This is a genomic window from Paenibacillus athensensis, assembly GCF_004514475.2.
Lineage (GTDB): Bacteria > Bacillota > Bacilli > Paenibacillales > NBRC-103111 > Paenibacillus_AL > Paenibacillus_AL athensensis.
The window spans coordinates 1-57,671 of sequence record NZ_MYFO02000011.1 but is presented as its reverse complement, the minus strand read 5'-3'; the positions used below and the strand labels follow the sequence as shown (position 1 = coordinate 57,671).

At 56.4% G+C, this 57,671-nt stretch carries 48 protein-coding genes and 1 rRNA gene (1 of these 49 running past the window's edge); 29 read left to right on the top strand and 20 right to left on the bottom strand.

Going from position 1 to position 57,671, the window contains the following annotated elements; genetic code table 11:
* The 3 genes from argF to argH form a co-directional block, all read left to right on the top strand.
* Positions 1-335, top strand: partial view of an ornithine carbamoyltransferase gene (gene argF / locus B5M42_RS18575; RefSeq protein WP_134751777.1) — the 3' end only. The gene continues 622 nt to the left of window position 1, outside the view; only the last 335 of its 957 coding nucleotides appear in the window; the start codon falls outside the window, past its left edge; it ends in the stop codon at positions 333-335.
* A gap of 25 nt (positions 336-360) precedes the next feature.
* On the top strand, positions 361-1,599 hold the full coding sequence (locus tag B5M42_RS18570; RefSeq protein WP_134751779.1) for an argininosuccinate synthase: 1,239 nt from the start codon (positions 361-363) through the stop codon (positions 1,597-1,599).
* A gap of 131 nt (positions 1,600-1,730) precedes the next feature.
* Complete coding sequence (gene argH / locus B5M42_RS18565) at positions 1,731-3,146, top strand: argininosuccinate lyase (protein ID WP_134751781.1); 1,416 nt, start codon at positions 1,731-1,733, stop codon at positions 3,144-3,146.
* Positions 3,147-3,326: 180 nt separating this feature from the next.
* Here the strand turns inward: argH and B5M42_RS18560 are convergent, their stop codons facing one another.
* The 3 genes from B5M42_RS18560 to B5M42_RS18550 form a co-directional block, all read right to left on the bottom strand.
* Positions 3,327-4,202: a DUF4097 family beta strand repeat-containing protein gene (locus B5M42_RS18560; protein WP_134751783.1), complete on the bottom strand. Its 876-nt coding sequence runs from the start codon at positions 4,200-4,202 to the stop codon at positions 3,327-3,329.
* Positions 4,203-4,205: 3 nt separating this feature from the next.
* A complete protein-coding gene (locus tag B5M42_RS18555; protein WP_134751785.1) occupies positions 4,206-5,003 on the bottom strand; it encodes a DUF1700 domain-containing protein in 798 nt (265 codons plus the stop codon).
* Between the two features lie 160 nt (positions 5,004-5,163).
* The gene (locus B5M42_RS18550) at positions 5,164-6,627 is read right to left on the bottom strand and encodes a VanW family protein (RefSeq protein ID WP_134751787.1); all 1,464 of its coding nucleotides are present in this window, start codon (positions 6,625-6,627) and stop codon (positions 5,164-5,166) included.
* A 320-nt stretch (positions 6,628-6,947) separates the two neighbouring features.
* Here B5M42_RS18550 and ftsE point away from each other — a divergent pair, with 320 nt between their 5' ends.
* The 5 genes from ftsE (at position 6,948) to B5M42_RS18525 (ending at position 12,806) form a co-directional block, all read left to right on the top strand.
* A complete protein-coding gene (ftsE, locus tag B5M42_RS18545; protein WP_134751789.1) occupies positions 6,948-7,634 on the top strand; it encodes a cell division ATP-binding protein FtsE in 687 nt (228 codons plus the stop codon).
* Positions 7,624-8,544, top strand: a complete 921-nt coding sequence (gene ftsX, locus B5M42_RS18540) for a permease-like cell division protein FtsX (RefSeq protein ID WP_134751791.1) — start codon at positions 7,624-7,626, stop codon at positions 8,542-8,544. Before ftsE ends, ftsX begins: the two co-directional genes overlap by 11 nt.
* Positions 8,545-8,625: 81 nt before the next feature.
* Complete coding sequence (locus B5M42_RS18535; protein ID WP_167689779.1) at positions 8,626-9,834, top strand: murein hydrolase activator EnvC family protein; 1,209 nt, start codon at positions 8,626-8,628, stop codon at positions 9,832-9,834.
* Positions 9,835-9,923: 89 nt separating this feature from the next.
* A complete protein-coding gene (locus B5M42_RS18530) occupies positions 9,924-11,393 on the top strand; it encodes a S41 family peptidase (RefSeq protein WP_134751894.1) in 1,470 nt (489 codons plus the stop codon).
* Between the two features lie 129 nt (positions 11,394-11,522).
* A complete protein-coding gene (locus tag B5M42_RS18525; RefSeq protein ID WP_134751793.1) occupies positions 11,523-12,806 on the top strand; it encodes a PDZ domain-containing protein in 1,284 nt (427 codons plus the stop codon).
* 73 nt (positions 12,807-12,879) lie between these two features.
* Here B5M42_RS18525 and B5M42_RS18520 read toward each other — a convergent pair whose 3' ends face one another.
* Both B5M42_RS18520 and B5M42_RS18515 read right to left on the bottom strand, forming a co-directional pair.
* On the bottom strand, positions 12,880-13,719 hold the full coding sequence (locus B5M42_RS18520) for a flagellar motor protein MotB (RefSeq protein WP_134751795.1): 840 nt from the start codon (positions 13,717-13,719) through the stop codon (positions 12,880-12,882).
* Entirely contained in the window at positions 13,703-14,500 is a 798-nt protein-coding gene (locus B5M42_RS18515) for a flagellar motor protein (protein WP_134751797.1), read from the bottom strand. Before B5M42_RS18515 ends, B5M42_RS18520 begins: the two co-directional genes overlap by 17 nt.
* A 240-nt stretch (positions 14,501-14,740) precedes the next feature.
* Between B5M42_RS18515 and uvrB the strand changes: the two genes are divergently transcribed.
* The 5 genes from uvrB (at position 14,741) to B5M42_RS18490 (ending at position 21,646) form a co-directional block, all read left to right on the top strand.
* Positions 14,741-16,735 carry an excinuclease ABC subunit UvrB gene (gene uvrB / locus B5M42_RS18510; protein WP_134751799.1) on the top strand — a complete coding sequence of 665 codons (1,995 nt, stop codon included), beginning with the start codon at positions 14,741-14,743 and terminating at the stop codon, positions 16,733-16,735.
* Between the two features lie 39 nt (positions 16,736-16,774).
* Positions 16,775-19,657, top strand: a complete 2,883-nt coding sequence (gene uvrA / locus B5M42_RS18505; protein ID WP_134751801.1) for an excinuclease ABC subunit UvrA — start codon at positions 16,775-16,777, stop codon at positions 19,655-19,657.
* A gap of 276 nt (positions 19,658-19,933) precedes the next feature.
* A complete protein-coding gene (locus B5M42_RS18500) occupies positions 19,934-20,140 on the top strand; it encodes a hypothetical protein (protein WP_134751803.1) in 207 nt (68 codons plus the stop codon).
* A gap of 100 nt (positions 20,141-20,240) precedes the next feature.
* Positions 20,241-20,828: a Crp/Fnr family transcriptional regulator gene (locus B5M42_RS18495; RefSeq protein ID WP_230633003.1), complete on the top strand. Its 588-nt coding sequence runs from the start codon at positions 20,241-20,243 to the stop codon at positions 20,826-20,828.
* Between the two features lie 80 nt (positions 20,829-20,908).
* Positions 20,909-21,646, top strand: a complete 738-nt coding sequence (locus B5M42_RS18490) for an SDR family oxidoreductase (protein WP_134751805.1) — start codon at positions 20,909-20,911, stop codon at positions 21,644-21,646.
* 5 nt (positions 21,647-21,651) lie between these two features.
* Here the strand turns inward: B5M42_RS18490 and B5M42_RS18485 are convergent, their stop codons facing one another.
* The 8 genes from B5M42_RS18485 to B5M42_RS18450 form a co-directional block, all read right to left on the bottom strand.
* Positions 21,652-22,224 carry a TetR/AcrR family transcriptional regulator gene (locus B5M42_RS18485; RefSeq protein WP_167689781.1) on the bottom strand — a complete coding sequence of 191 codons (573 nt, stop codon included), beginning with the start codon at positions 22,222-22,224 and terminating at the stop codon, positions 21,652-21,654.
* Positions 22,217-23,077, bottom strand: a complete 861-nt coding sequence (locus B5M42_RS18480; RefSeq protein WP_167689784.1) for a CPBP family intramembrane glutamic endopeptidase — start codon at positions 23,075-23,077, stop codon at positions 22,217-22,219. Before B5M42_RS18480 ends, B5M42_RS18485 begins: the two co-directional genes overlap by 8 nt.
* Before the next feature lie 479 nt (positions 23,078-23,556).
* Positions 23,557-24,525 (bottom strand): sugar phosphate isomerase/epimerase family protein, encoded by a 969-nt coding sequence (locus B5M42_RS18475; RefSeq protein WP_134751811.1) that lies wholly within the window; start codon positions 24,523-24,525, stop codon positions 23,557-23,559.
* Between the two features lie 51 nt (positions 24,526-24,576).
* The gene (locus B5M42_RS18470; RefSeq protein ID WP_134751813.1) at positions 24,577-25,731 is read right to left on the bottom strand and encodes an MBOAT family O-acyltransferase; all 1,155 of its coding nucleotides are present in this window, start codon (positions 25,729-25,731) and stop codon (positions 24,577-24,579) included.
* 92 nt (positions 25,732-25,823) lie between these two features.
* On the bottom strand, positions 25,824-26,729 hold the full coding sequence (locus B5M42_RS18465) for a hypothetical protein (protein ID WP_134751815.1): 906 nt from the start codon (positions 26,727-26,729) through the stop codon (positions 25,824-25,826).
* Between the two features lie 13 nt (positions 26,730-26,742).
* Positions 26,743-27,939 carry a class-II aminoacyl-tRNA synthetase family protein gene (locus B5M42_RS18460; RefSeq protein WP_134751817.1) on the bottom strand — a complete coding sequence of 399 codons (1,197 nt, stop codon included), beginning with the start codon at positions 27,937-27,939 and terminating at the stop codon, positions 26,743-26,745.
* Positions 27,940-27,944: 5 nt separating this feature from the next.
* Positions 27,945-28,202, bottom strand: coding sequence for an acyl carrier protein (locus tag B5M42_RS18455; RefSeq protein ID WP_134751819.1), 258 nt, complete (start codon positions 28,200-28,202; stop codon positions 27,945-27,947).
* Positions 28,203-28,458: 256 nt separating this feature from the next.
* Positions 28,459-31,983, bottom strand: coding sequence for an FG-GAP repeat domain-containing protein (locus tag B5M42_RS18450; RefSeq protein ID WP_167689786.1), 3,525 nt, complete (start codon positions 31,981-31,983; stop codon positions 28,459-28,461).
* A 383-nt stretch (positions 31,984-32,366) separates the two neighbouring features.
* On the opposite strand from B5M42_RS18450, the gene B5M42_RS18445 reads away from it, so the two are divergent.
* On the top strand, positions 32,367-34,922 hold the full coding sequence (locus tag B5M42_RS18445; protein ID WP_134751824.1) for a DUF3656 domain-containing U32 family peptidase: 2,556 nt from the start codon (positions 32,367-32,369) through the stop codon (positions 34,920-34,922).
* Between the two features lie 138 nt (positions 34,923-35,060).
* On the opposite strand, the gene B5M42_RS18440 is transcribed toward B5M42_RS18445, so the two are convergent.
* From B5M42_RS18440 to B5M42_RS18420, 5 genes are all read right to left on the bottom strand, one after another.
* Positions 35,061-35,870 (bottom strand): ComEA family DNA-binding protein, encoded by an 810-nt coding sequence (locus B5M42_RS18440; RefSeq protein WP_134751826.1) that lies wholly within the window; start codon positions 35,868-35,870, stop codon positions 35,061-35,063.
* A 40-nt stretch (positions 35,871-35,910) separates the two neighbouring features.
* On the bottom strand, positions 35,911-37,527 hold the full coding sequence (locus tag B5M42_RS18435; protein WP_230633001.1) for an AAA family ATPase: 1,617 nt from the start codon (positions 37,525-37,527) through the stop codon (positions 35,911-35,913).
* A gap of 204 nt (positions 37,528-37,731) precedes the next feature.
* A complete protein-coding gene (locus tag B5M42_RS18430; protein ID WP_134751830.1) occupies positions 37,732-39,009 on the bottom strand; it encodes an RICIN domain-containing protein in 1,278 nt (425 codons plus the stop codon).
* A gap of 402 nt (positions 39,010-39,411) precedes the next feature.
* Positions 39,412-39,624, bottom strand: coding sequence for a pepsin/retropepsin-like aspartic protease family protein (locus tag B5M42_RS18425; RefSeq protein WP_134751832.1), 213 nt, complete (start codon positions 39,622-39,624; stop codon positions 39,412-39,414).
* 369 nt (positions 39,625-39,993) lie between these two features.
* The gene (locus B5M42_RS18420) at positions 39,994-41,022 is read right to left on the bottom strand and encodes a hypothetical protein (RefSeq protein WP_134751834.1); all 1,029 of its coding nucleotides are present in this window, start codon (positions 41,020-41,022) and stop codon (positions 39,994-39,996) included.
* A 284-nt stretch (positions 41,023-41,306) separates the two neighbouring features.
* Between B5M42_RS18420 and B5M42_RS18415 the strand changes: the two genes are divergently transcribed.
* The 4 genes from B5M42_RS18415 to B5M42_RS18400 are packed head-to-tail and all read left to right on the top strand — an operon-like array spanning position 41,307 to position 45,502.
* Entirely contained in the window at positions 41,307-42,479 is a 1,173-nt protein-coding gene (locus B5M42_RS18415) for an ABC transporter ATP-binding protein (RefSeq protein WP_134751836.1), read from the top strand.
* The gene (locus B5M42_RS18410; RefSeq protein WP_134751838.1) at positions 42,472-43,188 is read left to right on the top strand and encodes an ABC transporter permease subunit; all 717 of its coding nucleotides are present in this window, start codon (positions 42,472-42,474) and stop codon (positions 43,186-43,188) included. The genes B5M42_RS18415 and B5M42_RS18410 overlap by 8 nt, the downstream gene beginning before the upstream one ends.
* 5 nt (positions 43,189-43,193) lie before the next feature.
* Positions 43,194-44,585 (top strand): GldG family protein, encoded by a 1,392-nt coding sequence (locus B5M42_RS18405; RefSeq protein ID WP_134751840.1) that lies wholly within the window; start codon positions 43,194-43,196, stop codon positions 44,583-44,585.
* Positions 44,582-45,502 carry a DUF4340 domain-containing protein gene (locus B5M42_RS18400; protein WP_134751842.1) on the top strand — a complete coding sequence of 307 codons (921 nt, stop codon included), beginning with the start codon at positions 44,582-44,584 and terminating at the stop codon, positions 45,500-45,502. The genes B5M42_RS18405 and B5M42_RS18400 overlap by 4 nt, the downstream gene beginning before the upstream one ends.
* Positions 45,503-45,608: 106 nt before the next feature.
* On the opposite strand, the gene B5M42_RS18395 is transcribed toward B5M42_RS18400, so the two are convergent.
* Positions 45,609-45,794, bottom strand: a complete 186-nt coding sequence (locus B5M42_RS18395; RefSeq protein WP_134751844.1) for a hypothetical protein — start codon at positions 45,792-45,794, stop codon at positions 45,609-45,611.
* A 149-nt stretch (positions 45,795-45,943) separates the two neighbouring features.
* On the opposite strand from B5M42_RS18395, the gene B5M42_RS18390 reads away from it, so the two are divergent.
* The 5 genes from B5M42_RS18390 to B5M42_RS18370 all read left to right on the top strand — a co-directional run bounded on the left by B5M42_RS18390 (position 45,944) and on the right by B5M42_RS18370 (position 49,478).
* Positions 45,944-46,279, top strand: a complete 336-nt coding sequence (locus tag B5M42_RS18390) for a DUF805 domain-containing protein (RefSeq protein ID WP_134751846.1) — start codon at positions 45,944-45,946, stop codon at positions 46,277-46,279.
* A gap of 145 nt (positions 46,280-46,424) precedes the next feature.
* The gene (locus B5M42_RS18385; RefSeq protein WP_134751848.1) at positions 46,425-46,871 is read left to right on the top strand and encodes a DUF805 domain-containing protein; all 447 of its coding nucleotides are present in this window, start codon (positions 46,425-46,427) and stop codon (positions 46,869-46,871) included.
* Positions 46,872-47,185: 314 nt separating this feature from the next.
* The gene (locus B5M42_RS18380) at positions 47,186-48,217 is read left to right on the top strand and encodes an HD-GYP domain-containing protein (RefSeq protein ID WP_230632999.1); all 1,032 of its coding nucleotides are present in this window, start codon (positions 47,186-47,188) and stop codon (positions 48,215-48,217) included.
* 146 nt (positions 48,218-48,363) lie between these two features.
* Positions 48,364-48,588 carry a hypothetical protein gene (locus B5M42_RS18375; protein WP_134751850.1) on the top strand — a complete coding sequence of 75 codons (225 nt, stop codon included), beginning with the start codon at positions 48,364-48,366 and terminating at the stop codon, positions 48,586-48,588.
* A 29-nt stretch (positions 48,589-48,617) separates the two neighbouring features.
* Positions 48,618-49,478: a spore coat protein gene (locus tag B5M42_RS18370; RefSeq protein WP_167689788.1), complete on the top strand. Its 861-nt coding sequence runs from the start codon at positions 48,618-48,620 to the stop codon at positions 49,476-49,478.
* A 79-nt stretch (positions 49,479-49,557) separates the two neighbouring features.
* On the opposite strand, the gene B5M42_RS18365 is transcribed toward B5M42_RS18370, so the two are convergent.
* On the bottom strand, positions 49,558-49,899 hold the full coding sequence (locus tag B5M42_RS18365) for an HNH endonuclease family protein (protein WP_134751854.1): 342 nt from the start codon (positions 49,897-49,899) through the stop codon (positions 49,558-49,560).
* Positions 49,900-50,043: 144 nt separating this feature from the next.
* Here B5M42_RS18365 and B5M42_RS18360 point away from each other — a divergent pair, with 144 nt between their 5' ends.
* The 6 genes from B5M42_RS18360 to B5M42_RS18335 form a co-directional block, all read left to right on the top strand.
* The gene (locus B5M42_RS18360; protein ID WP_134751856.1) at positions 50,044-50,538 is read left to right on the top strand and encodes a DUF6130 family protein; all 495 of its coding nucleotides are present in this window, start codon (positions 50,044-50,046) and stop codon (positions 50,536-50,538) included.
* Between the two features lie 197 nt (positions 50,539-50,735).
* Positions 50,736-51,422, top strand: a complete 687-nt coding sequence (gene pcrB, locus B5M42_RS18355; protein ID WP_134751858.1) for a heptaprenylglyceryl phosphate synthase — start codon at positions 50,736-50,738, stop codon at positions 51,420-51,422.
* Positions 51,423-51,444: 22 nt separating this feature from the next.
* Positions 51,445-53,808 (top strand): DNA helicase PcrA, encoded by a 2,364-nt coding sequence (gene pcrA, locus B5M42_RS18350; protein ID WP_134751860.1) that lies wholly within the window; start codon positions 51,445-51,447, stop codon positions 53,806-53,808.
* A gap of 22 nt (positions 53,809-53,830) precedes the next feature.
* The gene (gene ligA / locus B5M42_RS18345; protein ID WP_134751862.1) at positions 53,831-55,855 is read left to right on the top strand and encodes an NAD-dependent DNA ligase LigA; all 2,025 of its coding nucleotides are present in this window, start codon (positions 53,831-53,833) and stop codon (positions 55,853-55,855) included.
* 42 nt (positions 55,856-55,897) lie between these two features.
* On the top strand, positions 55,898-56,908 hold the full coding sequence (locus B5M42_RS18340) for a DUF1835 domain-containing protein (protein ID WP_134751864.1): 1,011 nt from the start codon (positions 55,898-55,900) through the stop codon (positions 56,906-56,908).
* A 248-nt stretch (positions 56,909-57,156) separates the two neighbouring features.
* Positions 57,157-57,671, top strand: a 16S ribosomal RNA gene (locus tag B5M42_RS18335); the annotation flags it as partial.

Below are 57,671 nucleotides of genomic sequence, written 5' to 3'. Positions count from 1 at the left end.
CGACTGACGTCAGCGCGCAAACCGGGGGCAGTGTGCTGGTGTGCCGCGACCCGCGCGAAGCGATTGAAAACGCCGATATCGTCTACACGGACGTATGGGCCAGCATGGGCTTTGAAGCGGAGCAAAAGGAGCGCGAGATTGCGTTCAAGAACTACCAGGTTAACGAAGCGCTGGTGAAGCATGCGAAAAGCGATTATTTGTTCATGCACTGCCTGCCGGCGCACCGCGGCGAAGAAGTGAGCGAGCCGGTCATCGACGGCGACCATTCGATTATTTTCGATCAGGCGGAGAATCGTCTGCACGCACAGAAAGCCATTATGGCAGCAATTATGTAATTCGTAGAAACGGAGAGATCAATTCATGGCAAAGTCTAAAATCGTGCTGGCCTATTCGGGCGGCCTCGATACCTCGGTCATTTTGAAATGGCTGAAAGAAACGTATGACGCAGAAATCATTGCTTTTACCGCCGATATCGGGCAAAAAGAAGAGCTGGACGGTCTGGAGGAAAAGGCGTTGCAAACCGGGGCCTCCAAAATCTACATCGACGACCTGCGCGACGAGTTCGCGAAGGATTTCATCTACCCGATGTTCCAGGCCGGGGCTTTGTATGAAGGGCAATATTTGCTCGGCACGAGCATTGCCCGCCCGCTGATCGCCAAGCGGATGGTGGACATCGCCCGCGCGGAAGGCGCTGTTGCGATTGCCCACGGCGCAACCGGCAAGGGCAACGATCAGGTGCGCTTCGAGCTGACAGCCGCTGCGCTGGCGCCGGAGCTGGACGTGATCGCGCCTTGGCGTCTGGAGGAATTCCGCGAGCAATTCCCGGGCCGTGCGGAAATGATCGCTTATGCCGAGAAGCATGGCATTCCGGTGCAGGCTTCGGCGGCCAAGCCGTATTCGATGGACCGCAACCTGCTGCACATCAGCTTCGAAAGCGGCATGCTGGAGGACCCTTGGTTCGATTCCAGCGCTACCGACAGCAAGGGCATGTACGTATTGAGCGTCGACCCGGAGGATGCTCCGGATCAAGCGGAATACATCGAGCTGGAGTTCGAGCAAGGCGACTGCGTGGGCTTGAACGGCGCGAAGCTGTCGCCGCTTGAAGTCATGGAAGCGTTGAACGAGCTGGGCGGCAAGCACGGCATTGGCCGCGTCGACATGGTCGAAAACCGCTTTGTCGGCATGAAAAGCCGCGGCGTATACGAGACGCCGGGCGGTACGATCCTGTTCACGGCCCACCGCAAAATGGAGTCGCTGACGATGGACCGCGAAGTGATGCATCTGCGCGATTCGCTGATCACCAAGTATGCGTCGCTGGTCTATAACGGCTTCTGGTTCGCGCCGGAGCGTCTGGCCATTCAAGCGCTCGTGCAGGAAAGCCAGAAGAACGTCAGCGGCACCGTGCGCCTCAAGCTGTACAAAGGCAACGTAATTGCCGCCGGCGTGAAAAGCCCGGTCAGCCTGTACAACCCGGACATCGCTACGATGGAGGCCGATCCGTCCAAAGCCTATAATCAAGGCGACGCAACCGGCTTTATCCGCCTGAACGCGCTGCGCTTGAAGGTTGCTTCCGGCGTCGAACAAAACGCGAAGAAATAAGCTGCGGCCGGCCGGTGCGGGGAGTGTACTCCGCTCCTGTCCGGCTCCCGGTTTTTACATAGTCAGGAAACAAACGGGCTTTCCGAAAACGGGAAGCCTTTGGGTGTGTTAAGAAAGGAGCACGATTTAGAGTGTCTAAGCTGTGGGGTGGACGTTTTACCAAGCAAACCGACCAGCTGGTCGAGGAGTATACGGCTTCGATCATGTTCGACAAGGAGCTGGCCGAAGAGGATATTCAAGGCAGTCTGGCGCACGTGACGATGCTGGGCAAATGCGGCATTTTGCCGGCAGAGGACGTGGAGAAAATCAAGGACGGCTTGCATGCCGTTCAGGGCATGATTCGCCGCGGCGAGCTGGAATATACGATTCAGAATGAAGATATCCATATGAATATCGAAAAAACGCTGATGGACCAGATCGGTCCCGTCGGCGGCAAGCTGCACACCGGCCGTAGCCGCAACGACCAGGTCGCGACGGACATGCACTTGTATTTGCGCAAGCGCGTGGTTGAGTTCGTCGGCTTGCTGGTCAAGCTGCAAGAGGCGCTGCTGGAGCAAGCAGCCAACAATCTCGATACGATCGTGCCGGGCTATACGCATCTGCAGCGCGCGCAGCCGATCCTGTTCGCGCACCATTTGATGGCGTATGTCAGCATGTTCCAGCGCGACATTGAGCGTCTGCAGGACAGCTACAAGCGCATTAACGTGCTGCCGCTGGGAGCCGGCGCCTTGGCCGGTACGACGTTCCCGATCGACCGCCATTTCGTAGCCGAGCAGCTCGGCTTCGACCGCGTATACGAGAACAGCCTCGATGCCGTCAGCGACCGCGATTTCATTCTGGAGTTTCTGTCCAACGCTTCGATGATCATGATGCACCTGTCGCGTTTTTGCGAGGAAATGGTGCTCTGGTCGAGCACCGAGTTCGCGTTCGTCGAGCTGGATGACGCTTTCTGCACAGGCAGCTCGATTATGCCGCAGAAAAAAAATCCCGACGTCGCCGAGCTGGTCCGCGGCAAAACGGGTCGCGTCTACGGCAATTTGTTTGGTCTGCTGACCGTGCTCAAGTCCCTGCCGCTGGCTTACAACAAGGACATGCAGGAGGACAAAGAGGGCATGTTCGATACGGTGCGTACACTGCAAGGCGCGCTGCAATTGTTTGCGCCGATGGTATCGACGATGAAGGTCAACACGGAGCGGATGCGTCAAGCCGTCAACCAGGACTTCTCCAACGCGACGGACATCGCCGATTATCTGGTTAACAAAGGGCTGCCTTTCCGTCAAGCGCATGAAGTCATCGGCAAAATCGTGCTCTATTGCATTCAGCAAAAGAAATATTTGCTCGACCTGAGTCTCGAAGAGTTTACGGGCTTCTCCAACCTGTTCGACGGTAATATCTACGATGTGCTGCAGCCGGAGAATGTGGTGAATGCCCGCAATGTATACGGCGGTACGGCCAGCAGCCAGGTATCCGCAGCGATCGATCGCGCCAAGACGGTTGTGGAGCAATCGCAGGCGTGGTTCGCCGAGTATTTGGAGAAAAGCAAGTAAGGAGAGCGGAGCCGTCCGATGACGGTCAGCCTCTGATCCATGTTCGCTGCAAAAAGCATTCGGCCGCCGGCGCGGCGCTTGCTGTGAACGGACGTGCGTTTGGTTTGCGACATTTATTAAGGAACAGGGCTGTCTCATGAGGATATTACCTCGCGAGACAGCCCTGTTTGGTTCGCCGGTTTATTTCGTCACTTCAATATGCCCCGTATCCGTCTGCACGCGGATATGCGTGCCGCTGCCGTCGCCGAGCGTGCCGTGCAGACGATGGCGTTCGCGTTCGTCTACGGCTGCCCCCGGTACGGAGAAATCGATGCCGCCGATGTCGCTCGTCAAATCGAAGCTGGCCGAGTCCAGCGGCGACAGGAGACGCAACCCGATGCTGCCGATATCGCTGCTGGCGCTAATGGTCTTGCCGGGGTCGCGCAATCCGGCACGGATCGAGCCGGTGTCGGTTTGCAGGCGCACGTCGCCTGTAGCTTCTTCCACCTCAATGCCGCCTGTGTCCGTCTGCAGCTGGAGCGATTGGCCCTCAAAGCGGCCGACGTGAATCCGGCCGGTGTTCGTTTGACCGATCAGCGTCTGCGCCTTCACGTCGTTCAGCTCAATGGAGCCGATATCCGTTTTGACGCGCAGCTCGTCGTACAGCTTGCCGGGCAGCTCGACCTCAGCGCGCAGCCGGTAATCGCTCATCCAGCTTTTGATATCGGCGACGCTGATGCCGATATGGAATTTTTTATCCGTGCGAATGACAGCCTTCACATCCTGAGCGCCGCTACCGTCCGTGTCGATGTTTACATACTCCGCTTGCTGCTCGGAGACCGTGCCCTTCAAATGAATCACAATCTCGTCCGTCGAGCTGGGCAGGAACGTAATCGGGGTGGTGTCCGCTTCAATCGAGAAGCGCCGGATATCGGCAGCGGGCAGCTTTTTCTCCAGATCGATGTCGACGCCGGCGGTGTTCCAATCCACATCCTTCAGCGTGGCGGCCGTGCCGATCAGCCCGACGACCAGACAAGCGACGCCCAGCAGCAATATGAATTTCATGGTCAGCTTCATCGATCACACCCCCCGAATCAATTTCACGTTAAATTGCACATATTTCCAGGTCAATTTGCCGAAGCCTTTGATCAGCCACACAGAGAACGACGTCAGCAGGATGCCGAGGCCGAAGCAAGCCAGCATCGAGAAGAAAAGCAGCCGCAGATCGTCGGCCGGATTCATCCACCAGCCTGCAGCTACCGCCGCCAGAGGAGCTAGCAGCATCGCTACGCCGCCGACGAACAGGCCGAGCAGCGCCCCGACGAGACCGAAGAACGGCCCAACGACAAACAGCAGGTTAAAAAAGCCGAGGGCAATACTCACGATAATCGCCTTGCCGCCCGATTCGCGTTTGGCGGGATACGGATAATCGTACGGCGGCGGCGGGTAGCCGTGGTGCTGCGGCCGCTGCGGATAATAGGGCGGCGTTTGCCCGGCCGTGTAGGTGGCTTGCTCATATGCGCTTGCGCCTGCCGCCTTGTTAGGGGGGCCTGCTTCTGGCCGGGCATGGCCGCTCACCGGCGGCGGCTGCAGGGGCTCATAATCGGGAGCGGGTGCATAGCCGGGAACCGGCGCGTACTCCCGGGCCAGCGAATCCTCCGGCTGGGCCGGCTCGTCGTAGCCGCTGCGTTCCCGCACGTTATCCCAATTGGGGACGCGCGGATAGCCGAGCGATCGGGCAACCTCTTCCTCCTGCTTGCCGTTCTCCATCGCTTTTTGGAACAGCTCCTCGTAGACGGAAATTATATTATTACGCTCCCGCTCGGGGAGTCCGCGAAGCCGGTAGGCCAGCTCTTTGAAATAATCAGCTTTGCTCATGGTCGGTGCCTCCTTTAAGGCGTGTGTTCGACTTCCATGTTCTTAGAATAAATGAAAAAAGTCATAGTGACCTAGTATCTAGAGTCATATGACCTGTCATAAGCTTGCATATGCAGTTGTAGAGTGTCATTTTAGCGCGCGGCGGCGTTCACAGAGGCGTTTACTGGAACACCGGCCCCTTGAGACCGTCTTCGACAATCGGCTTCCCGGGTCCGGGTTCGCTGCCGTTGTCCGGAACGGGCTGGCCCTGATTCACGGCGATAAGCGACGGCGTGGCGCTGTAGCGGTCCTTGGAAATCAGCTCGCGTCCGGTAACGATGCCGTTCATTTTGACGATTCGATAGGTTTCGACCACATAGCCGGGCTTGCCGCTGCTCAATTTGACGCTGGCGCCGCGGCGCAGCGCAGGGTTGTGGACATATTTCACCGTTGGAGCAAGGGTCTCCACGGTATGCGATTCGATATCGTAGCTCAAACCGGCCGGCATGCGGCCGAACAGCTTGACCGTCACATTGCGGTCGGTCGTGACCGTGCGAATCAGCAGGTAAGCGCCGCTCGTATTGCGGAATTTGAAATTGATATAGCCGGTCGAAAAGGTGGCATCCTGGCCCAGCGGCACATAGCTGACGGGCAGCGAATGATTGCGGCGCTCGACGATTTCCAGCCCCGTGCGCAGCACAGCGTTATACAAAGTCGAAGATACCTGGCAAATACCGCCGCCGATTCCCGGCACCAGCTTGCCGTTCAAAATAACCGGCGCTTCCTGAAAGCCGAATCGGGTTTCGGTTTGCGCGATGATTTTACTGTAATCGAACGTCTCTCCGGGAGCGAGCAGCAGGTCCTGAATCGAGGCCGCCGTGGAGCGGATATTGTGAATACGTCCTTGACCGGATACGGGGAAGGTTGTTGTAAATTCAGAGATTTTACGTTCAATGCCCTGCTGCTGCAAGGTGGCGACGGTAACGGCGGGTTTTTGTGCGACCAGCGGCAGTGTCAGGGTCAACGCTTGTTCCCCGGTCAACTGTCCGCTAAAAGCAGGCAGCTGCTCCTCAATCGCCTTGAGCAGCGCAGCGGCGTCTATGCGCAGCACCTGCTGCTCAGGTACATAATGAATGGAATCATCGGCTCCGAAGGTTCGCTGCGCGGGAACCGGCTGCTGCGCGTACAGCTCCTTCCAGACCTGGGGCAGCTTGGCTTGCAGGGCGGCGGCGTCGATAGACAGACGAAGCGGCAGCCGGGCTTGGCGAAGCGTCCACCTTGCGGCAATGCGATCCTTGAGCGGGGCGCGGAACAGCGTCTGGATCGCTTGATCGGCTTCTGCGCGCTGCACGGTCAAGCCGAGCTCGGCCAGCGAAAGCTCCTTGCCAGGCACATGCGGGTCCGGTGACGCCAGACGTACCTTCATGCTGCTGTACAGCTTGATTTGCTCGTCCAGCCGGGCTTGGAATTGCGCATAGGTCAACCCGCCGGCTTGCCAGTCGGCGACCTGCAGGCGCGCAGGCAGCTTGCTTCCCGTTCCGTAAATATAGAGTGTGCCGCCGCTGCCCAGCGCTAGCATCAGCGCCAGAGCCGCAGCGATTTTATACTTGGAGACAGAGCGATCGGACAATCGAAAGTGGGGCATGACCAGCGGCTCCTTTGCATTCAAATCGATAAGAGCAGACAGGCGTTCAGCCTGATCTATTTATATGTATCGCCGGAGCGGCGCAAATAGTACTGGCCCTGACGGACGGGGACGGACATATTTACCGGCTGCCGCGGACAACGGCTGCGCGGCAGGGGACGAAGCGCGCTGGCCGGCTTTTGGCAGAAGTTCAGCTTTTCTATTCTTGCAAAAAAAATGATATAATTGAGCCGATAGAGACGAAATTTCGGATGACGGCAGAGGATTTTCGGCTTTTATGTCGAATGGATAAAGGCTATGTGCGAAAGGGATGTGATTCTGTGATCGAAATGCAGGACGTATGGAAAACATACTCCAACGGTACGCATGCATTGCGAGGTATTGATATAAAAGTGGACCGCAACGAGTTCGTATACGTCGTCGGACCGTCCGGGGCGGGTAAATCTACCTTTATGAAGTTAATGTATAGAGAAGAGAAACCGACCAAGGGTCAAATATTCGTCAACGGCTTTAATCTGGAGAAGCTCAAGCAGCGTAAAATTCCTTATGTTCGCCGGAATATCGGGGTGATTTTTCAGGACTACCGTTTGCTCCCCAAGTTGACCATATATGAAAATGTAGCTTTTGCTATGGAAGTGATCGAAGCGCCCAAGAAGCATATCAAAAAGCGCACGATGGAAGTTCTGGAGCTTGTCCGCTTGAAGGACAAAGCCTTGTCGCTTCCTTCGCAGCTCTCGGGCGGCGAGCAGCAGCGCGTCGCTATTGCCCGGGCAATAGTCAACAACCCGGCTGTCATCATCGCCGACGAGCCGACGGGTAACCTGGACCCGGAAACATCGTGGGGCATTATGAAGCTGATGGAGGAAATTAACTTTCGCGGCACAACAATCGTAATGGCTACGCATAACAAAGAAATCGTCAACACGATGCGCAAACGAGTCATCGCCATCGAACGCGGCACCATTGTGCGCGACGAGCTGCGGGGGGAATACGGCTATGAAGATTAATACCGTGTCCCGCCACCTGCGAGAAGGCGTCCGCAACATCATCCGCAACGGCTGGATGACCTTCGCATCGATCAGCTCGATTGCGATTTCGTTGTTTATTCTCGGCGTTTTCGTCTTGCTTACATTAAATGCCAATTATTTGGCCGATCAGGTGGAAAACCGGGTTGAAGTGAAGGTGTATCTGGAGGTTGGCGTGCCGCAGGAGCAGGTGGACTCGCTGGAAGCCGATATGAAGGCGATTCCCGAGGTTAAGAGCGTCACCTTTGTCTCGAAGGAGGAAGGTCTTGTGTTCTTGCGTCAGCAGTTGGGCGAGAACAACAAGGATTTGCTGGAGGGGCTGGACGGCGAAGACAACCCGCTGGGCGACGCCTTTACAGTGGAAGCGAAGGACCCGCGCAGCGTCAGCGTGGTGGCTGACAAAATCAGCGCTTTGAATTTGGGCAAGGACCCCAAGCCGATCGACAAAATCGATTACGGCAAGGATACGATCAAGAAAATGTTTAAAATCATGGATATCATCCGCTGGGGCGGCTTTGGCATCGTCCTGCTGCTGTCGCTGAGCGCGGTGTTCCTGATTGCCAATACGATCAAAATTACAATTCTGGCCCGGCGTAAGGAAATCTCGATCATGAAGCTGGTCGGAGCGACGAATTCGTTTATTCGCTGGCCGTTTTTTATTGAAGGCGCGTTGCTTGGACTGGTCGGCTCGGTCATTCCGATTGCGCTGCTGCTGATTGGTTACTGGAATTTGCTGCAGGTCGCGGATGCCGATACGCTGAGCCTGTTTATGATTCAGCTCAAGCCGTTTGGGGAAATCGGCATGACGCTGTCGGTGCTGCTTTTGTGCATCGGGATGTTTATCGGCGTGTGGGGAAGCTTGTTGTCCGTCCGTAAATTTTTGCGAGTTTAATGCGACGCCGGGCCGCTGGAAGCTGCCAGTTATCAGGATCAACCAGCCGGGCGTTGTGTGGAAAATGGGGAGGCTACGTGCTTGAAGAAGCGACTGTTGAGTGTGTTGATGACGATTGGGGTGGCGGGACTGCTTGTGGTTCCTTATGTGAGTCATGCCGCAACGGCTACGGAAAAAATTGACCAGCAGCTTTCGCAGCTGAAGAAGAAAAAGGCCGATGCCGAACGCAGCGCCGCCGCGGCGCAAAATCAGATCGACAAGGTACATGACGAAAAAGAGCAAACGACGCAGGACATGAATGCCATCATGGGCCAGCTGGAGGAAGCGGGTAAAAAGCTGTCCGATTTGAACGAGCAGATCGATACCGTCAGCACTGAGCTGGAGCAGAACGGCAAGGAGCTGGACGCTGCTGAGGTTCGTGTGGAAAGCCGCGACCAGATGCTGAGATCGCGCGTGCGTTTGATGTATATGAACGGCTCGGTGTCTTATCTCGACGTGCTGCTCAGCTCGACGAGCTTTTCCGACTTCCTGTCGCGCTTTGAGGCGCTGCGGACGATTGTATCGCAGGACAAGGACATTCTGGCCGACAACAAGCGGGACCGGGATACAATTGAGCAGAAAAAACAGGAAACGGAAGCCCAGCTGGAGCAGGTGAAGCAGCTGTATGCCGCAGCCGATGTCGTCCGGCAGGATCTGCAGGCAAAGGAAAAGGAAAAGGAAGTCAAGATCGCCAGCTTGTCGAAGAAGGAAAAAGAGTTGGAGAACATCACCGAGGAGAACGAAAAGGTGCTGATCCAGATTGCTGCGCAGGAAGCCGATTTGCAGGCGAAAAAGCGCGCGGCACAAGCGGCGGCCTCCAAAGCGAACGCCAAGTCGCCGTTCTCGTATGCGGGCGGCAAGCTTGGTTATCCGCTGGCGGTGCAAGCGCCGCTGACCTCCGACTTCGTCAGCCGGATCAATCCGGTTACCGGCAAGCAGGAAAATCACAAGGGCATTGATCTGGGCGCGCCCAAGGGTACGGAAATTCGCGCGGCCGAGAACGGTGTCGTCATCTACGCCTCATGGTCCAATGGCTACGGCAATACGGTCATTATCGACCACGGAAGCGGCTTGTGGACCTTATACGGGCACATCCGCAACGACGGGATTGTCGTGAAGAAGGGCGATACCGTCAAGCGCGGGCAAAAAATCGCCGAGGTCGGCTCAACCGGCCAATCGACCGGCAACCATTTGCACTTCGAGGTTCGCCGCGATCAGGTTCCGGTGGATCCGAAGCCGTATTTGCGCTAAAGGCATCTGGTTATAAAATGCAGAAGGCTTGTCATATAATAAGCAAGCGCAACGAATTGGGTTAAAGAGACAAGGTGGTGAATCGCGCGATGCAGTTTAAGGGACGTACCGTGTTCGCTTTTGTTTTGCTGGCGATGTTCGCAAGCAGCATCGTCACGCTGACGTTTGTCGATTCCGGTAATTGGAGCTTCGGCAAACAAAGGGCGTCCGGCAGCGCAGCCGCCGCCTCGGCGGCCACGGCCGCCAGCGGGTTGACTAGCAAGGATTTGAGCAAAATTTCAACGACGTACCAGCTGATTGAAAGCAAGTATTTGAACGATGTGGATCATGACAAGCTGGTTAACGGTGCCATCAACGGCATGATTGAAGCGCTGGAGGACCCGTTTACGGCTTACATGGACCAGAAGGAAGCACAGCAGTTCGACGAGAGCATTTCGTCTTCCTTCCAAGGGATTGGCGCGGAAATCTCCATGAATGACGGCAAGTTCGTCATTGTGTCCCCGATTAAAGGCTCGCCGGCCGAGAAAGCGGGCTTGCAGGCGAACGACGTCATCCTCTCCGTCAACGGCGAGAAGCTGGACGGACTGACGCTCAATCAGGCCGTAATGAAAATTCGCGGTCCTAAAGGCACGCAGGCCAAGCTGGACCTCATCCGCCAAGGAACCGGCGATCCGGTGCAGATTATCGTCGTGCGCGACGATATCGATGTGGAGACCGTTTATGCGGAAATGCTGGACAATCATATCGGCAAAATCGAAATTCGCCAGTTTTCCTCCAATACAGCGGTGCGGTTCGCCGAGGAGCTGAAAAATTTGGAGGGCCAAGGCATGAAGGGCCTCGTCATCGACGTGCGCAACGATCCGGGCGGTCTGCTCAACGTGGTGGTCGATATCGTCAACCCGTTTGTAGCCAAGGGTAAAGCGATTGTGCAGGTCGAGAACCGCGAAGGCAAGCGCGAAGCGACGCCGTCGACGGGCGAAGGCAAGCCGTACCCGGTTACGGTGCTGATCAACAAGGGCAGCGCCAGCGCCTCGGAAATTCTCGCCGGAGCGTTCCAGGAAGCGGTCGGCAGCAAAATTATCGGCGAAACGTCGTTTGGCAAAGGCACGGTGCAGGTGACGTTCGAAAAAGAAATGGGCGACGGCAGCAATCTCAAAATGACCGTCTACAAGTGGCTCACGCCTAACGGCAACTGGATTCACAAGAAGGGCATCCAACCGGATATCGCCGTGGACCAGCCGGCCTATTTTAAAGTGGCGCCGCTGTCGAAGAAAGAAACGTTAAAGCAGGACATGACCGGCGACGATGTCAAGAATATGCAGATTATGCTGACTGGCGTCGGCTTCCCGACCGACCGGAGCGACGGTTATTTTAACGAAAAAACAGCGCTGGCCGTCAAGGCGTTCCAGCGCACCAACGGACTGCCGATGACCGGCGAGATGGACGCGGATACCGCGGCCAAGCTGGAGAAAGCGGTACTGGCGCAAATCAAGGATGTCAAAAACGATTTGCAGCTCAAAGCGGCAGTCACCGAGCTCACCAAGGAAATGGCGAAATAAAGGCGGCAGCAGTTGCTGGAAATTCAGCCGGACCGGCAGGAAATAAGCGCTGGCGGTCGAAATAGAAATAGGAAGGTCGCGAAGGCTGCGGTCTTCCTATTTCTTTTGTAAATGAGAAGGAGTCTGCGTATGGAATTTGCAGTAGAACTTCTGCAGAGCCTCGGACGTGCGGCGCTGCATTTGTTCATGAACCCGTTTACGTATATAGGCGTCGTATTCATTGCTTTGCAATACCGGCGACAGGTGCAGCTGGAGCGCAAGCTGTTCCATGCCAAGCTGCACGGCTGGCTGAGCGAAACCGGACGCACGGTGCTGTGGGGCGCTGCTGCAGGCTTGCTGGCTTCGGCGTTGCTGCTGTTTGCCGGCATCTCGCTGCAGGCCGATGTCGTGCTGCTGCTGTGGGGCATCTCGATTCTGCTGCTCTTGCTGCGTGTGCGCTACCTGTGCCTGGCTTACTCGGTCGGGGTACTGGGTACGCTGCATGCGATTGTCATGTGGATGCCCGATCTCTCCGACGTGCCGGGGGCTGGTCCGCTGCTTGGCATTATCCAGCGGGCCGACATTCCGTCCTTGCTGCTGATCGTCGCGCTGCTGCACCTGATCGAAGGACTGCTCGTCGGCCTGCAGGGCGCGCGGATGGCCAGCCCGCTGTTCGTGGAGGGCAAGCGCGGCAAAATCATCGGCGGCTACCAGCTCCAAGGCTTCTGGCCGGTGCCGTTGTTCCTGCTCGTGCCGCTGCAGGGCGGCGCAGCCGAGTCGCTGCCGTGGAGCACGCTGCTTGGCGCCGATTACAGCCTCGGCTGGTCGCTGCTCGCCTTTCCGGCGGTGATCGGCTTCACCGAATTCACCGCTTCGCGCCGCCCGCGCGAGCAGGTGCGCCTCAGCGGGCGGCTGCTCGTATTGTACGGCGTTGTGCTGGGCCTGCTGGCCGTAGCCGCCGCCTACTGGCCGCCGCTGCTGCTGGCTGCTGCGCCGCTGTGCTTCGCGCTGCATGAAGCGCTGATCGGCTATCGCCGGCAGCTGGAAGCGAAACAGACGCCGCTGTACGTCCACTCGGACCACGGCTTGCGCATTCTGGCGGTGCTGCCCAAGGGGCCGGCTGCGGAGCTTGGCATCGAGGCCGGCGAGCTGATTCACAAGGTAAACGGCCACCGTGTGCGCAGCAAAACCGATCTGCATTATGCGATGCAGCTCAACTCGGCATTCTGCAAGCTGGAGATTCTGAACCTGCAAGGTGAGGTTCGTTTTCTCCAGCGGGCGCTGTTCGCCGGAGAGCATCATCAGCTCGGCATCATCTTATCGCCGGATCAGGATGCGCTGTACTTTTTGGCCGACCGGCCGCTGCATTTGTTTTCCTACCTGCTCAGCAAGCTGAGCGGACTGCTGTCCAGCAAATCGGGTACGCCGATGTAAGCGCCGCGGCGGCTGGCCGCACGGGTTCGCAGAACCTTTTGAGCGAAATAAAAAAGGCCCTGCCTTCTCTCCATCACGGAGAGGGTGCAGGGCTTTCTGCCGTGTCGGCGACTTGCACCGGATCACGCAGAACGACGATTTCTACACGCCGGTTTTTGGCGCGATTCTCGTCGGAGTTGTTCTCAACTTTCGGTCTTGTATCCGCATAGGCTGTAGCCATGAATTTTTTTTCATCGATGCCTGCCGTATCTACGAAATAACGAAGCACGGACAGGGAACGGGCGAACGAGAGGCCCCAGTTGTCCTTATACGGCGAGCCGGTCGCGAGCGGCAGATTGTCCGTATGACCTTCAATGCTGACGGTAGCCTTCAAGCTGGGGAACAGCGAAGCGAGCTTTTGCAGGATCGGATAGGAAGGCGATTTGAGATCGGCTTTGCCCAGATCGAACAGGAACAGGTCGTTCAGTGTGATCGCTACGCCGCGTTCGGTATCGGTGGCTGAGACCTGAGCTTGCAGGTTCTGCTCGTTGATGTAAGCGTTGATTTGCTTGAGCAGGTCCTGAAGCTCTTTTTCCTTCTGCTCCTTCTCGGCTTGCTCTTTTTTCTCCTTGTCGTACTGCTCTTTCTTGGTATCTTTGGCTTGATTGGTAAAGTCGTCGTCCTTGCTCTTGCCGTCGCCTTGCTTGGGCGTCATCTGGCCGCTAATGCCATTGTTTTTCTCCAGAAAGGAGTCGGCTTTGGTGAACTGCATATTCAGGACTTGGGCAAGCTCGGTATACTTCTGCATATCGACCTTACTCATCGCGTACATGATGATGAAAAATACAAGAAGCAGTGTGATCAGATCGGCATATGTAATCAGCCAGCGCTCGTGGTTAACGTGCTCTTCGTGCTTCTTACCTTTCCTCGCCATTGTCGGTACCTTCCTCTCCCTTGCCTTTCTTCGACTCTTTGTCGTGAATGAAGGAAGCGAGCTTTTTCTTGATCAGCTGCGGGTTCTCGCCGGCTTGAAGCGCAAGGATGCCTTCGAGCATCAACTCCATCTCGGATACCTGCTCTTTGCCGCGGACCTTGATCTTGTTGGCGAGCGGCAGGTAGATCAAGTTGGCGCTCATAACGCCGTACAGTGTGGCCGTAAAGGCGACGGCGATTGCCGGACCAAGGCTCTCCGGGCTCGACAGGTTGCCCAGAACGTGAATGAGCCCCATCACCGTACCGATAATCCCCATCGTTGGCGCGTAACCGCCGCCGGCTTCGAATACTTTGGCGATATTGTCCGTCTGATGCTCGATCGCGTCCATTTCCAGCTCCAGAATTTGCCGTGTCAGCTCCGGGTCGGTGCCGTCGACAACCATCATCAGGCCGTCTTTGAGGAACGGGTTCGGGTGCTCCTGCGCGCGCTGCTCCAAGGCGAGTACGCCTTCGCGGCGGGCAATGGAGGCCATGTCGACAATCTCCTCAATGGTCGAAGAAGGGTCGCGTTTCACCTGTTTGAAGGCAATGCCCAGCCCCTTCGGAATTTTCGAGAGCGTTGCACCTGGGAAGCTGACCGCTACCGCGCCGAACGTACCGCCGAATACGATAACCATCGCACTGGGAATGATCAGCGAGCTGATATGTCCGCCATCCCACATGTAGCCGCCGATCAAGCCGGCCAAGCCCAAAACAAGTCCTATAATTGTTGTCAAATCCACGTTCGTACCACCCCTAGATCAGCTTGAGAAAGATTAGGCAGAATATCTGCAAAAACCCGTGTAGGGTCCATTTCATATAGCGAAGAAGGAAAGTATTGCGGTTTGCATCGGTCAGGCAAAAACGATATAATGAAACGAGAACAAATATTCTTATCCGACACAAAATGTCAGAATGTATATATCTATATCGGTTATTGACGAATAAAAGTTTATAGAAAAGTTGCGTGCGGGTGATGAAAGATGAATGAGATCGTAGTGAGTAACAAAAAGTTTGAGCTCGTCTCTGATTTTGCTCCCCAAGGGGATCAGCCCAGAGCGATCGAAGAGCTTGTAGCAAGCATCCAGGCCGGCAATCAGCATCAGACGCTGCTCGGCGCGACCGGAACGGGCAAGACGTTCACGGCCGCCCAGGTGATCGCGAAGCTGAACCGGCCTACGCTGGTTATCGCTCACAACAAGACGCTGGCGGCGCAGCTGTGCAGCGAATTCAAGGAGTTTTTCCCGAATAACGCCGTGGAGTACTTCGTCAGCTACTATGACTATTTCCAGCCCGAAGCTTATATTCCTTCTTCCGATACGTATATTGAGAAGGATTCGAGCATCAATGAGGAAATTGACAAGCTGCGCCACTCGGCGACGAGCTCGTTGTTCGAGCGCCGCGACGTCATTATCGTGGCCAGCGTTTCGTGCATCTACGGCCTCGGTTCGCCGTCGGAGTACGGCTCGCTGCTGCTGTCGCTGCGCGTCGGGATGGAGAAATCCCGCAACGAGATTTTGCACCGGCTGGTGGACATCCAGTATCAGCGCAACGACATGAACTTCGTGCGCGGCACGTTCCGGGTGCGCGGCGATGTGGTCGAGATTTTCCCGGCCTCGCGCAGCGAGCAGGCGATCCGCGTCGAGCTGTTCGGCGATGAGATCGAACGGATCACCGAGATCAACGTATTGACCGGCGAGATTATCGGCGAGCGCGATCATATCGCGATTTTCCCGGCTTCTCACTTCGTCACGCACGAGGACACGATGAAACGCGCGCTGGTCAACATCGAGCGGGAGCTGGAGGAGCGGCTCGCCGAGCTGCGCGGTCAAGGCAAGCTGCTGGAGGCGCAGCGGCTGGAGCAGCGGACGCGCTACGACATCGAGATGATGCAGGAGGTCGGGTTCTGCTCCGGTATCGAGAATTACTCGGGACCGCTGACGTTCCGCGAGCGCGGCGCAACGCCGTATACGCTGATGGACTACTTCCCTAAAGATATGCTTTACATCATAGATGAGTCACACGCTACGCTTCCGCAAATCCGCGCGATGTATAACGGCGACCGGGCGCGCAAGGAAGTGCTGGTCGATCACGGCTTCCGCCTGCCGTCGGCGCTGGACAACCGGCCGCTGCGGTTCGAGGAGTTCGAAGAGAAGGTCGGGCAGATCATGTTTATTTCGGCGACGCCGGGCCCGTATGAGCTGGAGAAATGTCCGACGATGGTGCAGCAGATCATTCGTCCGACCGGACTGCTCGATCCGGTGATCGAGGTGCGTCCGACGAAAGGGCAAATCGACGATTTGCTGCATGAAATACACGAGCGCATCCGCAAGGACGAGCGCGTGCTTGTCACGACGCTGACGAAGAAGATGGCCGAGGATTTGACCGACTATCTGAAGGATGTCGGGATCAAGGTGCGCTACCTGCACTCGGATATCAAGACGCTGGAGCGGATGCAGATTTTGCGCGATTTGCGGCTGGGCACCTTCCATGTGCTGGTCGGGATCAACCTGTTGCGGGAAGGGCTCGATTTGCCGGAGGTGTCGCTCGTTGCGATTCTCGACGCCGACAAGGAGGGCTTCCTGCGTGCCGAGCGCTCGCTGATTCAGACGATCGGCCGCGCGGCGCGAAATTCGTCCGGACGGGTGATCATGTACGGCGACAAGATCACCGATTCGATGGACAAGGCGATTCGCGAGACGCAGCGACGCCGGACGATTCAGGAGGCGTACAACGCCAAGCACGGCATCACGCCGCAGACGATTGCCAAGAAGGTGCGCGATGTGATCGAAGCGACCAAGGTGGCGGAGCAGAAGGCCGATTACCTGACCGAAGCGAAGACGAAGCTGTCGAAGAAGGATCGCCTCGCTTTGATCGAGCGTCTGGAAGCGGAGATGAAGGAAGCGGCGAAGAACCTGCAGTTCGAGCGGGCCGCCGAGCTGCGCGACGCGATTTTGGAAATGAAGGCGGAAGATTAGCACGAAGCCGCAGAGGCTTTTTGAGAGGAAGGTATTCAAGTGGCCAGAGAAAATATCGTGATTAAAGGAGCGCGAGCTCACAATCTCAAAAATATCGACGTTACGATCCCACGGGATCGTTTTGTCGTGTTGACCGGGCTGAGCGGCTCGGGCAAATCTTCGCTTGCTTTCGATACGATCTATGCGGAGGGCCAGCGCAGATACGTAGAATCGCTGTCGGCGTATGCCCGGCAGTTTCTCGGCCAGATGGATAAGCCGGACGTGGATTCGATTGAAGGCTTGTCGCCGGCGATTTCCATCGATCAGAAGACGACGAGCCGCAATCCGCGTTCGACGGTCGGCACCGTAACGGAAATTTACGACTATCTGCGGCTGCTGTTCGCGCGGGTCGGACGTCCGCATTGCCCGACGCACGGCATCGAGATTACGTCGCAGACTGTCGAGCAGATGGTTGACCGGCTGATGGAATATCCGGAGCGCACAAGGCTGCAAATTCTCGCGCCGCTGGTATCAGGCCGTAAAGGCGAGCACACCAAGCTGCTGGCCGATACGCAAAAGCAAGGGTTCGTGCGGGTGCGGATCAATGGCGAAACAATGGATCTGGCAGACAAGATTGAGCTGGACAAAAATAAGAAGCACAATATTGAGGTTGTTGTCGACCGGATCGTCATAAAAGACGATGTGCAGACCCGGCTGGCCGACTCGCTGGAAACAGCGCTCAAGCTGGCGAACGGTCGCGTGATTGTCGATGTGATGGACCAGGAGGAGCTGCTGTTCAGCCAGAATCTGGCTTGTCCGGAATGCGGCTTCAGCATCGAGGAGCTGGCGCCGCGGATGTTCTCGTTCAACAGCCCGTTCGGGGCTTGTCCGGAATGCGACGGCTTGGGCAGCCAAATGATCGTCGATCCGGAGCTGCTTGTTCCCGACAAACGAATGGCGATTGAAGAAGGCGCGTTCGAGGCGTGGGCCGGCAGCACATCGAACTACTATCCGCAATTTCTTGCCGCGGTGTGCCAGCATTACGGCATTCCCCGCGACATTCCGGTAGCGGAGCTGAGCGACGAGCAGATGAAGGTGCTGCTCTACGGCACGGGCGGAGAGAAAGTGCGCTTCCGCTATGAAAACGACATGGGCGCGACCAAGGAGGCGCTGGTGCCGTTTGAGGGCATTATCCGCAATCTGGAGCGTCGTTACCGCGATACGTTCTCGGAAGGCATCCGCGAGCATATCGAGACGTACATGAGCACCAAGCCTTGCCCGAAATGCAAAGGCCAACGCTTGAAGCCGGAGACGCTGGCCGTGACGATCAACGGGCGTAATATCGCTCATGCGACGGCGCTGTCGATCGGCGAGGCGCAGGAATGGTTTGAAGGCTTGAGCCTGACGGAGAAGGAAGCGACGATTGCCCATCTGATCCTCAAGGAGATCAAGGCGCGTCTGGGCTTTCTTGTCAACGTCGGTCTCGATTATTTGACGCTGCATCGCTCGGCCGGCACGCTGTCGGGCGGCGAAGCCCAGCGGATTCGTCTGGCGACGCAGATCGGCTCCAGTCTGATGGGCGTCCTGTACATTCTGGACGAGCCGAGCATCGGGCTGCATCAACGCGACAATACGCGGCTGATTCAGACGCTGGAGCATATGCGGAACCTCGGCAATACGCTGATCGTTGTCGAGCACGACGAGGATACGATGATGGCGGCCGATTATATCATCGACATCGGTCCGGGCGCGGGCATCCACGGCGGCCAGGTCATCGCGCAAGGCACGCCGCAGGAGTTGATGGCGGACCCGCAATCGCTGACCGGCCAATATTTGAGCGGCCGCAAGTTTATTCCGATCCCGGACGAACGCCGCAAGCCAAGTGACAAATGGCTGGAGATCAAGGGAGCCAAAGAAAACAACCTGCGCAATGTATCCGTGAAGGTGCCGCTCGGTATTTTCACGTGTGTCACCGGGGTGTCCGGCTCGGGCAAAAGTACGTTGATCAACGAAATCCTCTACAAGACGCTGGCGCGCGAGCTGAACGGGGCCAAGGTGCGACCTGGCGAATACAAGGAGATCAACGGGCTGGAGCATATCGACAAGGTCATCGATATCGACCAGTCGCCGATCGGGCGCACGCCGCGCTCCAATCCGGCCACCTACACGGGCGTATTCGACGATATTCGCGATGTGTACGCCAATACGACCGAAGCGAAGGTGCGCGGCTATAAAAAAGGCCGATTTAGCTTCAACGTCAAGGGCGGACGCTGCGAGAACTGCCGCGGGGACGGCATTATCAAAATCGAAATGCATTTTCTGCCCGATGTGTACGTGCCATGCGAGGTGTGCAAGGGCAAGCGTTATAACCGCGAGACGCTCGAGGTCAAGTATAAGGGCAAGAGCATTTCCGACTTGCTAGAGCTGACGATTGAGGATGCGTGCGAATTTTTCAAAAATATTCCGCGCATTCATCGCAAGCTGACGACGCTGCTGGATGTCGGTTTGGGCTATATGAACCTCGGCCAGCCGGCCACGACATTGTCCGGCGGCGAAGCCCAGCGCGTGAAGCTGGCCGCTGAGCTGTACCGCCGCAGCACAGGCAAGACGATCTATATTCTCGACGAGCCGACGACAGGGCTGCATATCGACGATATCGACCGTCTGCTCAAGGTGCTGCACCGCCTGGTGGAAAACGGCGAGACGGTACTTGTAATCGAGCACAATCTCGACGTGATCAAAACAGCGGATTACCTGATCGATTTGGGGCCGGAAGGCGGTAATCGCGGCGGCCAAATCGTAGCGGCAGGAACGCCGGAGGATGTCGTCAAGGTGAAGGGCTCCTATACAGGTCAATACCTGAAGCCGATTCTGGAGCGGGATCGGGAACGCTCGGCGGCTGGAGCCGAACGGGCTCAGGTGCTGGAGGACGCAGTCGGCTAAGCCGCGGACGGCATGGAAGATGGGCCTGGTTCCTCGTCAGAGGGCCGGGCCTTTTCCGGTGCATGCAAGCTGCTGGCAAGCGGTTATAAATGCTTGCTGAATTGGACAATTTATACTTGTCGGACATGATCTTGACGAGCGGCTGTTGCAGCTGTTGCAAAAGGTGACAAACTTGTTACACATCCCTGGAATGACTTGCATCGAAAGCTTATTCAAGCTAACATAGATATAAAATAGATGATCTATGCACCGAGTTATGTAGAGGAGGGCACACCCATGTTATTCGCGGAAGAAGCGGCAGCCGCAACGACGAGCACATTTTCGTGGTTCGATCCGTTCGTGCTGGTGTTTACATTGCTTATCGCCATCGGCTTCATTCGTTTGTTGATCGCACCGAGAAAAAACAAGTTCGCGATCGCATTCAGCTTCATCGCTCTGTTGGTATTCGGCTTCATGGATATCGTCATGGTTTCCGGCTGGTAAGCTGCAGCTGTGAGCACAAGCAAAAGCCCGTACATTGACCGGAGGTTCCGGCGGTGGCGGGTTTTTTTGATGATTCGTGATGAGGGAGAGGAGGGTGTTGATGGAGAACGAGCGGATCTATGAGCAGATCAGGCTGATGATAGCGACCCTGGCCATTTCCGAAGAGGAATGGCAGGCGTTTTTCAGGGGAACTACGCTGCGCAGGGTGAAGACCGGAACGGATCTTGTACGGGCCGGTGATTTGGTGCAGAGCGCTTTTTTTTGTATAGAGGGGTTGTTTCGTTTGTATTATACGTTGCCGGACGGGCGGGAATATAACAAAAGCTTCGTGGGCGAACGGGAGTTTTTCACGTCTTACGGAGCGTTGATTACGCAGCGTCCGTCCTTTTTTTCCATTCAGGCTCTGGAGGATGCGCTCGTTCTGGAGATTCCCTATCCGTTTCTGCAGGAGCTGATGAATGCCCACCACAAGTGGGAGCGGTTTGTTCGCCAAGGCGTCGAAGCGTTGTATTTGAAAAAAGAAGAGCGCGAGCGCCAGCTGCTCTATGCAAGCGCCCGGCAGCGCTACGATCACTTTATTCGTCAATATCCCTCGTTGGCCGGACGCTTACCGCAATATCAGATTGCCGCGTATTTGGGCATCTCGCCGGTGTCGTTAAGCCGACTGCTGCGAAGTCAAAAAAGTTAACCTAGGTTAATGCAAGCCCGCTCGTTGTTCGGCACAATCGTAGTAGATACGATAGCCAAGAAAACGCGGAGGGATCCAGGATGAAGATGTTGGGAAAAACGATTGTCATTACGGGCGGGGGAAGCGGAATCGGGCTGGCATTGGCTCGGCAATGGGTGGAGCGCGGCAATACGGTGATTATTGTCGGCCGCAGCCTGAGCAGGCTGGAGGAGGCGTTATCCGTGGAGCCGAGGCTGCTGGCTTTCCCTTGCGATATTCGACAGGAGGCAGAGCAGCGTCGACTGGTCGAGTGGCTGGCCGAGATGGGACTGGAGGCCGATGTGCTGGTGAATAACGCGGGCGTTCAGGTGTTGAGCAGATTCGACCGCCAGCCGCTGCCGTCGCCAACGGCGATTCAGGACGAGCTGGACACGAATTTCACAGCGGCGGTTTGTTTGAGTATGTTGTTTATTCCCCTTTTTCTGCAAAAGCCGGAAGCGGCGATTGTCAATATCACCTCGGGGTTGGCCCTCGTGCCCAAAGAAAGCGCACCGATCTATTGTGCGTCCAAAGCAGCGCTATCGTCCTTCACCCGTACCTTGCGTTATCAGCTGGAGGCTACGCCGATCAAGGTATTTGAAGCGATGGCTCCGCTGGTGGACACGGCGATGACGGCAGGGCGCGGCACGGGGAAAATGTCTACCGGGCAATTCGCCCGCGAGGTCATTCAGGGCATCGAAGCGGGCCGCGTGCACATCCCTGTAGGGAAGGTGAAGCTGCTGGAGGCGCTGCTGCGTATTTCTCCCTCGTTGGCCCGGCAAATCATGCGCCGGTATTGAGCGTCTTATTTTCGGAGCATATCCATCAGCCACGACGCTTCCGGCATGGGATGCTGCGGACGTAGGGCGAGATGCTGGGCGATGCCCTGCAGGGCATTCCAGAAAGCCAAAGATAACGCGAGCGGATCGCCTTCCTTGAATTGCCCCAGAAGCTGTCCTTGCACAATCACTTCGCGACTTAGCTCCGCCACGTTGCGGGCGTCGAGCAGGGCATTAACGGTTTCGGAGATATCCCGCATGAAGAACGCATTTTCCATCAACACGAACATCTTGGCTGCGAACGGATGCCGGGCTACCAGATTCAACAGCTCATCTACCATTGCTTCTAAAAAACGGTCCGGGTCCTCCAGCGCAGCGGCAAAATCCACGTCCATGCGCTGGCAGCCGATCGTGATCAATTCCTCATAAACTTGCTGCTTGGAAGGGAAATAATGAAACATCAGCCCGGAGCTGATGCCCGCCGCTTTGGAAATTTCCCTGGTTGAAGTGCCGTAATAGCCCTTGGTTACGAATAAATCGAGCGCGGTTTGCAAAATTTGCAGACGGCGCTGTTGGTGTTGCTCTTGTTTGCTAACCAATGGTTGCCCTCCTTTGGATAGATGGGGTTGCAGAACGCCGTATGCGGGCTGAGCGGAGGAGCAGCCCGGCTGCAAGAGCCAGCAGCGCCGTGAGCAGCCCGATGCTCGGAGACAGCCAGACGCTGCGGTTGGCGAACGAGGCGTAGCCGCCCGTCACGAGCGGATTCAGCAGCGCATTCTCGACGGCGTGCATCAGCACGCAAGGCCAGATGGAGCGGCTAATCCGAAAGAGCTCGACATACACAATCGATGACGCGGCTATGGAAACCAGCGCAATGACGGCAAAAGCATTTCTGGAGACGGGGAGAACGGCGCTCAGCGTTTCATCGGGCAGAAAGATCAGATAATACGGCAGATGCCACAGCCCCCAGACAACCCCGATGATCGCATAAATGCCCCAGTCGCTCAGACTCCCTTGCGCCAGCTTGGCGGTCAAATAGCCGCGCCAGACGAGCTCCTCGCACACATTTTTGATCAGTTGTCCGGGAAGGGCGCTTGCAGCTACGACGGCCAATGCAGATAGCCGCAGCTCGCTTACAGGGGGACCGCCCGCTGCCCAGCCGGCCAACAAAACGATCAGCATGATGAGCGGATAAATCATAAGCGCCAGCCCGTACAAGGCCCAGCCGGACCGAAAGCGCGGGGCGAGCCCGGAATCGCGCCAGCCATCGCCGAAGAAGGAGCGCAGGAGAATAACCGTGAGCAGCGGAAGGAGCAGCCACAGCAGCATGCCCAGCGTAGAGCCCACCGGTTGCGACAGGCCGGGAAGCTGGTCGACCCCTACGCCGATCCAGCCGCTAAGTAGTGCCATTATCGTCAAAATAGTCATGTTCCGAGCTGCATGTTTATTCATCGTGATCCCTCCCTCTATGCCTCTGCCGAACGTTCGCATTGCCAGCGATTTCTGATCACCTGCAAGTTGGCAATCAACACATTAAGCATTCGCTCAATATTGAGCATTTGCTTAATATAATACGCGGAGCCGCGTTGGTTGTCAATGGAGAGTGCGTCAGGCCGCTGCCTGCACCAGAGCTTGAACCTGAACCTGATCCCGGCACCTGTGCCCGTGCTTATTTATGCAACAGCCGTAAGGGTAGGAAGGAGTTTTACCACGTTTGCCGCTCGAGGAGCGCCTGAGGGGGCCGCACGGCGGCTGCGGACGGCGCACACCGAACAACCCACAACGAACAACTCATAACGAACAACTCACAGCCTACTCCGGCTACTGACGGGTCCGCGCTCAAATAAAAAGCTCCCGCTGCCGCAATAACGGCAGTAGGAGCTGCTCATCCATAAAACGTTATCTGATCCGAGCTTGGCAAAAAGATCGGGTTACACCCACCACATCTCGCCCAATGGTTCGCGGATCAGCACTTGCTGGAGATTTTGCACGGCTTTGGAGAAGCCCTCGTCAACGGACATCAGGCCGTCTTCATGCTCGATGGATACTACGTAATCGTAGCCGACAAGACGCAGCGCGCTGATGATGTCCGCCCATGTTTTCAGATCGTGCCCATAGCCTACGGAGCGGAACTGCCATGCGCGGTCCAGCATGTTCGCATAGGACTGCATGTCGGTCACGCCGTAGCGGTTGACGTTGATCGGATCAATCGTCGTGTCCTTGGCATGGAAGTGGTGAATCGCGCCGGCCCGGCCGAGAATTTGCACCGCTTGCACGGGATCGATCCCTTGCCACCACATATGGCTCGGATCGAGATTCGCCCCGATGACCTCGCCGGCAGCTTCGCGCAGACGGAGCAGCGTAGCTGGTGTGTGAACGGAGAAGCCGCCGTGCAGCTCCAGACCGATTTTCACGCCGCGATCAGATGCGTATTTACCGTTTTCGGTCCAGTACGGAATAACCTTGTTTTCCCACTGCCATTTGAGAATTTCCTGATAATCCGGCGGCCAAGGCGCAACCGGCCAGTTCGGATACTTGGCGTCCTCGTGGTCGCCAGGGCAGCCGGAGAACGTGTTGACAACCGGCACGCCAAGACGCTCGGCCAGGTTGACGGTTTTGATGAAATCGTCATGATAGCTTTGAGCAATCTGCTTTTGCGGGTGGAGCGGGTTGCCGTGCACGCTCAGCGCACTGATGGTCAGGCCGCGGGATTCGACCGCTTGCTTGAACGCGCGCAGCTTGCCTTCGTCAGCGAGCAGCTCGTCGGGTTTACAATGGGCGTCGCCCGGGTAACCGCCGGTGCCGATTTCGACGGCTTGCAGCCCTTTGGAAGCGACGTACTCCAGGGCTTCTTCAAACGGCTTGCCGGCCAGAAGCACCATAAAAACGCCTAATTTCATCTATGTACACCTCCGAAAATGGTTGAAACTCCACTACACAGTATACCACTCTTATCCAGCAAAATGAAGCAAGCCCTTGTAAATCCGCAGCACGGCTTCCTGATTCGGACTGTAGATAATGACGGCCAGCGTGACCAGCGCTTGGGTCCCCACACATCGGGAATAAAAATAAAATTTGGACACCTTTTTCTTGACGACGGTCGTCAGCTTGAGCAGATTTTCCAACGCCAGCAGCAGCCCGTGGTAGACGCCCCAAATGAGATACAGCCACGAGAAGCCGTGCCACAGTCCGATCAATACCATAATCAGCACAGAGAGGCCGGCGGCGGTCAGGCGCGAAGGCGTTTTGCGCGAGAAAAACATAAAGATATGGTCGCGGAACCAATCGCCCAGCGTGGCGTGCCAGTTGCGCCAATATTGGGTCAACGTCGGCGACAGGAACGGCTTTTTGAAGTTTTCCGGCATTGTGTAGCCCATCAGGCGGCCGAAGCCGACGGCAATGTCGGAGTAACCGGAGAAATCGAAATAGATCAGCGCGTAGAACCAGACCATCAGAAACAGCGACTGGTGCGTATGCAGCTCCTGCTGAAGCACATGGTTGAAGATGCCGGTCATCCAGGTGACGAGCACGATTTTTTTGAACAGACCAAGAATGATCCGTTTCACGCTGTCCTCGAACAACGCGGCGTCGACGCGGTACGGCTGCTTCGCATCGGCCATGAAGTCGCGGAACTTGAGAATCGGCCCGGAGGTAAACGTCGGGATAAACAAAATATAGTTGGCGTAGTCCAGCGTCGGCACTTGCCCCTCCTTGCCGAAAAAATAAGCGAAATAATACGCGTCGATGACCTTCAGCACGTTATAGATGAGTCCGAGATAAATGATCGAATCAAACAGCGGATTGTGAAATACATGCATGACGAGCAGCCGCACGCCGAGAAACACGCCGATGACATTGGCGGCAATGGCGAACAGAAACGTCGCTTTGCGCCACAGCCGGGTCCGGCATAGGTACACAAACCCTCCGTAGTTGATCAGCGTATACGCCGCGTAAAACAGACAAAGCTTCTTGCTGAACAACAGCAGGAAGCATACGTTAAACAGCAGCATCAGTATCCTTTTGTTGCCCGGCCACTTGCGGGTGAGCATCAGAACGGCAATCATGCCGCACATGGCGACGATCGCGTTCATATTCAAATAAAACATGTTGCCGACTCCCTTGTCCTAGAATCCCTCGTAAATAAACAGGCCCTTGCCCGTGAAGTAGGTCAGCACGAAATAAAGCATGATCAGATAGACTAGGATTTCGACGGATTTTCTAACGACTTTAGCCATGCGTCAACCTCCTTCGTAAACAACGGAGCGCCGTCCTCGCGGTTCAAATGCACCAGATCGTGAAAATAGGGCGGCTCGTATTTATCCATCAAATCGAGCGTCGGCACACCGGCAGCTTGCAGCTTGCCGTTCACAACCTGCTTGAGCGACGCCACATAAGGCGGCTCGGGATACGCCTTGTTCCAAGGCATCCAGATCACGCGAAACCGCAGGCCGCGCCGCGCCGCCTCGTCGATGATCCACTGCACCGCAGCGAGATTGTCCTGAAAATCGGACAGCGTCATGCTGCCGAAGCGCTTGTCGTAATCTGCCCACTTATCCTTGAGCCAAGCATCGTCCTTGCGCCCGAAGTACAGCTCCTTGTCGCTCCAGCGCGGCTGGTAGGCGAGGCTGGCGTGCAGCAGCAGATTTTTGCCGAATTCCTCGCCGGAGTCGCGGAAATAATCGCGATACGCATACACATAAGGCTGGTACCACGGCTTGAGCCACGGATATGTAGGATCGGTTTCCAGCGGATCAAGCAGCGTGTGCACATCGATGCCGAACACCAGCTCATCCTTCACCTGGTACAAATGCTTGGACAGGATCGCCTGCAGATCCGTCGCTTTGCCGTAGGACAGGCCCATTTCAACCAGGCCCGAATCGGATTGCTCCTCGATATAGGCTCCCGTCACAGAGGAATTGCCAAAGAAAACCGGCCCGGTGTCGGACCAGCTGTGGTGCAGGAGCGTTTTGGTAAAGTCGTTTTTGTAAAAACGGCGCGAGCTGACCATCGGATTCCACCAAGCGATCAGCAGGTCGGAAATCACGAAGATCAGCAGCAGGCCAAGCACAAAGCTGTTGCGTCGTAAAAAGGCAATTAGTTTCAAGACGGATCACTCATTATAGGGATTTTTGTTGCCACGCGTGATATTGCTCACGGAAGGCTGCGGGCCATTGCTGCTCATCCAGTCCGTATTGGGCAAGGAACGCAAACGCCCAGCGCTCGATGCCGAAGCCGACGCAGCCGGTAACGGCGCTGCGCTTGCCCACCTTGATGTTGAAGGCGTTGCCGAACGTGTTGCTGTGAAAGTTCACCGAGCTGCAGGCAATCGACTTGCCGATATGCGGGATCGTCAGCCGCAGCTCATATTTCATCTCCTGATTGCGCTGGAACGAAGCCTTGACCTGAAAATCGTTGGTGAAAAAAGGATCGTTGGCGATTTCCAGCAGGCTGTCCACCTGCCATTCCACGGCCAGCTCCTTCAAATATTCAATCGATTGCAGGCGATTGTTTTTCACGAAATCGGGCTTGCCGACGAAAATAATCTCACGCATCGAGAAATCGAGCAGACGGCCGAAGTCGCTGTGATTTTTCGATTCGAAGCGGTGACATTTGGCAATCGCCGTCACGACAATGCCTTCGCCCTCCAGCAGCTCGTCCTGCAAGCCCTCATAACAGTGATAGCAGGTGGACGGGTTCATTGTAAAATTCGGCTTGGGCATGTTGCGGTCAAGCGCAAGCGGGTGATCCTTGTTCCAGCCGCCGGCTTCGCGGATCGATTGCGAGAACGACTCAATCACGTCAAGATCCTCGCGCAGATGCGTCAGGAAATGAATATGCTCCGGAAACGACGTAAAATGGTTCGTTTTGTTCAGCGTTTCGCAATGGATGACCGCCGGATACGATTCCTCCTGCAGCCCTTCAAAGCGTTTGGCGATTTTGGTCACAAAGGAATAATCGAGAAACCGCATCAGGCTGGAAAACGGCTCGCGGAAAATAAACAGGCCCGGCTCCAGCACCTTGATGCTCTTGCGTTCGATCAGCTCGGCTACAATGTCGCCATTGTAAGGCGTCTCAATCTTGTTTTCGAACAAAATGTTTTCCTTAAAGCCGAAGTCGCCTTTGGAAAAGCGCTCGATCAGCCGTTCGATCCGCTCGGCAATCGCATCGTTGCCGGCCGGCGAGTCATGCTCGACGATCAAGCTGCCGTTCTCCAGCCGCAGGTCGCGAATCGTTTCATCGACAAAGGCGGAAGCATATTTGACCTGTCCGTGCTGGCTTTCCGCCAGACGCTCCAGAGAGATGACACATTGCATGTTGATTACCCCGCAATCTTCTTCGTAATGAATTGGGCGATTTCGCGTACGGTGTTCAGCGGATACAGCATCAGGTCCTGATTCGTGACTTGAACGCTGTAGGTCGTTTCAATATGGGCGATCAGCGCCGTAGCGCCAATGGAATCGATAAAGCCGTAATCGAACAGATGCACGTCGAGATCGAAATCGTCGTCGTCCTCGGCAATTTCATAACGGTTGCGGATGTGCTGCTCCAGCTGCTGCAGAATGTCGGCGTTGGACATCGGGTAAGCCTCCTGTTTGTCAAATAGGGCGTTTGGGTCAAAATAGAGCGTTTATGGGCATGCGTCTTGCTCGACGCACATGGACTTTTCAGCTCGGCTCGCTGTGCGGGTCTTACGGTGGCGAAGGCTCATGCGTATGCTTAAGCGCTTGCCGCCCGGCGTAAGGACGAGATGGCCGCGAAGTCGATAGCGAGTTGGAACAGAGACAGTGTATGGAAACCGCTATCGACCGGAGATCACTCGTTTTCACCGGACTTCAAGGAGCAGGCGTCAGCTTCAGCGTAACCGGACCGCCGAAATGCGTGACCGTATAGGTACGGGCGTCAGCGTCGGTTTCGATTTTCAAATCCTCACCGCCAATGGTCAGTGTCCGGGGGCTGTACAGCTTAACCTGCTGCATCGTCTCCCCGTTGAGTGCCAGCGTATAAGCGCCGTCTGCGGCCTGCTGCAGCGTAAACGGCACGTTCGAGCGGATCAGGTGCAGCTTGTCGGCACTTTTGTGAACGCTGATTGCGGTAGCTTGCGGCAATCCGACGTAGAAGCGGTTGCTTTGCATGTGATAGATCTCGGCGTCCGTATCGAGGGAATATTGGGCCAGCCGCTCGCCCTTTTCCAGCGCCACGCCCAGCGTAGAGGCATAGTCTCCGGCCAACGCGGGAACGTCCGACGTATCCGGCACAAGCGACGCATGCCAATGCGGATTGCCCGGCGACAGGCGGTCCTTGAGCTTGTCCCACAAATAGAGCGCCAACGGGCGGCTGACGGTGACCCGGCCCTTCAATGCGGTCAGGAACGACTGAGCCATTTGCGGCTCGCTCATAAAATTATACTCATGCGCCGTCCGCAGCTTGTCAAAATAAGCGGCAAACTGCTTCAGATCGTTGATCTTCATCGGTATTGGAAAATGGTACTCGATGTGCTCGAAATAATCAATCGGCATATCGCGCGCCGCCATCGATTCGAACACATCCGTATTATTGTTGTCGCCGAGCCAAAGCACCGGGGTTGGCGTATGAATCAGCATCGTGCGGCTGCCGTCCTGCCGCTGCGTGTCATCGAGCAGGAACGGCAGCGCCCACACCGACATCGGCCGCGAGATCACCGGCGCGTGCGACGGCAGGAAGCCGAAGTTGTACCAGATGCCCTGATCGTTTTCGCTGCGCAGCGTCTGGAGACGGTCGAGAAAGCTCATGCGCCACGTGTGCTGGTTCGTGCCGGGATTGCTCCACGGCAGGCCGAGCCGGTCGAACGCTTGCTTGTGCAAGGCGATTTCCTGCCGTTCTTCCTCATCTGTCTTGAAGTTATGAAAAAACAGATGCGGCTCGATTTGCATATGGTTCGTCTTCGCGTAATTGATGAACGCCTGCAGCTCCTCCTTGTAGGGGAACTGCGGATCGTCAATCGCGACGGGAGAGCCGAACTCGATGCCGCCGACTACAAGGTCGTCGTTGCCGTCGCCGTTCACGTCGAGCCACAGCGGCACGGAGTTGTGGCCGGCGACGAGCGCATGGCTGCCCATCTGATTGCGCGAGGCGCCTTCGAGGGGGCCGCTGTTCGTCCAGCCGCCGTCGGCGGTCTGGACGAACACCTGCAGGTCCCCTTCGCTGCTGCCGACGACGAGGTCCGGGCGGCCGTCGTTGTTGACGTCGCGCACCGCAGGCGCGGCGTAGCGGTACCCCGCGGGCAGCGCGACGAGGTCGCGGCCCGCGCCCAGAGCAAGGGCGGCGCCAGGCGCGCCCTTGTAGAAGCTGACGCGACCGTCGGCCGTGCCGGCGACAAGGTCGCGCGCCCCGTCGCCGTCCACGTCGGCGACGGCCACCGCTGCCGGACCGCCCGGCAGCGTAAGCGGCCGGCCGCCCGCGAGCAGCGCGGCCGGCGGCCCAAAGCTGCCGCCCGCCAGCTGCGGCAGCACGCGCACCGCGCCGGACTCGTCGGAGACGAGCAGGTCGGCGCGGCCGTCCCCGTTCACGTCGGCGGCGTGAACGGTCGCATACGGCTGGAGCCGAAGGGCTTCGCCCGTAGCCAGCTCCAGCTTGCGTCCCGCGCCGAACGTGTCCGGCAGCGGTTGTCCCGGCGGCGGCGGCTCACTGGCGTAAGCCGTTGGAGCCGCCGCCGCCGCAGGCCCCTGATTCGTGTAGACGTACACGAATCCGTCGGCGCTGCCGGCGACGAGGTCGGTCCGGCTGTCGCCGTCCAGATCGACCGCCGCCGGGTACGCGCGGTAGGGCAGCTCGATCGCGCCGGCCAGCTCGCGATACTCGGGGAACGTCGCCTGCCGCAAGGGCTGGCCGGCGCTCATCAGGTGCAGCCCGCTGGCGTAGCCCGAGCCGGGCAACTCGCCGGCGAACTGCGGCTGGGCGTTGGTGCCCGTGTTGAGCTGCACCGTCAGGCTTTCGCGCCACTGTCCCCAATAGAAGGCGTTGCGCACCAGCGTAAACGATGGCGTTTCGTTGTACGTTTTGAGCAGCTCGGCCCACGAAATGCCGTCCTTTTGGGCAATCGCGGGCATCGCTTCAAAATGGTTCTGAAACGCCATCGCCGGCCGCCCGTAAGGGCCGAGCACTTTTTTGAGGCTGTAACCAAGCTTTTCCTTGGAGACGTAAGCCAGCAGCTCGCTGCGATACTCCTGGTTAGCTGCGGCAAATTCAAAGTTGAAATACGGCTCCTGCGTCAGCAGCTTTTTGTTAAAATACAGCGTGCCGGGCGTCGGCGGATTGTCGACTCCGGCTTTGGCGGCGAGTTGGCCGAAGCCAAGCGCCGGGTCCATGCCGCTTTGCATGTCGTACCCAGTCGGGTAGTAGCGGTTCGGCAGCAGGCTGCTGCTCAGCAGCACCTCGCCGTCGCCCACACGGTTTAGCGCGAGTAGCGCCAGCCCGTTGTAGGCGACCAGCGGCTGGGCCGTAGTCGGCTGCAGGGCGTAGCCCCAGTCGAAGCCGATAAGCCCGTTCAGGGCATTTTGCTTGAAGTAGCTGGCCGTGAACAGGCGAAAAACCTCCTGCACGCCTTGCGCGTTCCACGGCGCTTGCGGGAAGCTGAGTTGCGGCGCAGCGTCCGGCGCGGGCAGCTTGACGACAGCACCGCCAAGAAATTCCGCCGGAAAGCGGCTCGCGAACATGTTGTCCAGCAGCAGCCGCCCGCCGTTTCGCGTATACGTCATCAGCTTGTCGGCAAGCGTCGCCCAGTCCGGCTCCTGCAGCAGCGCCGGATCGGCGTAAACGGCGTCGTAGCGCCTTAGCTGCCGCGCCGACAGGTCGCGCAGCGCCAGCTTGTCCATACGCACATTGGCGTTCAGCGTCTGTGCGAAATGACCGTAAGCAGCGGTATCGTAGCCGACGTCGGTCTTCGCAGCGGATTGCTGCTGCATGGCCGGCGTTGTCGCTGCCGGAGAGTTGGCTGCTGTGGCCGTGTACGGCGTTGCAGAGGCAGCCATAGCAGCCGTCGCGCCGGTCTTGGCACTCGCTGTTGCGCCAAGCTCCGCTTGCGCAGCGGCAGTATCGCTATGTGCTGCGCCCGCGCCGGTTTTGGCACTTGCCGTTGCGCCGGCAGCGTCAGCTCGTACACGGACTGCCGTGGTGTCCGTCGCTCCGCTCCCTGCACTCGCTGCAGCGTCAGCTTCATCTGCTCCGGCCTGAGCAGCCTGTCCGGCCGCACCCTCAGCCGTAGCATAGAGGAAGCGGACTTCGTCTTTTTTTGGAATCAGAAACAATAGCGCCGTTGTCAATGCGAGAAGGACCGCCAAAGCGATCGCTCCCCGCAGCCATACGATTCGTTGTCGAGTCAAAAGCAAGCATTCCCCGGTCCTCAAATTTGTGTCGTCCGCTGCATTGCCTGCGGGTCGACTATCCTTGCCATTATAGCACTTCTGCATGGGTTTGTTAACTTTCGGAAGCCTTGACGGGCTTGTGTCGGCGGCGTTTCTATGGATTCCTTTTCACGGTTTTGTTACACTAGAGAAATAAGCTTGGATTGCACTAAAAGTCCGGTGAACAAGTGGCCGGAGAGCCGATAGGGAGTTGGAACAGTGTCAGCGGTCGCTTTTGTCGACGGATTTTCACCCCAAACGGGGTCATTCCATCGAAAAATCCGGCTACTACAGCGAGTGGAAACCGCTATCGACGGAGGACCTGCTTTTTCACCGGACTTCTAAGAGAAGAGGATGTAGACATGCGGAATTTACGCAGAGAAGATATTGAATTGCTGGCGCCGGCCGGCGACTGGGACTGCTTGCGGGCGGCCGTAGCCAACGGGGCCGATGCGGTGTTTTTTGGCGTGGAAAAATTTAATGCCCGGGCGCGGGCCCACAATTTCCGGATGGACGAGCTGCCGGATATTATGTCGTTCCTCCATTTATATGGCGTCAAGGGCTTCCTGACCTTTAACATTCTCGTGTTTGAGGAGGAACTGACGGAGGCGAAGGAGCTGATTGAGGCTTGCGTCGATGCCGGTGTGGATGCGGCGATTGTGCAGGACCTCGGTCTGGTGAAGCTGATTCGCGAGCTGTCGCCGGATTTCCCGATTCACGGCTCAACGCAGATGACGATTACGTCGCCGGAGGCGGTGGAGTTTACGAAGCCGTTCGATATGGAGCGCGTCGTGCTGGGGCGGGAAAACAACCTGCAGCAGATCAAGCAGATCGGCGATCAGGCGCGGCTGCCGATGGAGGTATTCGTACACGGGGCGCTGTGCGTGTCGTATTCCGGTCAATGCCTGACCTCGGAGATGTGGGGCGGGCGCTCGGCGAACCGCGGCGAATGCGCGCAGGCGTGCCGCTTGCCGTATGATTTGATGGTCGACGGGGTGCAAAAGCCGATGGGCGATGTCGCCTACTTGCTGTCACCGAAGGATTTGGCGGCGCTGGAGCTGGTGCCGGAGCTGATCGAAGCGGGCGTGACGTCGTTCAAAATCGAAGGCCGGCTCAAAAGCCCGGAATATGTCGCCAACGTCGTCAGCAAATACCGCAAGGCGATCGACCGTTATTTCGATGGCGCTGACGCCCGGCCGACGAAGCAGGAGCTGCGCGAGCTGGAGCAAAGCTTTTCGCGCGGTTTTACGCACGGCTTTCTGCAAGGGACGAACAACAAACAGCTGGTCGAGGGCACTTATCCCAAAAGCCGGGGCGTATTCGTAGGCCGCGTGAAGCAAATTCTGCGCGACGGCGTCGTCTGCGAGCTGGAGGCTCCGCTCAAACGCGGCGACGGCATTGTGTTTGATGCCGGCGATCCGACGAAGAAGGAAGAAGGCGGCCGCGTGTACGATTTGCGGCGTAAGGGCTTGAAGCTTGAAGGGGAAGCCGAGGGCGGAATGATCGAGATCGTGCCGGGCCGCAATGACGTCAATCTGACGCGGCTGCATGTGGGGGATCGTATTTGGAAAACGAACGATCCGCACTTGGACAAACGGTTGCGTCAAACATATGAAACGGACAAGCCGTATCGTACGTTCCCTGTGCGCGTGCGCATTAGCGGTGCCGAGGGCCAGCCGCTGAAATCGTGGTGGACCGACGTTCAAGCGGGTCATACCGTATATGTGGAATCCGAGCTGCCGCTGGCGAAGGCGGAAAAACGCCCGATGGACGAAACGTTGTTTGCCGAGCAGTTCGGACGTTTGGGCGGCACGGTATACGAGTGGGGCGGTCTTGACGGGCTGGCGCTTGACGGACCGCTAATTGTGCCGATGCGCGAACTGAACGGCATGCGCCGTCAGGCGGTTGAGCTGCTGGAGGCGGAACGCCGCAAGCCGCGCGCTTATGTGAAGCGTCAGATCGGCGTGTATGACGATGTTCCTGTTCCCGCTGGCAGGGACGCCGGCTCGGCTGCGGGCGCTCTTACATCCGTCGCGGGCAATCGTGTTGCCGGCGCAGCGGCCGGACTGACCGCTTTGTGCCGCAATCTCGATCAGGTGAAGGCGGCGCTGGAAGCGGACGTCGATTTGATTTACGCCGACTTCGAATTTATCAAGCAGTTTCCCGCTGCAGTGGAAGCGGTGCATGCTGCCGGCCGCAAGATCGCGCTGGCGACGCCGCGCATTCATATGCCGGGGGAAACGGGTTATTTTAACAATATTCTGAAGCTGGCTCCCGACGCGGTGCTTGTCCGCAATACAGGCGCTGTGTATTATTTCCTGAAAAAACGTCGCGAGCAGCCGGACGGGCAGCATCCGCTGCTGATCGGCGATTTCTCGTTGAACGTGGCGAATCACAAAACGGCTGCATTGTTTGCCGAAGCCGGTCTGGACAAGGTGACGCCGTCCTACGACCTGAACATTCAGCAAATGGTCGATCTGCTGCGCCGCGCCGATACGTCGCTGCTGGAGGTCGTCATTCATCAGCATATGCCGATGTTCCATACCGAGCATTGCGTCTACTGTACGTTCCTCAGCGAAGGCACGAACTATACGAACTGCGGGCGGCCTTGCGAGGAGCATCGTGTCTCGCTGCAGGACCGCGTCGGCATGTCGCATCCGGTGCGCGTGGACGAGGGCTGCCGCAATACGGTGTACAATGCGATTGACCAGTCGGGCGCAGAGTACTTGAAGCATTTTCTGGAGCTGGGTGTCCGTTCGTTCCGTGTTGAGTTTCTGGAGGAATCGCCGGAGCTCGTCCGCGAGGTGCTTGACTTGTACCGCCGGGCGATGAACGGCGAAATCAGCGGCACGCAGGTGTGGAAGGCGCTCAAGGCGACGAATCAGCTTGGCGTGACACGCGGGCAGCTGGTGAAATAGCGCGATAACGTGAACCCATAAATACCAAAAGCCGACTCTCATGATGAACCGCGGCGTTCCAGGTTAAGCTTGCTTAATCCGGAGGGCGGCGTTCACAGAGGGTCGGCTTTTTTCAGTTGTTAGAAGAAAAACGGAGCATCAGAAATCCACCACACGTCCGCCCGATGGCGGCGGAGGCGAAGCAGGCGGTCGAATGGCGACGAGCGGGCGTAAGCGCTCAAGCACTTGAGGCTCAAGGCCCAATGCCTCGGCGAATTCGTCTACACTGCGAAAGCCGTTGCTTGCCTGACGGGCTTGCAGCGCCTTTTTCGCCAGGATCAGGCCGATGCCCGGCAGGGCGGCAATGGCTTGCTCGGAGGCCGCGTTGAGATCAAGCGGTTCTGCAGGAAGCGAAACGTCATCTGGCCGATCAGCGTCGCGATCCGTCTGCCGGATCGGATCAGGGGTTGGTCTGACAACGGATGCAGGTGACGCAGCCGATTTGCTTGTAATCCAAGTCCCTGATCCGCGGGATGTATGCGGACTGGGGGCATCGGTCTCCCGGGAATCCGGGTCTGCCGGCGCTTCGGCCAACGACGCCTCTTTGCGGCCGGGTTCCAACGTCGGGGAGGTCGGCTGCGCTTGCCGGCGAGCTTCCCTCTGGAGATTTTCCAAGCGACGCAGGTACGGTCCAATGCTAAAAAAGCCATGAAGGATACACACCCCCGTCGAAAGTAAAGCTAACGCCATAACCAGATTGAAAAGAAATCCCGTGTTTCCATCGACGGCTATCGTGAAAAGTATGATGTAGGGAGCTACATATACAGCGCTCCAAAGGGCATAACGCCAGCTTCTGACCATAAGGGCCAGATATAAGAAAGCGAAAAAGTTGTATACCGGGACGAAAGTCAGCACAATCCACCAAGAGTGCCCCAGCTTCCAGAATATGCTTTTGCGTTCAGTTTCCATTGTGTTCCCTCCATTAATCAACGATGAGCCGGCCGGTATATTAAAAATCTACGGAGCGGCCGCCGCGCGCCAGCCACACATCTTGCTCGCCGGAATCCGGAGCCTTGGCCGAAGGCTCGGCTTGCCGGTACTCCTGCCGGTCTTCATTGGCCGTTGCTGCAACGGCCCGCACATTGGCCCATTCGCGGATGTGCTGGATCTGCTCGGCTTGGGTGACCGACAAGGGTACGGTTGTGCGGATGGCTTTGATAAAGTCCTCCAGTGTAATGCTGCGGTCCTCGGAAAATGCCTCGAATAGCGCAGCCACAACGGTTTGCTCAATCTCAGCGCCGACAAAGCCTTCGGTCAGATCCGCGAGCTGATCCAGATTGGCCCGACTGGCTTCGAATTGGCCGATAACTTGAGGGTCTCTCAGCCGTTTGGAGATATGGAGACGAAAAATATCTCTGCGCTCCTTTCGGGTCGGCAGGTCGACAAAAAAGATTTCGTCAAAGCGCCCTTTGCGCAGCATCTCCGCCGGGAGGGACTGAATGTGGTTGGCGGTGGCGATCACGAACACAGGCTTTGTCTTCTCTTGCATCCAGGTCAGGAATGTCCCGAAAATACGACCGGAGGTCCCGCTGTCCCCGAATCCCGATACGTTGCTGAATCCCTTTTCGATTTCATCGATCCAGAGGATGGCCGGGGAGATGGCTTCAACCGTTTTAATCGCTTTTCGCATATTTTCTTCACTGCTGCCGACGATACCGCTAAAAATTTTCCCCATATCCAGACGCAGCAGCGGCAGCTGCCACATGGCGCTGACCGCTTTGGCAATCAAGCTTTTGCCGCAGCCGGGGACGCCCGTAATGAGCACACCCTTAGGAGCGGGCAAGTTGTAGCGGGCCGCAGAATCGAGCCACGACTTGTTACGTTTGAGCAGCCAGCGCTTCATATTCCCCAGACCGCCGACATCTTCGATCCGTAGCTCGGTTTTCACAAATTCAAGAATCTGCGATTTTTTGATGATTTGCCTTTTTTCCTCCAAAATAATCTCCACATCGTGCAGGTCCAGACGTCCGTCTTCAACCATTGCGCGGGCAAAGGCGTTTTCCGCCTCCTGCAGCGTGAGTCCCAGCGCAGCCTTTACCAGCCGTTCCTCCTGCTCGGGAGTCAAATCGATGGCAATGCGGCCCCCGGCCTGGTTGGCGGCGATCATTTCATCCAGCACACCTTTAATTTCCGCAAAGGACGGCAAATCGAAGTCGACAATCGTAATCTCCTTTTGCAGCTCGTTAGGCAGGGCGATTTCCGGGCAAATGAACACAACGTTTTTGGGATTCGGGCTCATCTTCAAAACGGAAATCAGGTCGCGAATTTTACGAATGACGATTTGATCGGTCTGCTTGTCCGCACCCCCGAAGTAGATATGGAAATCCTTCAAAATAAACACTGCAGGCTGATCATACGATTCAATGAATTCCAAACAGGTTAACGGCGCCTTCGTTTCTTCCCGGCCGCGTTGCTGGTCTTCGGCCAAGCCGTTGGTCACTGTCCAAGTAAACACCTTGCGCACGGTTTTGATCATGGTTTCGTCCGTTACTGCAGAACGGATCATCGCTACAGCCCGTTCCTCCTCCCAAGTCGAAATGTACACATAAGGAAAACGAGCCCGCATAAGGTTCGATACATGCTTTTTAAACCGTAAAATTGAAGAGTCCTCCACTTCATCTATTCCTCCCATTGAGCTTGGCGTATGAAAGCAACGTCATCTTTTATATGAATTATTCGACAGCGTCGGGTGGAACCCTTTTGGAATCATAACAAAAACCGCCCTCTCCGAAGAGAGAACGGCTTTTGATGTACGGATCAAGATAAGCGATTACAGCTTAATGATATTCCATTTTTGCGCGCCGGTGCCATTGTCGTTCCAGATTTGAACGTTCGAGCCGTCCGCTGTTCCGGACGAGGACACGTCAAGCGCTTTGCCGCTGTTCACGTTGATCAGCTTGTAAGAGCCGTCGGCATTTTTGGTGATGTTCCATTTTTGTGCGCTGTTGCCCAGGTCGGTCCACGCTTGCACGTTTGTGCCTGCAGCGGTGCCTGCGCCGGACACGTCGAGCGCCAGTGCGCTATTGACGTTGATCAGCTTGTAGGAGCCGTCGGCATTTTGATAAATCGTCCATTTTTGCGCGTTAGTACCGTTATCCGACCAGATTTGCACGTTTGTGCCTGGCGTCGTACCTGCGCTGGCCACATCCAGCGCTTTGCCGCTGTTGACGTTGATCAGCTTGTAAGTGCCGCCGGATACAATGTTGCCGCTCGATGGAGGAGGCGTCGGCGTTGGTGTAGGTGTTGGCGTCGTGCCGCCGTCTTGATAGACGCGAACGTAGTCAACGTACATTTTGCCAGGGAACGGAGTCGATGCGTTTGGCGAACCTGGCCAGTTGCCGCCTACAGCCAGATTCAACAGAAGGAAATGCTCCTTGTGGAACTCTTCCGTCGAGTTGACGCTGTTCAGGATGTTGGCTTCGCGGAATTGTACGCCATCTACGAACCATTTGATTGCGCTGGCTGTCCACTCAATGGAATAAACATGGTATTGCGTGACGTCGATCCCCATGCTGGCGCCGCCGTAATCAGCTTGACCGCCGGCATCCCAGTGGATGTAGCCGTAGGTGTTGCCTTCGGTATTGATGTGCTCCATGATGTCGATTTCGCCGCTTTTCGGCCAGCCGACGCTATTGAGATCAGTACCAAGTGTCCAGAAAGCCGGCCACAGGCCTTGGCCGCTTGGCAGCTTCATCCGTGCTTCGATTTTGCCGTATTTGAAGCTTTTCTTGCCTTGCGTTTTCAGACGAGCGGACGTATAGCTCATGCCGCCATAGTTTTCTTTACGAGCCTCGATGACGAGGTTGCCGCTTTCAATGCGAGCGTTTTCCGAACGATTTGTATAATATTCCAGCTCGTTGTTGCCCCAGCCGCCAGATCCGGTGCCGGTTTCCATCGTCCAGTTGTTGCCATCGATTGAGGAGCCGTTAAACTCATCGCTCCACACCAGGTTATACGCCGCGTTGGCCGTTGTGAACGGCAGCAGAGCCGCAACGAGCGACAAAATCATCAGAAATGCCAAAAGCTTATTTCTTAATGTCTTTTTCATCTTCTTTAATGTCCCTCCCGAAAAATGATAAAATTTTAGTACATAATCCACGAAAAATCACGAAAAAATACGATGACTCTTGCTGACCGGCTCAGCGTAGGGCGAAAATCCTCTACAGCAGGGATAAAAATCGATTACAGCCGCTGATATCAGTGTGTGAAGCGCTTTCACAGGCTCATTTTATCATGAATATTGCCTATCTAATATGGGGATATATTCCTGAATTACGAAAATTATTTCCGGTATTTTCGTACTATAAAATGTCGAACGAAATAGTCACGCGGCTATTTTCGTAATAAACGCGCGTTGATTTTTTCGTGATTTTCGTGCTTGAATGTAAAAAAGAAAATAAAAACCCTGCATTCGACAGCGGTCGAGGCAGGGTGGGTGGGGATGGTGGTTCTAGTCTGCATAAACTTGCATCTTGTTTGTATTAATGATGAGCTTGGCTGACTGAATGAAGTCGAAGCCCAGAATGCCATCGATGTCTATTCCGTAATCTAAAGCGCCGATTTCAACCTTGCACTCGTTTACGGACCAGTCTCCTAAAATTACGGAATCAAACCATTTGGTAAATACACCGCCATCTTTTGAAACCGATCCATTTTTCTTCAATTTTCAAATCCGGTCGGGATGTATGCAAAAAATAGATTTCTTTGCCTGGTTGATCTTTGTGCAATTGTTTGTACCGCTTCATGGCATCCAACGAATCGTCATAACGATCAATGACCGTCAGCGAATCGATGTACCGAAATCCGTCCTGTGAGTGAGCATCTACAGCTTCGAACACGACCCATTCTTCTGGAAATCTTTCCTGCACTTCTTCCCATCGTAGGGGCAGCCCTCCCGCGATAATAATTGATGGATTTATTATAGCTTAGTCAAAGTGGAGCCGGCATTTTCTGCAGGATTAAAGAGCTGTGATAGGTTTTTTGAGGATTTAGCTTATGAAGGTGGCCCCATCAACCCCCATCCCACATCCCCCTACTTCACTTCCTCCTGCTGCTCCACACCGCCGCCCTTGGGAATTGGCTTTCGCACCTGGCGCGTTTGTTCATTAAACCTCTCCAGCGTTACCCCGCCGCCCAGATCCTGCGTCGACTCCAACTCCTCATAGGTTTCCGTATCGAGGTATTCGTCGTGCTCGCCGGCGGTGTTATTTTTCAGCGATTTGTAAATCTCCAGTGCCCGGTCAAGCTCGCCTTGATTGTCGGCGATGAACTTGGCGGTTGAGGTGTCGTCGTAATCTTTCGCTTTCTTGGTGTCGTAAATATTCAGATACGATTTGAGAGTTTCGAACATGTAGTTGCCCGGAGCAAAGCCGTTTTTGGAGCTATCGCCGGGCTTTTTCAGATCCGGGTCGAGCGACTGCTGCCAGCCCTCATATTTATCGCTGCTGCGCCGTCCGCCTTGGTTGATCTGAGCGGCCACGGCCGATTGAACGGCGAAGGTGCGGAATTCGCTGATCACTTTGTCTCGGAAGGAGCCGTGCTTTAAATTCAGGTCCTCGCAATGGTCGATGGCGTGGTGGGTTTCGTGCGCGACCTCGATCAGCCGGTTGTGATAATCGGTCGTCTGGTTGCTGATTTCGTGCTCCGTCAGCGGTTTGACGGTGATGGTGCCGTCGACGGCGAAGTCGGAGGTCGGGGTAAAGAAGGCCGCGGCTCCGCCGGTCGCTCCTTGCTTAAAGGTCAGGTCGGTGGCGTCTTTATTATAATAGAAGGCGGCTTTTTCCTGAACGCGGTTGTAGGCGGAGGAAGGAATCGTATTTTTGGTGGCGTCGAGATATTCGGTGCCGGATTCAAAAATCATTTTGCGCTGAAGGGTAGCCGGACCCGGTGCAGGCGATCCCGCTTGTGAACGGAACATTTGCGTCACAGCACGATTGCCGATCGTTTGCTGTAGGCGCATGACGCCGGAAACGGGGGATGAAGAGGGGCCTGTCGACTGATGACCCTCATCCGTTTGGGCCTGAGGGGCGTTGCCGGAACGTTGCTGATGTTGAGGTTTCATGATGCGCCGCACTTCCTTTCGGGCTGAATATCGTCGATATCGACAGACGACCGCAATGACCTGCATATTTCCATAAATTATACTATAATCCGCAAAAAGCGTACACGGGCCAGCCGGTTCCAGCTTAGGGGACTGCGGGCGTCATGAGGTTCGTTCACAATTCGGACACATTTTTTTAAGCTTATTTTCAGATTTGTTTAATGTGGCATTATTCTTCCAAGGCTATAGTAAATGAGGCTTAATCTGCAGGACGAGTTTGACAGTTTGAAATGGAGGGATTTCTAGTGCTTGAGGTAAAGCAGGTCAGCAAGCTCTACGAGAATCAGCGTGGCGTGCACAATATCGATTTTACGATGCAGCGCGGGGAGATCGTGGGCTTTCTGGGACCGAACGGAGCCGGTAAAACGACGACGATGCGCATGATCACCGGCTATTTGAATCCGACGCGCGGACAAATCCTGGTGGATGGCTTGTCGATGGCCGACCATCCGAAGAAGGCGCGCCGCAAAATCGGCTACTTGCCGGAAACGCCGCCGCTTTACCCGGAGATGACGGTGCAGGCGTATTTGCGTTTTATCGCCAACCTGCGCGATATTCCCGCCCGCGAGCACAAGCTGCGGGTAGGCGCTGTTATAGAAAAGCTGGGGCTGCAAGGCCGCGAGCGGCAGGTGATCCGCGGCTTGTCCAAGGGCTACAAGCAACGTCTCGGGCTGGCGCAGGCGATTCTGCACGAGCCGGATCTGCTTATTCTCGATGAGCCGACCTCGGGGCTTGACCCGAAGCAGATCATCGAGATTCGTCAGCTGATCCGCGAGCTGGGGGAAAAGCATACGGTGCTGCTGAGCACGCACATTTTGCCCGAGATCAACGCGCTGTGCAATCGCGTGTTGATCATCAACCAGGGCCGCGTCGTGCTCGACGAGCGGCCCGAGCAATTGAGCCGCGCGATGGGCGAAACCTTCGAGGTATCCCTCGAAGTGCGGGGCCCGCGTGAGCGCGTCCTGGCCGAGCTGCGCAGCGTCGACGCGGTCGCAGCGGTCCGCGACCTGAGCGGCGATACGCCCGCTCAGGCAGCTACTGCCGGCGCAGGCGCAGCAGCGCCGGCGATGGAGGCGGCGGAGGCTCCAGACGCCGCCCCAACCGCTGAGGCGGCGTCCGAACGCGCCGCCGATCCGGCGGCCCCGGCGGAGCCGGCCGCCATCGCCGCGCCGGCCGCTGCGCAAGCCGCCGGCGAAGGCATCGTCCGCGTGCGAGTAACCGCCGCGGACGGCGCGGACATTCGCGAGGCGCTGTTCTTCCGCCTCGCGAATGCCCGGTTGCCCATCCTCGAAATGCGGCGCGAAAGCGCCAGCCTCGAGGATATCTTCCTCAAGCTGACGACCGATGAGCCGTCAGCCGACCCGCAGCCGCAGGATGAACCGGCGGCCGAAGAGACGGAGGTGGACGCGGATGCGTAGAATGTGGGCCATTTGCGCCAAGGAACTGCAAATGTATTTTTATTCGCCGATTGCATACGTGGCGTTTGCTTTTTACGTGCTGCTGTCGAGCTTCTTTTTCTACGTCAGCTTTGTCACGGCGCAGCCGGCGATTGTCGACGCGCGGTATGTGGTCAGCAACACGACGTTCGTCTATCTGTTTATCATTCCGCTGCTGACGATGCGGCTGGTCGCCGACGAATTCCGTCAGGGCACCGACGAGCTGCTCCTGACCTCTCCGGCCGGCATCGGCGAAATCGTGCTCGGCAAATACGTGGCCGCGCTGTTCGTCCAGTTGGCGCTGGTTGGCATCAGCCTGATCTATCCGCTGATCATGTCGGCCTTCGGCACGCTCGATCAGCCGATCATGTGGCTGTCCTATCTGAGCATGTTTCTGCTCGGCGCAGCGATGATGGCCATCGGCCTGTTCGCGTCGTGCCTGACCAATAACCAGATGGTCGCGGGCATTGCCGGCTTCGTCATTTTGCTCGTGCTGTGGCTGCTCGACTGGCTCGGGGACAGCTTTGGCGGCAAGCTGAAGGAGTGGGTGACGCAATTTTCGCTGAACAGCCATACCGCTAACCTGCAAAAAGGCATTTTACACGGCGGCGACATCGTGTATTACGTCACTTTGGCGGCTGTATTCCTCATTCTCGGCATGCAAGTGCTGGAAAGAAAGCGGTGGAGGTAAGCGCGATGAATAAATGGATACGAGGCACCAACGCAGTTGTCGTTTCGCTGGCCGTCGTCGGCATTTTTATCGTCCTGACGCTGTTCCTGCATTCCTTGAAGGGCTTTCAGCTCGATCTGACCAAAAATAAAAGCTTCACGCTCTCCGAGCAGACGTTAAATACGTTGAAAAATCTCGATCAGGACATCCACATCATCGCCTTCACGAATGCCGGACAAAACGAGTTCGTCACCCGGCAGGTCGTCGACATGGCGCAGGAATACAAAAAACGCAGCAGTCACATCACCTTCGATGAATACGACATGCTCAAACAGCCTTCGATGGCCCGGCAGTACGGCGTCGATCAGGGCGGCACGCTGATTTTCGAAAGCGGCGACCAGAAGAAGTCGGTGAACTTCTATGAAATGTTTATCGCCGGTCAGCAGCAGGACGGCTCCTACCAGTTCAGCGGCGAGGAGAAGCTGACGCAAGCGATCACCGGCCTGACGTCCAAGGAGAAGCATATCGTTTATGCGCTTTCCGGGCATCAGGAGCTGCCGCTGGCCCAGCTTAGCGTGCTCAAGAGCAGTCTGGAGGGCGAGAACTTCGAGGTGAAGGAGCTGAATCTGTACCGCGACGGCAAAATTCCCGACGATGCGCAGATGCTGCTGCTGCTCGGACCGCAAAACGATCTGAACGACAAGGAAACCGAGCTGATCAAAGCTTATTTGAAAGGCAAGGGTAAAATCTACATCGCCCTCGGCTTTAATGAAAATCTGGCGACACAGTGGAAAAACATCGATTCGATTATGAGCGAATACGGCGTCAAGGACCAGCATGCGGTGGCGATTGAAGCCAAGCAAACGACGCTGTTCGATCCGCTGACGATCATTCCGGAGTACGGCTCTCATGAGATTACAAGCAAGCTGTCGCAATACAATCTGGTGACGATCATGTCGCTGGCCGTGGCGCTGGGCGCGGAGGAGAATCCGGGCGATCTGACGACCTCGCTGCTGCTGACGACAACCGACAAGGCCTATGGCGAGACGGATATCGCGATGCTCAAGCAATCGCGCACCAAGCAGGACGACACCGATGTCAAAGGTCCGCTGAATCTCGGCTACGCCGTGCAGGACAAGGACCAGAAGCCGAAAGCGGTCATTCTCGGCGGCTCGACGTTCCTGCTCGATCAGGAAATCCAGAATCAGGGGAATAAAGATTTTGCGCTCAACAGCATCGGCTGGCTGCAGGAGCAAAAGGATCAGGTGACGATCCGACCGCGTCAAGGCGACGCTTATCAGGAAGCGTTGATTTCGCCGGGGCAAGCCAACTTTATTTTCAGCATGACGATTGTGGCCTTCCCGCTTGTGCTGCTGCTGACCGGCGGATTGATCTGGTGGAGGAGGAGACGGGGATGAAGCGTTTGTGGCCTACGCTGTTGCTTGTGCTTGTCTGCGCGGGGGGCTTCTGGTTCGCTTCGAGCAAAAATTTTTTCCGGGAAGCGGAGCCCAAGCCGCAAGCCTTCGTTACCGTCAAAGCCGAAGAGGTGCAGTCTCTGAGCGTAGAGTCGGCTGACAATCAGGTCGCGTTGCAACGCAAGGACAGCGGCTGGGAGATGACCAAGCCTGGTCCGGCTCCGGTGAGCGCCAATCAGGCGGAGAGCTGGATCAGCTCGCTCGGTCTGGTGACGCAGGAGAAGCTGGTCGAGGAGCATCCGGCCAATCTGGCGACCTATGGGCTCGACAAGCCGCTGCAAACCTACCGGATTACGTTGAAGGACGGAACGTCGAAGGCGCTGCTGGTTGGTCAGCCGCTTCCGATTCAAGGCTACTCGTATGCGAAGCTGGAGGATGCGCCGGGCGTGTATCAGGTAAGCGACCAGTCGCTTGGCCTGCTCAACCATACGCCGGTCGATTTCATCGATGCGCAGCCAATAGCCTTTGACGCCGATAAGGTGCAAAGCGCCAAGCTGGTCTGGAAGGGCCAGACGTGGTTGCTGACCAAAAGCGAGAAGGATAAGCCGGCTGCTGACGCCAAATGGAAGCTCGGCGACAAGGAGCTGACCGGCGCGGATGCCAGCGGGTTGCTGAATGGCTTGACGTTCCTGCGCACGTCGCAGTTGACGAAGTCGGTGGCTGAAGCGCCGACGGCCGGAGGCGAGCTGAGCCTTGAGGTGACGCTGGACGACAACGGCTCAGCCAAGACGCAGCAGTATGAGGGCAAGCTTAGCGATACGTTGGTGTGGCTGAGTCAGCAGGGCGGCGCTTGGGCGTACGCGCTGACGAGCGAGGATGTGCAGAAAACAGCCGACGATTTTGCTGCCAAAAGCAAATAGCGCACAGCCCCGACCGCTGAGGCGGGGGTGACGGCGGCAGCCGCTAGAGCGCGGATCTGACATGCTGTGCCCGGTGGAACGTTCTGTAACAGAGCGAGTCTGGTCGTTATTTCACGTCGGTTGTGCCGCCCGTCAAAGCATGTCTGACCGCCATTGCCCGGTCGGTCGGGCCAGTGGCGCGGTCTGGCAGCCGTTGTCCGGGCGTTGTCCGATCGGCGCGGCTCTGGCAGCCGGTTATCCCGGCAAGCGTAATGCGCCGCCAGCCGCGTGCTGCCGAGGCTGCCCGGCGCACGCAATGCCACCTGTTCCCTTCGGGGAGCGGGTGGCTTTTTGTCGTGCCGGGCGCGACACACTTTTGACATAAAAATCCCCTGTTCGCGAATATACTCGCATGTAAGCTTACACGGGCTTGCCATAAGCGCACGAGGGGGTTTTTGGACAATGGAATGGTATGTGAAGGTGTGGAAAAATTATGTAGGATTCCAGGGAAGGGCTCAGCGTAAGGAATATTGGATGTTTGTTTTGTTCAATATTATCGCCAGCATCATTCTTGGCATCATCGACGGTGTCATCGGGATTCAGCTTTTGTCGGGCTTGTATTCGCTGGCGGTGCTGCTGCCGTCCCTGGCCGTCGCTGCGCGCAGGCTGCACGATACGGGCAGAAGCGGCTGGTGGCAGCTGCTCGCTTTGATTCCTTTGGTCGGTGCAATTATTCTGATCGTATTCTTATGTCAGGACAGCGAACCTGACAATCAATACGGCCCGAATCCGAAGTAGTCAGAAGGGGGGGCTGTTCCTAAGTCATCCGCTGACGGCGGGACGGCTTCTTTTTCGCAAAAAAATAAATTTCTCCAAAAAAGTATTGATTGTCCCTCTTTACGAATGTATACTTCATGCTACAAGCATGTAAGGGGGATTATTCATGAGATGGTATGTCAGCGTTTTGAAAAATTACGCCGTATTTGACGGGCGGGCGCGGCGTCAGGAGTTCTGGATGTTCACGCTGATTCAGGGAATTATCGGCATTATTTTCGGCATCGGCTATACGATTGGCTTTGTGATGCTAAGCGCATCGGCGTTTAGTGAAGCGTCGGAATATAATCCGTCGGGCTTGCCCGATTTTTCCGGGGCGGGATCTTTGGGGGCGGTGCTGATTCTTGGTATCGTAGGTCTGCTGAATATGGCGTACTCACTGGCTACGCTGTTGCCAACCCTGGCCGTTAGCGCGCGCAGATTACACGACACAGGTCGCAGCGGCTGGTGGCAGCTGATCGGGTTGGTGCCGTTTGTCGGCGGCATTCTTTTGCTCGTTTTTTATTGTCTGGATAGCGAAGGAAACAACCCATACGGCCCCAATCCCAAATATTAAACGTAACGGACCTCCCTTATCGGGAGGTTTTTGTATAATTAGATGAAAAATAGCTGCCAGAAGCGAACATTTAAACCTATGGTTAATTAAAATGTGCGGAACGCATGCAAAAATCTCCGAAATTATGGGTAAAAATTTGCTTTTGGAACAGCCTAACTATTTACTATCGGCAAGAAAGCGTTTAAAATGAATATTACGATGTCTGAAATTTTCAAAATTTTGAACATGTGCATGTAATTGAAAGGGTTTTCTCCCTAATAATTGGAATGTTCACTTATGGTTATACGGACTCATGAGGAGAGGGCGGTTGCTGAATGGTAACGAAGAAATCGGATCAAGGAACGATGGACAAATTGCTCGGCAAAGTGTTAAAGCATGACGTCATCAGCAAAGCGGGGCTGCTGCTCGTGCCCGCGCGCACGAAGCTGACCTGGGGGCATATCAAGCTGCTCCAGCAGCATCGCGTCTCGTCTGCCGATCTGATGTATGCGTCCGAGGCGCTGCCGACTGTCGCCGAATCCCTTGTTGCCGAAGCTTCGCAGTACGCCGAGGACCTGTTCTACCGGATTCGCCGCAACCGTAAGGTGCCGTTGCTGGAAATCCGGACGGAGCTGATTCCGTACATTCAGCAGATTACCGAGCATCCGAACTTGTTCGAGGTGCTGGATTCCGTAAAAGTGAAGGATCAATATACGTATAAGCACAGCGTAGGCGTAGGCGTTCTGGCGACGCTGCTTGGCAAATGGCTCAAGCTCGACAAGGCGGAGCTGGCGGTGTTGTCGCTCGGAGCGACCTTGCACGACGTCGGCAAGATGCGAATTTCGCAAGAGATTTTGCAAAAGCCGGATAAGCTGTCGGAAGAAGAATTTTCCGAGGTGAAACGGCACACGATCTATGGCTATGAGATGCTGAAGGAAGCGCTGGGGATTAATCCCCGTATTCCGCTGATCGCACTGCAGCATCACGAACGCGTATGCGGGGCCGGGTATCCGCTGCAGCTCAAGGACCCGCAAATTGACGATTTGAGCCGGATTGTCGCGGTAGCCGACGTGTTTCATGCGATGACGTCAACCCGTCCGTATCAGGAAGCGGCTCCTTTCCACGAGGTGATCGATCAGTTGCTGGATCGGACCGGCAATATTCTGGATCCGTATGTCGTCAACGTCTTTTTGCAGAATATCGCCGCGGGCATGGTCGGGCGCAAGGTGCTGCTGAACGACGGCCAGTGGGGCGAGGTTATCTATATCAACCCGCATGATTATTTGAAGCCGCTGGTGCGGATCAACGAATCGTTCGTCGATTTGAGCAGGGAGCGGAACGTCCGCATTTGTGAAATTATTGCTTGATTGCACAGCAAGCTTGGGCCTCTTGTGTCTGCTTTGGCAGGCGCGGGGGCTTTTTTTGCATGTCCAAAAAATTTTCTTCCCGGCACATAAAGCGGAATAAATTGGGAAAACCTATAGCTATCAACGGAAAGGAGGGTTACATTCTCATGTACAATCAAACGACGAATCAAACCATTTCCAGCAAAGAGCTCGCGTACATATCCGATTCTCTGAAGAACGAGGAACTCCTGATCAAGCTGAGCGTGCAAGGCGCTGTAGAAAGCCAGACGCCGTCGCTCAAGCAAACGTTGGCGCAATTGTCCCAAGAGCGTCTGCAAACCGTCAGCCTGCTGATCAATACGCTGCAGCAGCAATCCGGCATCACTCACTAATATCCGCAACCACAGGAGGTGCAAGGCACGTGTATCAGCAAAATCCATATGCCGGCCAAAGCTTTGGCACGCAGCAATCTCAGCAAGGCCAAGGTCAGCAGGTTTATCTGCAGGAGCAGGACCTCGGCAACTTTATTTTATCCGAACTCAAGCGCACCGCCCGCGAATACGCTACGGCGACGCTGGAAGCGGCCAATCCGCAAATCCGTCAGCTGTTCCAGTCGCTGCTTCAGCAAACGCTGAACGCGCAGGCGCAGGTGTTCCAAGAGCTGCAAAAGCTGAACGGCTATAACGATATCCAGCCGGCCCAGCAGCAGCAATTGCAGCAGGAGGTGCAGAAGCAAAGCCAAACGGCAGCGCAATTGCAGTCTTTCGTGCAGATGAACCTGAGCAAAATCAACACAAGCGGCATGCTGCAAACGCAATCGTTCCAGCAGCAGGGCCAAGGTCAAATTCCGCTCCAAACGCAGTCGTTCATTCCGGCTACAGCGGGCGTACAGCAAACGTTCCAGCCGCAGCAGCAGCAACTGGGCGGCTCCGCCTACGGCAGCGTGTTGTACGGTCAAAACCAACAGCAGCAGCAACAGCCGTTGCATAGCCAAGCCGGCAGCTACGGTACGAGTGCGTCTGCACAGCAATTCCAGCCGTCGCTGGATCAAACGTATAACACGACGACGAGCTTCGGCTCCGATTTCGGCGTAGGCAGCAGCACGTCCGGCAAAACGGGTTCGGGCTACTACGCAGGCTCGGCCAACGAAACGGCGACCACGGGCAAAGCCCAAAGCTTCAACCAGCGTCAGACGGGCAGCCAGAGCACGACGAGCGGGGACGTCTCCTCCTATTCGGCCAGCGGCACGAAGTCGCAGGACGGCAGCAAATACAGCTTCTAAAGTCTTATAGGTGAAAAAAAGCCAGCGCCCCTTGCCGCATATGTACGCGAGCAGGGGGCGCTTTTGCGTTGGCATCGCTTCACCGTCCCTTTAACCGATTCGACTTGCGGATGCGCGGCAGTGCGCCCGGCGGCTGTTTGCGAATCCATTTCAGGAAACTGGCGATGTCGGGGTTGGCCCGCAGCGCTTCCAGCGTGTGCAAACCATCCGCCAACTGGTCGTTGGTAAAAAGGGCGTGAATCTGTTTATGGCACGGGACGCAAAGCGCGGCTGTCGGCAGCAACGCGCCGCCGTATTCCCGCGGCGTCAGATGATGCTCGGTCGTGGCGACGCCGGCGCGCCCGCAAAGCTCGCAATTGCCGATGACGGGCCGGGCTTCCAACGGCGGGCCAGCCAGCGGCCGCTTGCGTTTTTGTGGCATGAACGTACTCCTTTCCGTGGGGACCTTGAGAATGGCTTGGATATATATTGTCCACTTTTTTGAAGAATTCTGGTCTTGAACCTGCTTGTCATACATATATAAGGAACAAAGGATGTCCAATTCTGGGGAAAAGGGTGCAAAACGATGAAAAAAACCTGGATTTACGGAACGGCCACGCTGCTGCTGCTCGGAGCGCTTACGAGCGCTTGCGGGAGCAAGGAGGAGGAACCACAGCCAGAACAGCAAGGGATGACCTCTTCGGTTCGTACAGCTGCCGTCAAGACGGAAGCGGGACCTGACACCGCCGTACAAACCGTGCGCGCCGACGGCAAGCCGACGTTGAATGCTACCGTAGCGCAAGACGGCAATACCGCTATCATTCAGTATACCGTAACCAACCTGGATCTTTCCGCCGAGCATATGGGTAAATCTAATGTGCCGGGCGAAGGTCATCTGCATCTGTACGTAGACGGCAAGCAAAAAGCGATGCTGAACACGGACGCCCCCGTCAAGCTCACCAACCTGAGCGCAGGCAAGCACGTTGTTTTGCTGGAGCTCCAGCAAAACGATCATTCCGATCTAAATGTAAGCAAAGAGCTGACGATTCAAGTGCCGGCAACCGACGGCGCGGCGAAATAAGCGAAGTTGCAGCGGGCCGGAGCGAGCGCTCCGGCTTTTTTTCGCATAAAAAAGAACAAGTGTTTGCCAAGGAAAAAATCGGAGAATTCACGCCTTTGCGGGCTCTTTATCGGCATTTTCGCGATTTGACACACCCCCGCCCGTAGCATAGACTGGTGGTAATATGGCATGAGTGCCGCTTAATCGGAGGGAATCGGGTGATCGTTGATATACGTCAGTGGAAGCATGTTTTCAAGCTGGACCCCGACAAGGAGCTGGCCGACGAGGCGCTGGAGCGGCTTTGCTTGTCCGGTACGGATGCGATGATGGTGGGTGGAACGTCAGGCGTGACTTTCGACAATACCGTCGACTTACTGGCGCGCATTCGCCGCTATGAGGTGCCCTGTGTGCTGGAGATTTCCAGCCGCGAGGCGATTGTGCCGGGCTTCGATTTGTTTTTGATTCCCGTGGTGCTCAATGCCGGGGACCCGCAATGGATTGTCGGCCATCATCATACCGCGCTCAAGGAATACGGGGCGCTGCTTAATTGGGATGAGATTTTGACCGAAGGCTATGTTGTTATGAACGGTGAGGCAACGGCTGCGAAGCTGACCGCGGCGAATACGGCGCTGGACGCCCGCGATGTTGCGGCTTATGCCCGCATGGCGGACAAGCTGTTCCGCATGCCGATTGTGTATGTGGAGTACAGCGGCCGGTTCGGCGATCTGGAGCTGGTGAAGAAAGCGGGTGCTGTACTTGAGCAGGCGCGGCTGTTTTATGGCGGCGGCATCGATAGCGTGGACAAGGCCCGGGCGGCGGCGGCCGTTGCGGATACGATCGTGGTCGGCAACATTATTTACAGCGATCTGGAGCAGGCGCTTCGCACGGTACGGCTTGACGGATAACGAAGAACAGGAAGGTACTGATATGAACGAAACGGTAAATATCATGGAGGCGGTAAAACGCCTGAATCGCGAGCAGCGCAAGGCGGTCGAAGCTGTTGAAGGGCCGCTGTTGATCATGGCCGGAGCGGGAAGCGGCAAGACGCGCGTGCTGACGCACCGCATTGCTTATTTGATTGCGACGCGCAAGGCGGCTCCGTGGAGTATTCTGGCGATAACGTTCACGAACAAGGCGGCGCGGGAGATGCAGGATCGCGTCGGCAAGCTGGTTGGCGGCTCGGCGAACGATATTTGGGTCTCGACGTTCCACTCGATGTGCGTACGCATCCTGCGTCGCGATATTTCGCGGATCGGCTTCACCTCCAATTTCTCCATTCTCGATTCAGCCGACCAGCTCTCCGTGGTCAAGACGTGCTGCAAGGAGCTGAACATCGATACGAAAAAGTTCGAGCCTAAGGCGTTTCAGGCCGAGATCAGCACGGCGAAAAACGAGCTGGTGACGGCGCAGCAATACGAGAGTAAAATCGGCGATTATTTTCAGGGCTTGACTGCCAAGGTATACACGTTGTACCAGAAAAAGCTCCGGGCCAACAATTCGCTGGATTTCGACGATTTGATCATGTCGACGATTCAGCTTTTTAAGGAAGTTCCGGAAGTGCTGGAGTTTTATCAAAACAAATTTCAATACGTCCACGTGGACGAATATCAGGATACGAACCGCGCGCAGTATATGCTATGCCGGATGATTGCCGACAAGCATAAGCGCATTTGCGTCGTCGGCGACAGCGACCAGTCGATTTACCGCTGGCGCGGCGCGGATATCACGAACATCCTGAATTTCGAAAAGGATTACCCGAACGCCACAGTGATTTATCTGGAGCAGAATTACCGCTCCACGTCGAATATCTTACAAGCAGCCAACAAGGTTATTGCCAACAACACCGGACGCAAGCCCAAGAATTTGTGGACGGACAAAGAGGGCGGCAGCAAAATCAGGCTGTATCAGGCCGATTCCGAGCACGAGGAAGGCTATTTTATCGCCGGAGAAATCAACAAAAACGTCGCCAAGGGCAAAAACCGCAGCCAACACGCGATTTTGTACCGTACGAACGCCCAGTCGCGGGTCATCGAGGAAATTTTGATCAAATCGGATATTCCGTATACGATCGTTGGCGGCATCAAATTCTATGATCGTAAAGAGATCAAGGACATTCTGGCGTATTTGCGCCTGATTTCCAACCCGGACGACGACATCAGCCTGTCGCGGATCGTGAACGTACCCAAGCGGGGAATCGGCGATACGACGATGGACAAGCTTGCCGATATGGCGGCACGGCGCGGTCAGTCGCTGTTTGCCGTGCTGGAAGAAGTCGACGGGCTGGAGATCAGCTCCCGTACGAAGCACGCGCTGGCCGATTTCCGCGAAATGATCGAGAATTTGAACCGCATGGTCGATTATTTGTCGGTCACCGAGCTGACCGAAAAGATGCTGGAGCTCAGCCAATACCGGATGGAGCTGCAGCGCGAGAATACGCTGGAATCACAGGCACGGCTGGAGAATATCGAGGAGTTTCTGTCCGTGACGCTCGATTTTGAGAAGCGCAACGAGGACAAATCGCTCGTCTCGTTCCTGACCGATCTGGCGTTGATTGCCGATATCGATACGATGGACAAGGAAACGGAAGAGAAGGACGCCGTCGTGCTGATGACGATGCATAGCGCCAAGGGTCTGGAATTTCCGGTTGTGTTCATCATCGGCATGGAGGAGGGCGTGTTCCCGCACAGCCGGGCGTTCACCGACGACGAGGAGCTTGAGGAGGAACGACGGCTCGCTTACGTGGGCATCACGCGCGCGGAGGAGGAGCTGTTCCTCACAAGCGCGCGCATGCGCACGTTGTTTGGCCGCACCGCCAGCAACGCTCCATCGAGATTTCTTGCCGAGCTCCCGCAGGAGATCGTCGAGCAGGTCTCGATAGGCGGTGGCGGTGGCGGCTACGCGCGCTCTGCGCGCGGGTCCTGGTCCGGCGGCGGCAGCTCCGCCGGCGGATATGGCGCCGGGGCGAAGCCCGTCGGCGCAGGGCGCAGCCCAGGCGGCGGCAGCAGCGCCTGGGGGCAGCCGGCCGCGTTCGGCAAGCCCGCGGCCTTTGGCAGCGCGCCGGCGTCCGGCGGCGCGGCGAGCGTGGCCCGGCCGGGAGCGGCAGCGGCCGGGAGCGGCGACAAGGCGGCCGATTACAAGGCCGGCGACAAGGTCGCGCACGGCAAATGGGGCATCGGCACCGTTGTCACCGTAAAGGGCGCGGGCGCGGATACCGAGCTGCAGGTGGCGTTTCCGGCCCCGGTCGGCTTGAAACGCCTGATGGCGCAGTTCGCGCCGATCACGAAGCAATAAATATAGAGAGGAAGCGTCCGTAATGTCAGAAGCGCTGGCGGCAATGAAATCCCTCATCGAAGAAATCAATCACCATAATTACAATTACTATACGCTGGACAATCCGACGATTTCCGATAAGGACTACGACGTGCTGTATGATCGTCTCGTCGCGCTGGAGCGGGAGAGCGGTACGATCTTGCCCGATTCGCCAACCCAGCGTGTCGGCGGGGAAGTACTCAAGGGTTTTGAGCCACATCGCCACTTGTCCCGGCTATGGAGTCTGGACAAGGCGCAAAACGCGGAGGATCTCGGGACCTGGCACGCGCGCGTGCTCAAGCTGATTAACGACTACAACAGTAAAAACCCCGATACGCCGCTGCCCGATCCTGCTTTTGTCGTCGAGCTGAAATTCGACGGATTGACGCTGAATCTGACGTATACGGACGGCAAGCTCACGCAAGCGGCAACGCGCGGCAACGGCGTTGTCGGCGAAAGCATTTTAGCCCAAATCAAGACAATCAAGTCGATCCCTTTGGAGATTCCGTTTCGCCAGGGGACGATTGAGGTGCAGGGCGAGGGGATGATGTTCTTGTCTGTGCTTGAAGCATACAACAAGACAGCGGCCGAGCCGCTCAAAAACGCCCGCAACGCCGCTGCCGGCGCTCTCCGCAACCTGAATCCCAAGGTGACGGCCGAGCGCAAGCTGAACGCTTTTTTTTACAACGTAGGATATGCCGACGGGATTCGCTTCGAGACGCACGCGGACATGCTGCAGTTTTTGCGCGACAATCGGTTTAAGGTCAGTGACCGGACCCGTTTTTTTCAATCGATGGAAGAAGTGGCTGCCGAACTGGAGCGTATTGCTGCGGAACGGCTTGATTACGATTATTTGATTGACGGCGGGGTGGTGAAGCTGACCGATATGCGCACCCGCGAAGTGCTCGGCTACACCGATAAATTTCCGCGTTGGGCCGTGGCGTTCAAGTTTGAAGCGGAAGAAGCGACGACTGTGCTGCAAAGCGTATCCTGGGAAGTGGGCCGCACCGGCAAAATTACGCCGTTAGCTCGCGTTGAAGCGGTCGAACTGGCCGGAGTTACCGTCCAGAACTGTACCCTCAATAACGCTGGCGACATCGAACGCAAAAATCTCAAGCATGCCCTGGGCAGCCTCGTGTACATTCGCCGTTCCAATGACGTCATTCCGGAAATTCTCGGCAAGGTGACCGAGGAGCAGGATGGGGAGGAAATTGTCGTTCCGGTCGTTTGCCCGTCGTGCGGCAGCGAGCTGGAACAGCGCGGCGCGCATCTGTTTTGCTTGAACCGGCTGGGCTGCAGTCCGCAGCTGATTGGCCGGATTACCCATTTTGCTTCGCGCGATGCGATGGATATCGAGGCGTTCAGCGAGATGACCGCAGCACAGCTGCATCAGGAGCTCGGCGTCAAAGATCCGGCGGATCTGTATGCCCTTCAGTTTGACGACTTGATCAAGCTGGAGCGTTTTGGCGAGAAAAAAGCCCGTAAGCTTCTGGACGCTTTGGATAAAAGCAAATCCAGGGATTTAGCGTCCTTTTTATATGCCTTGGGCATCCCGAACTCCGGCAAGACGACCACCAAAGTACTCGCAGACCATTACCGCAGTCTGGATAAGCTTAGAGAAGCGACGACGGAGGAGCTCATTACGCTGCCCGATGTTGGCGGTATCGTAGCGGACAGTATCTGCACGTTTTTCCGTGATCCTGTTATTGAAGATAGTCTGAAGCGCATGCTGGAGGCCGGAGTTACTCCTGTGCCGCCTGAAGCTCCCGAGGCTGTAGAGGTAAATACGGATAACCCGTTTTTCGGCAAAACCGTCGTGCTGACCGGCACGTTAAGCTCGATGGGGCGGGACGAGTGCGCCAAAAAGCTCGAAGCGCTGGGCGCCAAGGTCACCGGCAGCGTCTCCAAGAAAACGGACATCGTCATTGCGGGAGAAAGCGCGGGCAGCAAGCTTAGCAAAGCTCGCGACCTTGGCATTCGCGTCATCGAAGATGAGCAGGAATTGCTTGCGATGCTGGGCGAAGCGTAACAGCGGCTCGATAGGGCCAGATGGTAAAAGGAGGCGTGCAGGATGCAGCATATTGTGAACGGCGACTCATTTGCCGCCAGATTAGAAGCATCCGGCGTCTCCGGGGGCATTGTAGTTTGGCGGGAATCGCTCTACGAGGGACCAATCGGCGAAGATTTAACGATCCGTCCGCTGTTGGAGCAGCGCGCGGCCTTTATGAATCAGCAACACGGCGTGCCGTTGGAGATATTTATTGAAGCTGGTTTGCGGCAGGAACGCGAGCTTGACGCTCTTGTCGACTCATCGGAATCGATTGTATTATGGTTCGAATATGATCTGTACGATCAGCTGATGCTGGCTTATCTGCTTTTTCGGCTTCAGCAAGCCGGGGTTGACCACACCCGTCTTTTTATGGTCTGCCTAGATTCGTTTCCTGGTGTAGAGCCGTTTTTTGGTTTGGGGCAGCTGACTCCGGAGCAGACGGCTTCGCTGCATGGAACGTGGACGCCGGTTGAAGATGAGCAGCTTAGGCTCGGCTCGCGTATATGGGCGGCCTATGCAAGCTCTGACCCGGCAGCGTTGGAGCGCTTGTTCAAGAAGGACGATCTATCGGCTTTACCATTTATATATAAGGCTTTACAGATGCATATGGAGCGTTTCCCTTCCGTATTTAACGGTTTAAGCGGCTTGCAGCATTTGGTGCTGCAAATGCTGGCCGAGCAGGGCGGGCAGGGGGAAGTGCTGTCGCTGTTTCGTTCGGTTTGCGAACGCGCTGCTGCTTACGGTCTGGGGGATTTACAGTTTTGGGCGCTGATCGACGAGCTTCGTCTATGCCGCGTTCCGCTTATCGAGCTGCATGGAGGGAGCGGCCTGCCGAAATTTGGCTCCGTGCCGCCGCCCGATTTTTCAACTTGGAGGCTGACGCTGCTCGATAAGGGATATGATGTCCTCCGCGGGGAACGCGATCATATACATTTGAATGGAATTGATGTGCATATAGGGGGCGTCCATTTGCAGGGGAACGGGCCTGTATGGCGTTGGAGTCCTGATGTTATGCGGCTTTTTCGGGAGTAGAACAAAAAAAATCATTCAGGTGCTTGCATTTCCGTTTGAAACCTGCTAATATAAATTTCTGTCACCACTTGAATTAATGCATTAACGCTTTAACACAGAAATACAAAGCTCCTTGAAAACTGAACAAATGAATGAACGAATCAGAACGAACTGCTTAGCAGTTCACAACAAGAGATTGCAAAATCTCGCTAGCAGTAAATTTTGAGCTATTTGAGCTTGACAATAACGGACAAGCAATTGTCCACACCTTATTGGAGAGTTTGATCCTGGCTCAGGACGAACGCTGGCGGCGTGCCTAATACATGCAAGTCGAGCGGATTCTTTCCTTCGGGAAAGGGTTAGCGGCGGACGGGTGAGTAACACGTAGGCAACCTGCCCTTGAGATCGGGATAACTATCGGAAACGATAGCTAAGACCGGATAGCTGGTCTTTCCGCATGGAGAGATCATGAAACACGGAGCAATCTGTGGCTTGAGGATGGGCCTGCGGCGCATTAGCTAGTTGGTGAGGTAATGGCTCACCAAGGCGACGATGCGTAGCCGACCTGAGAGGGTGAACGGCCACACTGGGACTGAGACACGGCCCAGACTCCTACGGGAGGCAGCAGTAGGGAATCTTCCGCAATGGACGCAAGTCTGACGGAGCAACGCCGCGTGAGTGATGAAGGTTTTCGGATCGTAAAGCTCTGTTGCCCTAGACGAAAAGTGTGGAGAGTAACTGCTCTACATGTGACGGTATAGGAGAAGAAAGCCCCGGCTAACTA

Bases quoted from the DNA above. Each gene is read 5' to 3' on its own strand.
- B5M42_RS18570 (WP_134751779.1), top strand. From the start codon at position 361: ATGGCAAAGTCTAAAATCGTGCTGGCCTATTCGGGCGGCCTCGATACC.
- B5M42_RS18560 (WP_134751783.1), bottom strand. From the start codon at position 4,202: ATGAAGCTGACCATGAAATTCATATTGCTGCTGGGCGTCGCTTGTCTG.
- B5M42_RS18555 (WP_134751785.1), bottom strand. From the start codon at position 5,003: ATGAGCAAAGCTGATTATTTCAAAGAGCTGGCCTACCGGCTTCGCGGA.
- B5M42_RS18550 (WP_134751787.1), bottom strand. From the start codon at position 6,627: ATGCCCCACTTTCGATTGTCCGATCGCTCTGTCTCCAAGTATAAAATC.
- ftsX (WP_134751791.1), top strand. From the start codon at position 7,624: ATGAAGATTAATACCGTGTCCCGCCACCTGCGAGAAGGCGTCCGCAAC.
- B5M42_RS18530 (WP_134751894.1), top strand. From the start codon at position 9,924: ATGCAGTTTAAGGGACGTACCGTGTTCGCTTTTGTTTTGCTGGCGATG.
- B5M42_RS18525 (WP_134751793.1), top strand. From the start codon at position 11,523: ATGGAATTTGCAGTAGAACTTCTGCAGAGCCTCGGACGTGCGGCGCTG.
- B5M42_RS18520 (WP_134751795.1), bottom strand. From the start codon at position 13,719: ATGGCGAGGAAAGGTAAGAAGCACGAAGAGCACGTTAACCACGAGCGC.
- uvrB (WP_134751799.1), top strand. From the start codon at position 14,741: ATGAATGAGATCGTAGTGAGTAACAAAAAGTTTGAGCTCGTCTCTGAT.
- B5M42_RS18500 (WP_134751803.1), top strand. From the start codon at position 19,934: ATGTTATTCGCGGAAGAAGCGGCAGCCGCAACGACGAGCACATTTTCG.
- B5M42_RS18495 (WP_230633003.1), top strand. From the start codon at position 20,241: ATGGAGAACGAGCGGATCTATGAGCAGATCAGGCTGATGATAGCGACC.
- B5M42_RS18490 (WP_134751805.1), top strand. From the start codon at position 20,909: ATGAAGATGTTGGGAAAAACGATTGTCATTACGGGCGGGGGAAGCGGA.
- B5M42_RS18480 (WP_167689784.1), bottom strand. From the start codon at position 23,077: ATGAATAAACATGCAGCTCGGAACATGACTATTTTGACGATAATGGCA.
- B5M42_RS18475 (WP_134751811.1), bottom strand. From the start codon at position 24,525: ATGAAATTAGGCGTTTTTATGGTGCTTCTGGCCGGCAAGCCGTTTGAA.
- B5M42_RS18470 (WP_134751813.1), bottom strand. From the start codon at position 25,731: ATGTTTTATTTGAATATGAACGCGATCGTCGCCATGTGCGGCATGATT.
- B5M42_RS18460 (WP_134751817.1), bottom strand. From the start codon at position 27,939: ATGCAATGTGTCATCTCTCTGGAGCGTCTGGCGGAAAGCCAGCACGGA.
- B5M42_RS18455 (WP_134751819.1), bottom strand. From the start codon at position 28,202: ATGTCCAACGCCGACATTCTGCAGCAGCTGGAGCAGCACATCCGCAAC.
- B5M42_RS18445 (WP_134751824.1), top strand. From the start codon at position 32,367: ATGCGGAATTTACGCAGAGAAGATATTGAATTGCTGGCGCCGGCCGGC.
- B5M42_RS18440 (WP_134751826.1), bottom strand. From the start codon at position 35,870: ATGGAAACTGAACGCAAAAGCATATTCTGGAAGCTGGGGCACTCTTGG.
- B5M42_RS18435 (WP_230633001.1), bottom strand. From the start codon at position 37,527: ATGCGGGCTCGTTTTCCTTATGTGTACATTTCGACTTGGGAGGAGGAA.
- B5M42_RS18430 (WP_134751830.1), bottom strand. From the start codon at position 39,009: ATGAAAAAGACATTAAGAAATAAGCTTTTGGCATTTCTGATGATTTTG.
- B5M42_RS18420 (WP_134751834.1), bottom strand. From the start codon at position 41,022: ATGAAACCTCAACATCAGCAACGTTCCGGCAACGCCCCTCAGGCCCAA.
- B5M42_RS18410 (WP_134751838.1), top strand. From the start codon at position 42,472: ATGCGTAGAATGTGGGCCATTTGCGCCAAGGAACTGCAAATGTATTTT.
- B5M42_RS18405 (WP_134751840.1), top strand. From the start codon at position 43,194: ATGAATAAATGGATACGAGGCACCAACGCAGTTGTCGTTTCGCTGGCC.
- B5M42_RS18400 (WP_134751842.1), top strand. From the start codon at position 44,582: ATGAAGCGTTTGTGGCCTACGCTGTTGCTTGTGCTTGTCTGCGCGGGG.
- B5M42_RS18390 (WP_134751846.1), top strand. From the start codon at position 45,944: ATGGAATGGTATGTGAAGGTGTGGAAAAATTATGTAGGATTCCAGGGA.
- B5M42_RS18385 (WP_134751848.1), top strand. From the start codon at position 46,425: ATGAGATGGTATGTCAGCGTTTTGAAAAATTACGCCGTATTTGACGGG.
- B5M42_RS18380 (WP_230632999.1), top strand. From the start codon at position 47,186: ATGGTAACGAAGAAATCGGATCAAGGAACGATGGACAAATTGCTCGGC.
- B5M42_RS18375 (WP_134751850.1), top strand. From the start codon at position 48,364: ATGTACAATCAAACGACGAATCAAACCATTTCCAGCAAAGAGCTCGCG.
- B5M42_RS18365 (WP_134751854.1), bottom strand. From the start codon at position 49,899: ATGCCACAAAAACGCAAGCGGCCGCTGGCTGGCCCGCCGTTGGAAGCC.
- B5M42_RS18360 (WP_134751856.1), top strand. From the start codon at position 50,044: ATGAAAAAAACCTGGATTTACGGAACGGCCACGCTGCTGCTGCTCGGA.
- pcrA (WP_134751860.1), top strand. From the start codon at position 51,445: ATGAACGAAACGGTAAATATCATGGAGGCGGTAAAACGCCTGAATCGC.
- ligA (WP_134751862.1), top strand. From the start codon at position 53,831: ATGTCAGAAGCGCTGGCGGCAATGAAATCCCTCATCGAAGAAATCAAT.
- B5M42_RS18340 (WP_134751864.1), top strand. From the start codon at position 55,898: ATGCAGCATATTGTGAACGGCGACTCATTTGCCGCCAGATTAGAAGCA.